The sequence below is a fragment of the Stenotrophomonas sp. GZD-301 genome (genome assembly GCF_049310345.1).
Taxonomy (GTDB): Bacteria; Pseudomonadota; Gammaproteobacteria; order Xanthomonadales; family Xanthomonadaceae; genus Stenotrophomonas.
Genome location: NZ_JBMOWY010000031.1, coordinates 1 through 56,266, shown reverse-complemented (window position 1 = coordinate 56,266; position 56,266 = coordinate 1). Strand labels below are relative to the sequence as shown.

Sequence of the window (56,266 nt, the reverse complement as noted above, 5' to 3'; positions counted from 1 at the left end):
CGATCCCATCCCGAACTCGGAAGTGAAACGCAGCTGCGCCGATGGTAGTGTGGCCTAAGCCATGCGAGAGTAGGTCATCGCCAGGGTTTACACCCCGAAAACCCCGCTGCTCATGCAGCGGGGTTTTTTCTTTGTGCGTTGCATGGGCGGAGGCGCTCCGATCCTGCATACCGCCACCGGTGCGGCGGGATTTGCGCGCGGTGATGGCCAGACACGGTAGCGCCCGACCGTTGGTCGCGGCGACGCCGCGTAGCGGCGGGATTTGCGCGCGGTGATGGAGCGTGCCGACCAGCGGTCGGCACCTACCGGGAGCCGGTCCACATCGGGACGAGGCACCACCGGATCGACGCCGATGCAGTGCAACCCCTGGTGGCGCCCGACCGTTGGTCGTGGCGGCGGCGCGCAGCGGCGGGATTTGCGCGCGGTGATGGAGCGTGCCGACCAGCGGTCGGCACCTACCGGGAGCCGGTCCAGATCGGGATGCGGCGCCACCGGATCGACGCCGATGCAGTGCAACCCCTGGTGGCGCCCGACCGTTGGTCGTGGCGGCGGCGCGCAGCGGCGGGATTCGCGCGCGGTGGTGGGATGTGCCGATCAACGATCGGCACCCACGCCATAAGAAACGATCGGCACCCACACCACAAAACGGCGGCACCCACGCCCAAAAAAAACGGCGCCCGTGGGCGCCGTCTCTCGTTTCATTGCGCTGCGCGGATTACGCTGCGCTGCGCATTCCCTGCGCTGTGGTGTCGCTGTGCACCTGGTGGCGGAATACGGCGACCGCTTCGGTCAGTTCCTGCGCCTGGCCCTCCAGCAGACGCGCTGCGGCGCTGGCTTCTTCGACGAGCGCGGCGTTCTGCTGGGTGGCATCGTCCATCTGCGCGACGGTCTGGTTGACCTGGTCGATGCCGGCCGCCTGTTCCTGCGATGCCGAGGAAATCTCGACCATGATGCCGCTCACCCCGCCAACGCTGCTGACGATCTCCTGCATGGTCCGGCCGGCGTCCTGCACGAGGCGTGCGCCGTCGGCGACATGGCTGGCTGCGTCCTCGATCAGGTGCTTGATCTCCTTGGCCGCATCGGCAGACCGCTGCGCGAGGATGCGCACCTCGCTGGCCACGACCGCGAAGCCGCGGCCCTGCTCGCCCGCGCGGGCGGCTTCAACGGCGGCGTTGAGGGCGAGGATGTTGGTCTGGAAGGCGATCCCGTCGATCACGCGGGTGATGTCGGCGATGCGGGTGGAGGCGCCCTGGATGGTGTCCATCGTGGTGACCACGCGGCCGACCACGTCGCTGCCACGGCTGGCGACGTCGTGCGCCCCCTGTGCCAGCGCGCTGGCCTGGCGGGCGTGCTCGGCGTTCTGGCGCACGGTGGAGGTCAGTTCCTCCATCGACGCGGCGGTTTCCTCCAGATGCGCCGCCTGTCGTTCGGTCCGCTCGGACAGATCGCTGTTGCCGCTGGCGATTTCGCTGGCGGCCAGCGAGATCGACCCGGTGCACTGCTTGATCCGCTCGACCATTGCGGTGAGCTGGGCCGCGGTCGCGTTGGCATCGCGCTGCATGGCGGCGAACGACCCGTCGAACTCGCCGTGCATGCGCTGGTCCAGGTCGCCTTCGGCCAGCGCGGAGAGCACGCGGCGGATCTCGCCCACGGTGCCGCCCACGCTGTCCAGCAGCTGGTTGATGCCGCCGGTCAGACCGTCGAGGAAGCTGACGCCGCTGTTGCTGGCGGGCAGGCGCTGATCGAGGTCGCCCTTGGTGGCGGCGGCGACGATGCCGGCCACGGCCGTCTCCAGCAGCAGCTCCTGGGTGCGGTCGTGCCATTCCACCGCGAAGCCGAGGCGCTGGCCACGCGCGTCGAATACCGGCGTGACCACCTGGGCGAAATGCACCGGCCCGATCCGCACGCGGCCGTGATGGGCCTGGCTCAGGGTATTGAGGATGCCGCGGATGCGATCGGGGTCGACGTGGAAGCGGTGGATGCTGCTGCCGACCAGGCGCTCGGCGTCGAAGTCGGGGAAGGCTTCGCGCAGGCTGGTCTGCTGGTTGCGCAGCAGGGTGACCACGGACTGGTTGACGTAGCGGATCACGTGGTCGTTGTCGGCGATCATCATCGCAGTCCGCGACACGTCCAGGGCCTGGCGGATCTGCGCGTTCTCGAGATGACCGGCGTCATCGCGTGCGCGCCGCCGGGCGAGATCGTCGGCGGCCTCGGCGGCACGCTGGGCAGTCAGGGCCGCGGCACGGGTCTGCCGGCGCTGGCGCAGTGCCATCGTGCACAGCAGGGCCGCGGCAACGGCAGCGGCCAGCGACGGGGCGAGCTGGCGGTGCCAGAACGCCATCGCCAGCGCCGCGACCAGCAGCGCGGCGACGGCCAGCAGCAGCAGGGTGTCGGTGTCGAGGGCCGGCCTGCGCGCACGGTCCGGCGGGCGGGAGGGAATGGTGGGAAGGGCAGACATGGCGACTCCGGGATCAGCAGGAAGCAGGGGGCCGTTACCGCGCGTGCGGACAGGCGGATGCCGCGTCGCGCACTGTCGAAGCAGTGGACACGGAAGCGAAGGGAAGCAGACGGTGGGGGGTACGGTGCGCACGCCTGGCGGCGGTGGTGATCACCCCCGTCATGGCCCGGTCCTGTGGGCGATGGCACGGCCGGTACGACATGGCGACGACGGTCCCTGGAAGCCTGGGGTGATGCGCGGCTTCGCGGCGGCGGAGCATGCGACGACACAGGCGGGATCCTCCCGCCTGCCCCTACGGTATCGGTCGATCGTGCGGAAAATTGAGTGCGACACGGTGTCGCAGTACGCCGCCGCATGCGCGCGGCGGCCACCCGCACCGCAGGTCAGGCGGTGAGGAAACCGCGGATGACCTCACCGATCTGCCGCGGATGCTCCATGTGCAGGTGGTGGGTACCGGGGAACACCGCGAGGCGACCATCGCGCAGCAGGGCAATGCGTTGGCTGCGCAGCGGCTCGGGGTAGTAGGCCTGCGCGGGCGTGGCGTAGATCACCTGGGTGGGGCAGTCGATGGCCGCCAGCAGATCGTCGATCTGGGCTTCGCTCAGGCGCATCGCCGTGGGCAGCATCAGGCGCGGATCGCTGCACCAGCTGTAGCCGCCGTCCACGGTCTTGACGCCGCGTTCCACCAGCAGCCGCGCGCAGGGCTCGCTGAGCTGGTTGGTCATCATCCGGGCACGGATGGGCGTGCTCAGGTCCGGGAACACGCGCAGGTTCCTGCTGGGCAGGGCGCGCGCGGCACGGACGTGGTCGCGCAGGCGCTGTGCGGTTTCATTCTCCGGCCCACGCAGGCCGCCGAGCGCTTCGATCGCGACCAGCCGTTCGATGCGCTCCGGCGCGGCGGCCGCGGTGAGGCTGGCGATGCCGGCGCCCATCGAATGGCCGATCAGGGAAAAGCGGTCCCAGCCCAGCGCGTCTGCGACATCCAGCACATGGCAGATCGCACCGGGGGTGTTGTATTGCGTGCCGGGCGGCAGGTGCGCGCTGTGGCCATGCCCGGGCAGGTCGATCGCCACCAGGTCCAGGCCAGGCAGCTGGGCGGCCAGCGGGACGAAGCTGGCGGCGTTGTCGAGCCAGCCATGCAGCGCCAGAACGCGGGTGCCGTCCGGCACGGACGCGCGCAGGCCGGCGACCCTGCTGCCGGCGACGTCGATCGAGAACGGCTGCAGGCTCATGCCAGTGCGGCGATGCTCAACCGCGACAACGCCAGGGCGTGTTCGGGCGCATCGTTGAGGCAGGGAATGTAGCGCATGGTGGCGCCGCGCTCGGCAACGGTTTCGGTAAAGCCCAGCGCCACTTCCTCCAGTGTTTCCAGGCAATCGGTGGCAAAGCCCGGGCAGACCACGTCGATGCGGCGCGTGCCGCTTTCCGCCATCGCCCACAGCGTGGGTTCGGCGTAGGGCTGCAGCCACTTCTCGCGGCCGAAGCGCGACTGGTAGGTCAACCTCCAGTCATCGGCACCGAGTTCCAGCGCCTGCGCGATCGCCAGCGCACTGGCCTCGCAGCGCTGCGGATACGGATCACCGGCATCGGCCAGACGCTGCGGAATGCCGTGGAAGGAGAACACCAGCTTCTCGCCGCGGCCGTGCTGCGCCCACCACTGGCGGATGCTGGCCGCGACGGCGGCGACCCAGTCCGGGTCCACGGCGTAATCGCGCACCAGGGTGACGGTCACGCCCGGGTGCCGGGGCTGCCAGTCGCGCACCTGGTCTTCGATCGAGGCGGTGGTGGTGGTCGAGTACTGGGGATACAGCGGCAGCACCACGATCCGGCGCATGCCCTCGGCGGCCAGCCGGTCCAGCTCTGCGGTCAGCGCCGGTGCGCCATAGCGCATCGCGTGGCGCACCCGCAGGTTCGGCATCAGCGCCTGCATGGCCTCGGCCAGACGCCGGGTATGGACCATCAGCGGTGAGCCGTCGGGCAGCCACACCTGGGCGTATTTGGCGGCCGAGCGGCCGCTGCGCAGCGGCAGGATCAGTCCGTACAGCAAGGGTTTCCACAGCAACGGCGGAATCGCGACCACGCGCGGATCGCTGAGGAATTCGGCCAGGTAACGACGGACCGCCGGAGCGGTGGGCGTTTCGGGGGTGCCTAGGTTGACCGCCAGCACGGCGGTGTCGGGTGCGTCGAGCATGGGGGCTATTCTCGCAGGTCTACGCGATTGTCGGGATTGATAGACCGCATTGTGCCCATCGAGGGCGTGTATTCTCGACCGGGACGCTCATTGCTGATTCATCGCAACCCTTCTACTTTCAGTTACTTGCTCTATCTTCCTGTGTCCCGACTTCTGGAGCCCGCCATGCGCCGCCTGAGCCTTGTACTGCTGATCTCCGCCAGCCTGTTGTCGACCCAGGCGATGGCTGGCCCACAGGAGGACCAGCGTGCGCGTAACGCGGTGCGCGTCCTCAACGAAATCCAGGACATTCCCGAGCAGGGTATTCCCGACAAGTTGCTGGACGAAGGCCGCGCGGTCGTGGTCATTCCCGATACGATCAAGGCCGGCCTGGTCATCGGCGGTCGCCGTGGCCACGGCCTGATGTCGGTGAAAATGCCCGATGGCAGCTGGTCCAACCCGGTGTTCGTGAAGCTCACCGGCGGCAGCATCGGCTTCCAGGCCGGTGTGCAGTCGTCGGATGTGGTGCTGGTGTTCCGCAACGACCGCAGCCTGGACAATCTCGTCAACGGCAAGTTCACCCTCGGCGCCGATGCCGGCGTCGCCGCCGGTCCGGTCGGGCGCAATGCCGCGGCGGCCACCGATGGCCAGCTGAAGGCCGAGATCTGGTCGTGGTCGCGTGCGCGGGGCCTGTTCGCCGGTGTCGCGCTGGATGGCGCCGTGCTGCAGATCGACGATGCCGCCAACCTGGACGCCTACGGCAGCAACACCACCCCGCGCATGGTCTTCGAAGGCCGCGTGGGCGAGCCGCCGTCGATCGATGTGGTGGCCTTCCGCGACCGTCTGGAAGAAGCCACCTATTCAGCCCGCGAGAAGCGCGGTACCGCCGGTGCCGCACCGGCGCCGCGCGCCGCCGCCCCGGCCGTGGCTGAACGGGCCGCGCCGGCGCCGGCGCCCGCCGCTGGCGCCACCACGGCACCGCTGCAGGCTGTGCCGGCGCAGCCCGCGCCCCAGCAGGGCTTCCAGCCGGTCGGCGAAGGTGAAGTCCGGACTGAATCGCTGGACGGCAACTGACTTTCGTCACGCGCGCCGGCTTACCACCGGTGCGCTATGCTCAACCGTCTGATCACTACGTAACGCGAGCAGCTCATGGGCAGTTTCAGCATCTGGCATTGGTTGGTCGTGCTGGTCATCGTTCTGCTGGTGTTCGGCACCAAGAAATTGACCAGCGGCGCCAAGGACCTTGGCAGCGCCGTCAAGGAATTCAAGAAGGGCATGCACGACGACGACAAGCCGACCGCGCAGCTCGGCGATGCGTCGCGCTCGCAGCAGGACGCGGCGAAGGCGTCGCAGGCCGAGCACGACCGCGACCCGCGCTGATCCCGGGCGGTCGGTGTGTTCGATATCGGTTTCAGTGAACTGCTGGTCATCGCGGTAGTGGCCTTGGTCGTGCTCGGTCCCGAGCGCCTGCCCAAGGCCGCGCGCTTTGCCGGGCTGTGGGTACGGCGTGCGCGCAACCAGTGGGATTCGGTCAAGCAGGAGCTGGAGCGCGAGCTGCACGCCGACGAGATCAAGCGCCAGTTCCGCGATGTGCAGTCCTCGGTGCAGGACACCGAAGCGCAGCTGCGTGCCAGCGGCGAGGCGGTACGGCGCGAAGCCGAACAGATGCGCGGCCAGGTCCAGCAGCAGGGGCAGGCCGTTGCAGATGATGCTGCGGCGCCGCTGATGACCGGGCCGGTACCGGGTTCGCCGGCCAGCATGGCCCAGCACGCGACCGCGCAGGACGTTGACGCCGTCGATCCGGCATCGGTGCCGCCGCTGCCGCACGCGACCTACGATGCGGCGTCGCCCCCGGGCATGGACGGCAGCGCGCCGCGCGCGGACGCGCCGTCGTCGCCGGAGGCACCGCGATGAGTGAGTCGAGCTCCCCTGAAAGTTCGCTGGTCGAACACCTGATCGAACTGCGCGCGCGTCTGGTGCGCGCCCTGCTCGGGCTGGGCGTGGCGCTGCTGGGGCTGATGCCCTTCAGCCAGAAGATCTACACGTGGCTGGCCGAACCGCTGATCTCCAAGCTGCCGCTTGGGCAATCGATGATCGCCACCAATCCGGCCGGCGCGTTTTTCGCGCCGCTGAAGCTGACCTTCTTCGTGGCGGTGTTCGTGGCGGTGCCGTGGCTGCTGTACCAGCTGTGGGCGTTCGTGGCGCCGGGCCTGTATGCGCGCGAGAAGCGGCTGGCCGTGCCGCTGCTGGTGTCGTCGGTGCTGCTGTTCTATCTCGGCTGTGCGTTCGCCTACTTCCTGGTGTTGCCGGCGGTGTTCCACTTCCTGACCACCTTCCGGCCGGAGGTGATCGCGATCACCCCGGATGCCAATGCGTACCTGGACTTCGTGCTGGCGATCTTCTTCGCGTTCGGCAGCAGCTTCGAGCTGCCGGTGGCGATGGTGATCCTGACCCTGATGGGCTGGATCAGCCCGCAGCAGTTCAAGGAAGGCCGCGGGTACGCGATCGTGGGCATCTTCGTGCTGGCCGCGGTGCTGACCCCGCCGGACGTGGTGTCGCAGCTGATGCTGGCCATCCCGATGTGCCTGCTCTACGAGCTGGGCATCCATGCCGCGCGCTGGCTGGTGCCGCGCCCGGCGACGGGCGAGTCGCCGCAGTAGGGGCAACACGGTTCTCTTCCATCCGCGTGGCGGGTGGGTGGCGCGAGAAGAACAAAAAAAACCCCGGCGCAGGCCGGGGTTTTCTGTATCAGGCTGCGAACATGTTGTTCGGGCCCGGCATCGGCGGCGGCTCCGTGCCTTGACCGAACATCTGCTTCCACGCGGTGTAGATGGCCCCGGCGAACACCGGCATGATCACGCCCATCAGCAGCAGCTGGGCCACGAACAGCGCCAGGAACGTGCCGCCGATCAGCTGGGCGATCAGCGCCACCAGCATCACCGCGAAGTAGATGGCGAACACGGCCACGAACGAGAGCAGGAAGAACACCAGCATCGCCGGCACGTTGTGCAGGCAGGCGCGCAGGCTCAGGCGCAGCGCCTGCAGGCCGTTGCGGTGCTCGAACATCACCTGCGGCGGCAGGGTGAACAGGGCCAGCGCCATCGCCAGGAAGGTGGCCACCACCAGTGCAAGCCACAGCAGGATGCGGCCGGCCGGCAGGCTCGCGGCCAGCGCTTCGATCTGGGCCGGGTCCGGCTGCGCGCCGGACTGGCTGATGGTGTTGAGCTGCTCCATCACCTCGCTGAGGTGCTGCAGGCCACTGCTGCCGATCAGCATCAGCAGCAGCGCGCCGAGGAACAGGCCGGCCACCAGCTGCGGCAGCAGCGAGGCCAGCAGGTTCAGCGCACGGCCTTCGTGCAGGCCCTGCAGCAGGTGCGCCGGCTGCGCGCTGCGGCCGAGGTCGACCTCGCGCACGGCCCACACCAGGCCACCGAAGAACAGGGGACCGGCCAGCGCCATCAGCAGCTGCGCCAGCGTGCTCAGCGCCGGGCTGACCACCGCCAGCGACATCACCAGCAGGGCCACCACGGCCCAGATCACGCCGAGCAGGCCAAGAGCCAGCGGCGCTCTGCGCAGCAGGGAGAAACCGGACAGCAGCCATTCCGCGCCGGCAGAGGCCGGCAGCTTGCGAATCTCGCTCATACCATTCCGAAAACTGGGGGGAGGGCGCGGGCGCCCGTTGAATCCCGATTATCCCTGTTTTCCGCGCGCGTGACCTGAAGGCCGTGCGGGCACGGCGCTGTGACGCGAACGGCTCAGGCCAGGCGTGCCTGGCGGACGAAGCGGCGCAGCAGCTGGCGGGCCAGCGGCGCGGCGCTGACCGCGCGGGCGACGCTGCGCGCGCAGCCGCCGTGCTGGCGGATGCACTCGGCACGGGCGCGCACGTAGCCGCGCATGTGGTGGGTGGCGAACTCCGGATGGAACTGCACGCCCCACGCCTGCCGGCCCCAGCGGAAGGCGTGGCAGTTGTCCTGCGCCGAACGTGCCAGCACCGCGGCACCGTCGGGCGCACGCAGCACGGTCTGCAGGTGGGTGGCGTGGGCCGGGAAGCGCGCGGGCAGGCCGGCGAACAGGGGATCGCTGTCGGCGGTGGGGTCCAGCGCCAGTTCGATCGTGCCCGACTCGCGTCCGGCCGGGTTGTAGGCCACTTCGCCGCCCAGCGCGTGGGCCAGCAGCTGGTGGCCGTAGCAGATGCCGAACACCGGGCGACCGGCGTGGACGGCGGTGCGCAGCCAGTCGGCGCTGCGTTCGCTCCAGTCGGCATGGTCGGTGACGTACGCGGCCGACCCGGTGACGATCACGCCGGCGAACTGCTGGTGGGCCGGCAGCGCCTCGCCATGCTCGACGTCCACGACCACGGTCTCGTCCGCGTCCAGCCCGGCGGCGACGCGGATCCAGTGCGGAAAGCGCCCGTAGCGTCGCAGCGAGGCGACGGGTTGGCCGGTTTCAATGATCAGGAAGGGGGCTGAATTCATCCGGGGGTGGCAGTACGGACAGGACTTCCTCGATTGTAGTCAGCCCTGCCGCCACCTTTTCAAGCCCCGCGCGGCGCAGGGTTCGCACTCCTTCAGCACGGGCGGCGCGGTTGAAAGCGGCCAGATCCATGTCCGCGCGGATCATCCTGCGCAGCCGCGAACCCAATGGCAGCAGCTCATACAGGCCAACGCGGCCGAGAAAACCGGTGCGCCGGCACTCGATGCAACCCACCGGTGCATATGGCGTGGGCGCCTGAGGTAATGCTTCATCGGCATCAGCCAGCACCGCCCATTGCTCGGCGTTGAGCACGTGCGGCACCTTGCAGCTGGGGCACAGCGTGCGCACCAGACGCTGGGCCAGGATGCCGTTGACGGTGGAGGCCAGCAGGTAGTGCGGCACGCCCAGATCGAGCAGGCGGGTGATCGCCGAGGCGGCGTCGTTGGTGTGCAGGGTGGACAGCACCAGGTGGCCGGTCAGCGAGGCCTGGACCGCCATCTGCGCGGTCTCCAAGTCGCGGATCTCGCCGATCATGATGATGTCCGGGTCCTGCCGCAGGAGAGTGCGCACGCCGCTGGCGAAGTCCAGGTCGATGTTGGTCTGCACCTGCATCTGGTTGAACTCGGGGGCGATCATTTCGATCGGGTCTTCCACGGTGCAGACGTTGACGTCCGGCGTGGCCAGCCGCTTGAGCGTGGAGTACAGGGTGGTGGTCTTGCCCGAGCCGGTGGGCCCGGTGACCAGCACGATGCCGTGCGGGCGCTCGACCAGGGCGGTCCAGCCGGCGGCCTCCTGCGGGCTGAAGCCGAGCTGGTCGATGCTCTTGAAGGCCGCATCGGGATCGAAGATGCGCATCACGCACTTCTCGCCGAACGCGGTGGGCATGGTCGACAGGCGCATTTCCACTTCGCGCCCGCCCGGCGACCGGGTCTTGATGCGGCCGTCCTGGGGGCGGCGGCGCTCGGCCAGGTCCATGCGGCCGAGCACCTTGATGCGGCTGACCACGGCGGTCATCACCGCCGGCGGCACCTCGAACACCTTGTGCAGCACGCCATCGATGCGGAAGCGCATGCGCCCCATGTCGCGGCGTGGCTCCAGGTGGATGTCCGAGGCGCGCTGTTCGTAGGCGTACTGCAGCAGCCAGTCGACGATGTGCACGATGTGCTGGTCGTCGGCATTGACGTCGCCGGCACGCCCCAGCTCCACCAGCTGCTCGAAGCTGGGCAGGGTGCCGCTGGCCTCGCCACGGACATCGCCGCGCGCACCGCGCACCGAGCGGGTCACGCCGTAGAACTCCATCGTGTAGCGATGCAGGTCCAGCGGGTTGACCATCGCCAGGTCGATGCGGCGCCGGGTGAGGTGCTGGAGGTCGCGCAGCCATTCCTGCGCCAGCGGCTCGCTGGTGGCCACCAGCACCCGTTCGCTGTCCACCGCCAGTGGCAGGAAGCGGTGGCGGCGTGCGTAGGCGTGGGAGACCAGGGCGGTTACCGAGGACACATCGACCCGGGTCGGATCAACCCGCAGGTAGCGCGTGCCGGTGCGCGTGGCCAGCCATTCGGTGAGGCGCTCCAGGCCCAGCTCGCCGCCGCCGGCCGCCGCCAGCTTGAGATTGGCCAGCAGCACCAGCGGGTGGACTTCGCTGGCATTGCGCGCGCCCTGGGCGGAGAAGCGGATGCGCTCCAGATCGGTGTCGGCCACCAGACCGTCGGCGACCAGCGCCGCGGCGACCTGGTCGAAGCCGAGCCGGCCCGGCAGCAGCGGGGCGGTGGCGTCCGGGCCGGGGACGAATGAAACCGGTGGGCGCTGATCCACTGCCGAGGTCCTTGTGGCGTGCGGTGCACGCGGTAATGGGGGGGCCGGCATCCCCCCGGACCGGTCCATGAACGCGCCAACGCGGTCTGTGCCGCCGGTAGGACGTGCCGACGGGCCCGGCCCGATGGCGTGCCGGGGCGGTGCCCGCGTGGTCGTCGCTATACTAGCGCACCCCTCCTGCAGGCAAGAATCCGCCGCATGTCCGCGACTCCGAACGTTCCGATCACTTTCCAGGGCCTGATCCAGACCCTCAACCAGTATTGGGCGCAGCAGGGCTGCGTGCTGATCCAGCCGCTGGACCTGGAGGTCGGTGCCGGCACCTTCCACCCGGCCACGTTCCTGCGCTCGATCGGCCCGGAAAGCTGGAATGCCGCGTACGTGCAGCCTTCGCGCCGTCCCACCGACGGCCGCTACGGCGAGAACCCCAACCGCCTGCAGCGCTACTACCAGTACCAGGTGGCGATGAAGCCGAGCCCGGACAACATCCAGCAGCTGTACCTGGATTCGCTCAAGGCGCTGGGCATCGACCCGCTGGTGCACGATCTGCGCTTTGTCGAAGACAACTGGGAATCGCCGACCCTCGGTGCCTGGGGCCTGGGCTGGGAAGTCTGGCTCAACGGCATGGAAGTCACCCAGTTCACCTACTTCCAGCAGGCCGGTGGCCTGGAGTGCAAGCCGGTGCTGGGCGAGATCACCTACGGTCTCGAGCGCCTGTGCATGTACCTGCAGAACTGCGACAACGTCTACGACCTGGTGTGGACCTACGGTCCGGATGGCACGCCGGTGACCTACGGCGATGTGTACCTGCAGAACGAGATCGAGCAGAGCACCTACAACTTCGAGTACGCCGACGTGGAGGAGATGTTCCATCGCTTCGACGCCTGCGAGAAAGAGGCGCAGACGCTGGTCGAGGTCGGCCTGCCGCTGCCGGCCTATGAGCAGGTGTGCAAGGCCAGCCATGCCTTCAACCTGCTGGATGCACGCCGTGCGATCAGCGTGACCGAGCGCCAGCGCTACATCCTGCGCGTGCGCGCGCTGGCCCAGGCCGTGGCCAAGCTGTACGAGGCCAAGCGCCTTGAAGCCGTGGCTGCCAAGGAGGTGCAGGCATGAGCACGATGCTGCCGCTGCTGATCGAACTGGGTACCGAAGAACTGCCGGTGAAGGCGCTGCCGGGCCTGGCACAGGCCTTCTTCGAGGGTGTCGTGGACGGCCTGACCAAGCGTGGCGTTGCCGTCGAGCGTGGCGATGCCAAGCCGCTGTCGACCCCGCGCCGTTTGGCCGTGCTGCTGCCGGGCGTGGCAGTGGAGCAGCCCGAACAGCACAGTGAAGTGCTGGGCCCGTACCTGAACATCGCGCTGGATGCCGACGGTCAGCCGACCAAGGCGCTGCAGGGCTTCGCCGCCAAGGCCGGGATCGACTGGACCGCGCTGGAGCGCACCAGCGATGCCAAGGGCGAGCGCTTCGTGCACCGTTCCACCACCCCGGGCGCGCGCACTGCCACGCTGCTGCCGGAGATCCTGCGCGAGGCGATCGCGGCGATGCCGATTCCCAAGCCGATGCGCTGGGGCAGCCATGCATATGGCTTCGCCCGCCCGGTGCACTGGCTGGTGCTGCTGCACGGCGGCGACATCGTCGAGGCCGAGGTGCTCGGCCTGAAGGCCGACCGCATGAGCCGCGGTCACCGCTTCATGCACGACAAGACCGTGTGGCTGACCTCGCCGGAGGACTACGTCAGCTCGCTGCAGGCGGCCTTCGTGCTGGTCGACGCCGACGTGCGCCGCACCCGCATCGTGGAGGCGGTCAATGCCGCCGCGGCGCAGGCCGGTGGCCAGGCGCGGATCACCGACGACAACCTGGAGCAGGTGGTCAACCTGGTCGAATGGCCGGCGGCGGTGCTGTGCAGCTTCGAGCGCGAATTCCTGGCGGTGCCGCAGGAAGCGCTGATCGAAACGATGGAGATCAACCAGAAGTTCTTCCCGGTGCTCGATGCCGGCGGCAGGCTGACCGAGAAGTTCATCGGCATCGCCAACATCGAGTCCAGGGATGTGGCCGAAGTGGCCAAGGGCTACGAGCGGGTGATCCGCCCGCGCTTCTCCGATGCCAAGTTCTTCTTCGATGAAGACCTCAAGCAGGGGCTGGCGTCGATGGGCGAAGGCCTGAAGACGGTGACCTACCAGGCCAAGCTGGGCTCGGTGGCCGACAAGGTGCAGCGCGTGGTGGCACTGGCCGAGGCGATCGCGCCGCAGGTGGGCGTGGATCCGGTGCTGGCCAAACGCGCTGCGGTGCTGGCCAAGAACGACCTGCAGTCGCGCATGGTCAACGAATTCCCCGAACTGCAGGGCATCGCCGGCCGCCACTACGCCCTCACCGGCGGTGAGTCGCCGGAGGTGGCGCTGGCCATCGACGAGGCCTACCAGCCGCGCTTCGGTGGCGATGACATCGCGCTGTCGCCGCTGGGCAAGGTGCTGGCGATTGCCGAGCGCGTGGACACCCTGGCCGGCGGTTTCGCCGCGGGCCTGAAGCCGACCGGCAACAAGGATCCGTTCGCCCTGCGCCGCAACGCGCTGGGCCTGGCGCGGACCGTTATCGAGAGCGGGTTCGACCTGGATCTTCGCGCGCTGATCGGTACGGCCATCGCCGGCCTGCCGGCGGCCGTGGCGCCGAGCGCCGAACGCAAGACCGACGCGCTGCCGCAGGACCTGTACGACTTCATCCTCGACCGCCTGAAGGGCTACTACGCCGACAAGGGCGTGCCGGCCACGCACTTCAACGCGGTGGCTGACCTGAAGCCGGCCTCGCTGTACGACTTCGACCGCCGCATCGATGCCATCGGCACGTTCGCCGCGCTGCCGGAAGCCGAGGCGCTGGCGGCCGCCAACAAGCGCATCCGCAACATCCTGCGCAAGGCCGACGGTGACATTCCGGGCATGATCGACCGCGCGCTGCTGGCCGAACCGGCCGAGAGCGCACTGGCCGAAGCAGTGGAAGCGGCCATCGAGGAAACCAGCACCAGCCTGCATCAGAAGGACTATGTCAGCGTGCTCAACCGCCTGGCCCGCCTGCGTCCGCAGGTGGATGCGTTCTTCGATGCGGTGATGGTCAACGCCGAGGACCCCGCGCTGCGCGCCAACCGCCTGGCGCTGCTCAAGCGTCTGGGCGACCGCCTGGGCAGCGTGGCGGCGATCGAGCACCTGTCCAGCTGAGGCCACGGGGCATCGCGCCCCGCTGCCACCCCGAAGGCGCGACGGCTCCGGCTGTTCGCGCCTTCGTCGTTTGTGGACGCTTCTGTCCGATGACGTGCCGGCATCCATCCAGGCGCGCATGACAATGGCCACCTTCTGCGCGACTTTAACGGGTCCTTCACCGTCGTTCTGAAACACCCCCGTCGATTTCGCATGCTCGCGATGGCCCGTTATGCTGTCCACATGCAGCCAACGAAATTCGCTCTGCCACTGATGTTCCTGACGCTGGCCACCGCCTCGGTGGCACACGCGCGCGGGACCATCGAGAAAGTGGACATCAAGGGACTGGACAAGGGCGACGACGCCGAGATGATCGAGAACATCGAGGTCTCGCTGTCCCTGTACGACACCATCGGCAAGGCCCAGGGCGAGTCGCGCCTGGAGTACCTGCTGTCCCAGGCCGAGCGCCAGACCCGCGAAGCGCTCGAGCCGTTCGGCTACTACAACCCGGTGATCAAGGTCGACAGCCCGCGCGAGGGCGAAACCCTGCGGGTGGTGATCCACGTGGACAAGGGCCCGCCGACCCTGGTGCGGCGCGAGCACATCGACATCACCGGCCCGGCGCAGTACGACCAGTACCTGCAGGAAGACCTGGAGAAGTTCAAGCCGCGCAAGGGCCAGCGTTTCGAGCACACCACCTACGAAGCCAGCAAGATCGTCGTGACCCGGCGCCTGGCCGAGCGCGGGTATTTCGATGCCGACTACACCCAGCGCCAGGTGCAGATCACCCGCGCCGAGAACGCCGCCGACATCGACCTGACTTGGGACAGCGGCCGCCGCTACAACATGGGCGACATCCGCTTCCACCAGGACTACTTCGTCGACAAGCTGTTCGACCCGCTGGTGTACTGGGACAAGGGCAGCTACTTCCACGAAGGCAAGCTGGACCGGCTGCGCGAGTCGCTGACCAAGCTGGATTACTTCAGCGTGATCGACATCCAGCCGCGCCCGGACCAGGCCGACGAGAACGGTGATGTGCCGGTGGACGTCAACCTGACCCGCGCCAAGCGCACCATCTACACCGCCGGCCTGAGCTACGGCAGCGAGAGCGGCGCCGGTGTGCGCGGCGGCGTGGAGCGGCGTTTTCTCAACAGCCGCGGCCACAAGATGAACACCCAGCTGGACTATGCGCAGAAGCGCAAGAGCCTGCTGACCAGCTACCGCATTCCCGCGTTCAACTGGCTCGATGGCTGGTATGCCTTCACCGCCAGCGCCTACGACGAGCAGACCGACTACATCGACCTGCGCAACTTCAAGCTGAGCGCCAGCCGCAGCGGCGAGATCAACGAAAACTGGACCGCGATCGCCTCGATCAACGCGCTGCGCGAGCGCTGGCGCTACGCCTCGGGCACCGAATTCACCGATGCGGTCTACAACACCTCCACCCTGGTGTACCCGCAGCTGGTGGCCGACTACGTCAATGTGGACGACGAACTGTTCCCGCGCCGTGGCATCAGCGGCAGCGCGACCCTGCGCGGCGGCATCGAAGGCGCCGGCTCGGACACCAGTTTCGTGCAGGCCAATGTTCTGCTGCGCTGGTACGTGCCGATCGGCGACAGCGACCGCCTGATCCTGCGCGGTGAAGGTGGCACCACCTGGACCAGTGACCTGGTGGCCATGCCGCCGAGCCTGCGCTTCTTCGCCGGTGGCGACCGCAGCATCCGCGGTTACGCCTTCCGTGAAGTGGGCCCGCGCACGCCGGCCCCGGACAAGTACGCGCTGGGCGCGAAGAACCTGGTGATCGGCTCGGCCGAGTACGAGCATTACTTCAAGGGCGGGCCGTGGGGCGCGGCGGTGTTCGTCGACACCGGCAGCGCGTTCGACAACACCATCGACCTGCATACCGGCGTGGGCTTCGGCGTGCGCTGGAAATCGCCGGTGGGGCCGGTGCGCGTGGACATCGCGCACGGCCTGAACAACCCGGATTCGCAGTTCCAGCTGTACCTGAACATCGGAGCGGACCTGTGAGCACGCCGACGCCTCCCGCACCCGCCACGCCGCCGACACCGCGCGTGCGTTTCTACCGCAGGCGCCGGTTCTGGGCCTGGTCCGGGTTCACCGTGCTGGGCCTGGTGCTGCTGGCCCTGCTGCTGCTGTACTGGCTGCTGCAGACCGTGGCCGGCCGCGACGTGCTGCTGGCCCAGGTGAAGGCGCGGCTGCCGGTGGGGGCCTCGCTGACCTGGAGCAGGGTCGAAGGCCCGGTCGCCGGGCCGCTGGTGCTGCACGACCTGGTGTTCCGCTACGACGACATCCATTTCACCGCCGAGCGCGCCTACCTGGACCCAGACATCCGGCCGCTGCTGGGGCGCAAGCTGCAGCTGGACGCGCTGCAGATCAAGAACGCCACGCTGAACCTGGCCAAGAGCGACGAGCCGTTCGAGCTGCCGTCATGGCCGGGCTCGCTGCCGCAGATCGAGATGCCGCTGGCGATGCAGGCCGACACGATCATCATCGACGGGTTCCGCATCACGCAGGCGCAGCAGCCGGTGATCGATATCGCCAAGGTGCGCGGCGGGATCGAGATCGCCAACGGCGAATTCCGCGCCACGCAGCTGAAGGTGGACAGCGACCTGGGCGATTTCCGGGTTGACGGCCACTACCTGCCGCGCAGCGACTACGACACCGACATCACCATCGGCGCGCTGATGCCGGCGCCGCGCGGGCGCACGCCTGCGCGCCTGGGGCTGGTGGCACGGGGCGACCTGGGGCATATGGAAGTGGCCATCGCCGGCAACGCGCCGGCACCGTTGCAGGCCAGCCTGGTGTTCGACGGCCGCACCGACCCGGTGTGGAAGGCCAGCGCACGCAGCCGCGAACTGGACCTGGCGCTGCTGGTGCCGGGCATGGACGCCAGCGCCAGTACGCCGATGGCGCTGGACCTGCAGGCCGACGGCAAGGGCGGGCAGGCCAACCTGCGCGGCACCTTCAAGCAGGGCGACATCGCGCTGGAGCTGGCCCCGTCCAAGGTCGGCCTGGCCGATCAGGTGCTGACCGTGGCACCGCTGCAGCTGAAGGGCTTCGGTGGCCAGGCACGGCTGGAAGGCACCGCCGACTTCACCGACAAGGAGAACGCCAGCCTGCGCTTCTCCATCGTCGCCAACGACCTGACCTTCGTGCCGGCGGCCGACCCTTCCGCACCGGATGCGGCGGCACCGGTGCCGGTGACGTTGACCGAGGCGCGGATGGGACTGGCCGGCACGCTGAAGGCATGGGCGGCAGTGGGCAAGGCGTCGGTGGAACGCGAGAAACAGAACGCCGACCTGCAGTTCGACGTACGCGGCAACGACCAGGTCGCGTTGATCAAACAGCTGCAGGCCAGCACCCCGGGCGGTTCGCTGGATGTCACCGGCCGCGTGGCCTGGGCACCGCAGCTGGACTGGGATGCCGCAGTGAAGCTGGCCGATTTCGACCCCGGGTGTTTCGTGCCCGGGTGGGACGGCCGCCTGTCCGGTGCGCTGGCGTCCAAGGGGCGCCAGCTGCCGCCGCCGGCCAACAGCCCGGCCGGCACCGCCGGCAGCTACGAAGCCACCGTGGACGTGCCGGGCATCAAGGGCACGCTGCGCAAGCGCGCGCTGGATGCCAGGGGGCAGTTCGCGCTGCGCGGCACACAGGGCGAAGGCAATGTGGCGCTGGCGCTGGGCAACAGCCGCCTCACCGCCAAGGGCTCGGTCGGTGACCGCCTGGATATCGACGCGCAGCTGGAACCGGTGCAGCTCGACGACCTGCTGCCGGGCAGCAGCGGCAGCCTGCGCGGCCATGTGCTGGTGAAGGGGCCGCGCACCGCGCCGGACATCAGTGCCGACCTGGTCGGCAGCGGGCTGCGCTGGGACGACTGGAGCGCCGAGGCGGTCAGCATCAAGGGGCGCCTGCCGTGGCAGGGCGACAGCGGCACGTTGGCGGTGCAGGGCAGCAAGGTGCAGGTCGGCATGCTGCTGGACACGCTGAACGTGGATGCGCGTGGCAGTCTCTCCAACCTGCGTGTGGACGCACAGACCCGCAACGAACTGGGCGCGGTGGCGCTGCAGGGCGGGGTACGCCAGCAGGGCCAGACCTGGCGCGGCGATCTGTCCTCGCTGCGCATCGCACCGGTCAAGGGTGACGCCTGGAACCTGCGTGGCCCCTCCACCTTCAGCGTGCAGGGCAGTGCGTTCACCCTCAGCGACACCTGCCTGGGCGCGGCCACCGGCGGCGCCCTGTGCGCCAGCGCCAACTGGCCGCGCGAAGGCCTGCAGGTGCGCGGCGATGCGCTGCCGCTGGCGCTGGTGCAGCCGTGGCTGCCGCCGCAGTCGGGACGCCGCATCTACCTGCGCGGCGAACTGACCCTGGATGCCAGCATCCGGCCGCGCGGCAACGCCTGGGAAGGCGCGGTCAAGGTCGCATCGCTTGAAGGTGGCATCCGCCTGGGCGACAACGCCCGTGGCGAGCTGGTGCGCTACGACCAGTTCTCGGTGAACGTGGAGATGACGCCTGCGCAGATCAACGCCAAGCTGGGTGTCGGCTTCCAGGGCAACGGCTTCGTCGATGCCAAGGTGCAGACCGGCTGGGATGCCGGCGCGCCGCTCAACGGTGAGCTGTACCTCAACATGTCGCGGCTGTACTGGCTGGAGCTGTTCTCGCCGGACATCGTGCGCCCCACCGGCCTGATCGAAGGCCACGTCAGCCTGCGCGGGACGCGCGGTACGCCGTCGCTGGGCGGCGAGGCCACCCTGAGCAACTTCAACGGCGAGTTCCCCGCGCTGGGCCTGACCTTCGCCGAGGGCAAGGGCAGCTTCACCGCGCAGCCGGACGGCTCGGCCAAGATCGCCGCGCAGGCCAACTCGGGCAAGGGCACTCTGTACGTGGACGGTGGGCTGTCGTGGTTCGGCGATGCACAGCCGCTGCAGCTGCACATCCACGGCGAGAACGTGCTGCTGGCCAACACCCCCGAACTGCGCGTGGTGGCCAACCCGAACCTCGACTTCACCCTGGCCGGCACCGCCATGCAGCTGCGCGGCAGCGTGCATGTGCCCGAGGCCGACCTGGATCTGGAACGCCTGGATCGCGGCACCTCGGTGTCGGAGGACGTGGTGGTGCTGGACCCGGTCGATCCGGAGGAAACGCCGACCTCGCCGCTGGACATGGACCTGACCGTGAGCCTGGGCGACAAGGTCAAGATGAGCGGGTTCGGGCTGAAGGGCGCGCTCGGCGGCAAGATGCAGGTGTGGTCGCGGCCGGGCCGCGAGATGACCGCCAACGGCGGGCTGGAAGTGAGCGGCCGGTACAAGGCCTACGGGCAGGATCTGACCATCACCCGCGGCAACTTGAACTGGAACTACAACGCGGTCTCCGACCCGCGCATCAACATCCGCGCCGAGCGCCGGGTGGGCGATGTCACCGCCGGCATCGATGTCACCGGGCGGGCGCAGTCGCCGCGCGTGGACGTGTGGTCCGAGCCGGCGATGTCGCAGTCCGAAGCGCTGGCCTACCTGGTGCTGGGCCGCAGCCTCACCGGTGCCAGCAGCGACCAGGCGCAGCAGGTCAACGCGGCCTCGGCCGCCCTGTCGGCCGGCAGCGGCCTGCTGGCCTCGCAGCTGGGGGCCAAGCTCGGCCTGGACGACGCCGGCGTGAGCCAGTCGCGCGCGCTGGGCGGTTCGGTGATCGGCGTGGGCAAGTACATTTCGCCCAAGCTGTATGTCGGCTATGGCGTGTCGCTGGTCGGCAGTGGTTCGGTGCTGACCCTGAAATACCTGCTGCGCCGCGGCTTCGATGTGGAAGTGGAATCGAGCACGGTGGAAAACCGCGGGTCGTTGAACTGGCGCCGGGAAAAATAGGGTTTCTCTCCGAACCGGGTGGATGACCGCGCGCTTGGCAGCAGTCGAGAGATGCCAAGCGCGCCAGCTCCCCACATTGCGCGACAGGGCAGAGCTATGCCCGTACAGAAGGGCATTCGGCCACGAGTTGGATCTATCCGTTGCCGGCCTACGCAGCTCTGATTGATTCCACTGTTTTGTGCACCATTGCGACCACGATAAGCCAAAACACAATCGTCGCCATTGCGGCGATCTCGCCAATAATCATGATCAGTGCAAGCCCCTTGAGTCCTGGCACAAGGATCAGCAGCCGCCAGCGACTGAGCCGATGACGCTCACTTGCGTGCAGCCATAGGCACTTTGCCGTCAACAACAGGGTCAGCCCTGCGATGACGGTACCAGCGATGCGGGCATCGCCGAGGTAAATGATCAGCACCGAAATCAACGCCAACGCCGGTGGGATGCACAGCCGCCAGGGGTTCTGAAAGCTCATTGCATTCAACCAACGTGACAGTGCGACCAGTGAGACCCATGCCAGCCAGGCCAGCATCAGGCCTACGCTGAAACGGCCGATCCGACCGGGGTTGGTGGAGACCAGCTGCATGCAGGCGAACGACACCATCCAGGCCAGGCCCCAACGCAGCGCACTGATCTGCAGCCAGGCCATGGAGATGCGTCGGTGGTCGCCGGCGTCGTACCAGAACTTGGCCGTTTGCTGGTGAATTTGCGGTAGCGTGGTACAGGCAGGATTGAAGTCGAAGGCGTTGAGCAGCCGGCGCATCCGCTGTGCTGCCAGCGGCCAGATTCCGGCCAGCAACCGTTTCCCAACGGACATGCCTTGCTGCAATCGTGTCATACGTTGCAGCTCCTGCTCGGCATCGTCAATGCCGCAGCTGGCCAGATGCGAACGCAGCTGTTCAGGCCTATCCGTCTGCAATGCCCACACAACCTGCATCCGGCGCTGTCGGCGCAGCAGGTCCTCAGGGTCGACGGAAGTGCTGATGTCGTCCCACTGGAAGAAGTCGATCAACACTTGGCTGTTTTCACTGCAGATGGGCTCATCCTGTTCCATCACGTGCATATGCAACTGGTCCGAAAGTGCGGCCTTCAGTGCCAGCGACCAGTGCATCTGCGCGCTGCTGAGCCATTGTGCAAGCTCTGAGGGGGATAGATGCCGGGCCTGAGCCAGAATCTGTTCGAGTGAGCATGCGTCATCATCCACCACAGCATCGCGAGCAGATTCTGGAAGAGCGGGGGGGCGCTGGGGCGCGGCATCGGCAGCGCGCGATGAAGGCTCCGCAGGTGGAACCGTTGAGTGGGTGTCGGGGCGATCGAAGGCAGCTGCGTCATACGTCGCCTGCAGTGTCCCTACCGAGCGTATCGGATCAAGGCTGTCATGCCACTCTGCATCGACTGCAGGGCGCGCATCCGGCCAATTCTCCAGATCGTTGGTGGACCATGTTGTGTGTTTCTCCAGTACCTCCAACACTGCCAATTCAGCAGATTCGCATTCCTCCGCGCTGTCCCGCTGGGCTTCCCGCCACAGGTCAAGTGCAGCGCGGTAGGCCTCGTGCAGTTGCTGGAACCCGGCCGGGTCCGTATCAGGCCGTGTCACCCGAAGCTTTGCTGCATAGGCGTGTTTGATCGCCCGCTCATCGGCATCGAAAGGAAGGCCAAGCCATTCCAGCGGCCAGCTCACCGCAGCGATTCCAACTCATCCAGAGTGAGGTCCAGGCGTGATCGGTGCTCCTCAACCCGTTGCCGATCCTGGCTGTCAATGCTGTCGCGGAATCCTGCGAGGCAATCCTGCAGGCGGGAGCGCAGGTCAAGCCGCTCCTCATAGAGCCGCTCCATCCGCGCTACCAGAGCAAGGTTCTGCTGTTCCTCGCGGGGGTGGATCTTCAGGCTGGCGAGGGCGGCAACTCTTTCGGCAATCCGCGCATCATCCATCCGCACCTGGCCCTGCTGCAGCACCAGCTCGTGGCACTTTCCAGAGGAGTTCTCAATGACCTCAACATGCAAAAGTCCATCCACGTCATAGGTAAAACGCACCTTGACGGAAGGAGCATCAGTACTCTTGCGAGGGCTCAATGGCACGCGAACTTCGCCGAGTTTGATGTTGTTGGCGACCATGGGGCTCTCCCCCTGGAACACATCGATGACCACCGCATCCTGTGTCTCAGATGTCGCGCAGAAATGGTCTTCACGGCTGACTGGCACCACGCTATTGCGCGGAATTATTGGATGGAAGAAGCCGGGGACATGCTCGCCATCCGCGTTCGACCGAACGATCTGAGTGCCAAGTGTGTACGGGCAGACGTCGGTCAAGACGACCTCTTCCAGGCTTTGATCACGTGCCTTGAGACCTGCGGCGATGGTGGCGCCCAGCGCGATTGCGTGGTCGGGGTGCACGTGCCGCAGCGGCAGCCGGCCAAACATGCGTGTGACCATGCGGCTGATCATCGGCATGCGCACTGCACCGCCCACCAGGATGATCTCGTCAAGCTGCTCAGGCTTGAGCTTCGCATCGCGCATGGCCCGCTCGACCGGTGCACGCATTCGCTGCAGTAGCGGCTCGCAAAGGAGAGAAAACGCTGATTCGTCGATTGCCCAACGATGCTCGTTCCCATTCAGATGGATCTGCATGCTGGCCCGTCCACCGCTGCTAAGTTCCCGCTTCAGTGCCTCCAGCTGCCGGCCAAGCCGGGCCAATTCCTGGGAAGACAACAGGGTCCGATCAATGCCCTGATGGTCGTGGAAGGCCTGCTCAAGTATCTGCAGGAAATCTTCGCCGCCGAGGAAATTGTCGCCTGCACTGGCGTGAACCTCCACTATGCCTTCGAACAGCTCCAGCAGCGATACATCGAACGTTCCGCCGCCCAGATCCAACACCATGACTTTGCTATCGCCGTCGCGACGCTGCAGCCCATAGGCCAGCGCGGCGGCAGTGGGTTCATTGATCAGTCGCTCGACACGGATGCCGGCCAGCATGCCGGCAGTGCGGGTAGCCTTTCGCTGCGCGTCGGAGAAGTAGGCTGGCACGCTGATGACAGCTTCGCGTACCGATTGCCCCAAAGCGGCCTCGGCATCAGCCAGCAACGAGCGCAGGACCAATGCCGACAATTCTTCCGGGCGATACAGGCCATCGCCCAAGCGGGTCTCTCGATCGGTGCCCATCCAGCGTTTGAAGGTGGCGACGGTCTGGCCGGGATGGCTGACCAGGCGGTCCCTTGCCGGTTGCCCGACCAGAGCCTGTTTCTCATCCATGCTGACGACTGAAGGGGTGAGAAAGTCCCCGTGCGGGTTCGGGAACAGTCGTGGACCTTCGGCGGAGTGAACACCAATCAGCGAGTGGGTGGTACCTAGGTCGATGCCGACAATCATGGCTTGAACGTGTTTTTGAGAGATTCCGATTCTAGGAGCGGCTAGGCCCCTGACCAATGGCGGTTGCCTTGCATGGTCCTGAAGGCTATGTTTCCCGGTTGTTCTGACGTTTTTGGGTGCTCCCATGTCGTGTCGCAAAGCCCTTCCTGCCGCGCTGGCCCTCGGCCTGACCCTTGCCGCCGGCGCCCATGCCGATGAAGGCATGTGGATGCCGACCCAGCTGCCGGAGCTGGCCAAACCGCTGAAGGCGGCCGGCTTCAAGGGCAATCCGGCCGACCTGGCCAACGTCACCGCGCCGCCGTTGAGCGCGGTGGTGCGTGCCGGTGGCGGGACCGGTTCGTTCGTGTCCGGTGATGGTCTGCTGCTCACCAACCACCATGTCGCGATGGGCGTGATCCAGTACAACAGCTCGCCCGAGCACAACCTGATCAACGACGGCTTCATCGCCAAGGGACGCAGCGACGAGCGCCCGGCCAACCCGGACTTCCGCGTACTGGTCACCACCGGCTTCGACAAGGTCACCGACGAGGTGCTGCGCGAGGCGCGCGGCAAGACCGGCCGGGCCTACTTCGATGCCGTGGACCGCGCCACCAAGCGCCTGGTGGCCGAGTGCGAGCAGGCCGGCAACGTGCGCTGCAGCGTGGCCGACATGTACTACGGCACCGACTTCTACCGCATCCGCCAGCTCGAACTGAGCGATGTGCGCCTGGTTTACGCGCCGCCGCGCGCGATCGGCAACTACGGCGATGAGATCGACAACTTCATGTGGCCGCGCCACACCGGCGACTTCACCCTGCTGCGCGCGTACGTGGGCAAGGACGGCAAGCCGGCGCCGTACAGCGTGGACAACGTGCCGTACCAGCCGCCGGCGCACCTGAAAATGGCCATCGACGGGCCGAAGACCGGCGACTACGCGATGCTGGCCGGCTATCCCGGCATCACCTACCGCCACCGCACGGCGGCCGAGTTCGCCAGCCAGATCGACGCGGTGCTGCCGCGCCGCGTGGCGGTGTACCAGCAGATGATCGACACCATCGAGGCGGCCAGCGCGCAGGATGCGCAGGCGCGCACCCGCTACGCCTCGCAGCTGCAGTCGTTGAAGAACAACCGCAAGCGTGCGGCCGGCGAACTCGAAGGCCTGCTGCGCAGCGACGCCAAGGCGCAGCGTGCGGCCGACGAGACGGCGATGCTGGCCGCCACCGATGCAACCTACCGCACCGACATCGATGCCCTGCTGGGCTCGCTGTCGCAGGGCGCTTCGTTCGGCGAGCGCGATCTGCTGCTGGACCTGGTGGCCAGCCAGAGCCAGCTGCTGCGCTCGGCGCTGATGCTCGAACGCCTGCGCGTTGAATCGGCCAAGCCCGATGCCGAGCGCGAGAGCGGCTACCAGCAGCGCGACCTGGCGATGATCGAAGGCGTGCTCAAGCAGGTTCAGCGGCGCTACGACCCGGCCGTGGAGAAGGCCCTGCTGACCGCGCTGCTGAGCCGCTACCAGCAGCTGCCGGACGCGCAGCGCGTGCCCGAGTTCGACGCCGCCTTCGGGCGCACCCCGGCGGCGCTGGCCAAGGCGCTGGACGGCCTGTATGCCGGCACCCGGCTTGGCAATGAAGCCGAGCGCCTGTCGCGCCTGGCCGCGGCCAAGGACGGCAAGGCGCTGGCGCGTGACCCGCTGATCGACCTGGCCGGCCCGCTGGTGGCGGCCCAGCTGCGTCTGGACGACCAGAGCAAGACCCGCGCGGGTGAGCAGCTGCGCCTGCGCCCGGCCTACATGCAGGCGTTGTTCGCGTGGCGTGCCAAGCAGGGCCGCGCGGTGTACCCGGATGCCAACCGCACCCTGCGCATCAGCTACGGCAAGGTCGAGGCGCTGTCGCCGCGCGATGCGGTGCATTTCGACCCGGTGACCACCGTGGCCGGCATCGTGGAGAAGAACACCAACGCCTATCCGTTCGATGCGCCCAAGCCGCTGCTGGACGCGATCGCCAAGGGCGATTTCGGCAGCACCGCCGACCCGGTCCTGAAGACCCAGACGGTCAACTTCCTGACCAACCTGGATACCACCGGCGGCAACTCCGGCTCGCCGGTGCTCAATGCCCGCGGCGAACTGATCGGCCTGAACTTCGACAGCAACTGGGAATCGGTCAGCGCCAGCTGGTGGTTCGACCCGCGCTACAAGCGTGCCGTGCACGTGGACATGCGCTATCTGCGCTGGCTGCTGGCCAAGGTCTATCCGGCACCCGAGCTGCTGAAGGAAATGGACGTGCCGGCGGAATGAGGCACCGTGCCGGTCACGATCCTGCATCGTGACCGGCATCGCGTCGGTCGCTACCTTGGTCGCATTTGGCGCGTTTCCGGACGGCAGCTAGACTGCAGGCCGGTAAAGGGGAGGCAGGCGGTCACGTGACGGCAGACCAGGACAACCGCGGCAGCGCACTGCTGCCGGCGGCGCAGAAGGAACTGGACGGGTTGACCGTCTGGGTGGTCGAGGACGACCCGGAACTGCTCGACCTGATGCTCGATGACCTGCAGTGGCGCGGTGCCGCGGTCCGTGGACTGGGCAGTGCCGAGGCGCTCTATCGCGCGCTGCTGCACGACCGCTGCGACATCGTGGTGCTCGATGTGGGCCTGCCCGGCGAGGACGGCTATGCGGTCGCCAGCCATCTGCGCGAGGCCGGCGATATCGGCATCGTGATGCTGACCGGCCGTGGCAGTGCGCACGACATGGCGCATGGCCTGACCCAGGGGGCCGATGTCTACCTGGTCAAACCACTGGATCTGGACGTGCTGGCCGCCGGGCTGCTCAGCCTGCGTCGCCGCCTGTCCGCAGCGCGCCCTGCGATGCAGCACGTCACGGACGCGCAGCGGGCCTGGCAGCTGTCTTCCGATGGCTGGACGCTGCAGTCACCGGCCCGGCAGACCCTCGCGTTGACCGCGATGGAGCGTGGCACGCTGCAGCTGTTGTTCGAGGCCGCCGGTGAACCGGTCACGCGTGATCGCCTGATCGAACGCATCACCGATACCCCCTGGGATTTCGATCCGCACCGGCTCGACGTGCTCGTGCACCGGTTGCGCGCGCGCGTGCGTACCGCCACCGGGCTGGAACTGCCGATCCGCGCCCTGCGTGGGCAGGGCTATCTGCTGACCGCCTGAGCGCAGGCACCCCTGTGTGTGAGGCAGTGTGAGCCAGCGTGAGCGGGCGGCACTGACTTGCCGATGTTGCGACAGCACAATGCGCCCCGCTTGAGTGTGCCCATGACGACAGTCGCGCATGGTCAAGCCGCAGTACGTCATGGGAGCGTCGTGCCAGCCTGCGGTCATCACCGCTTCCGGCCGGGTTCCCTCTGAAAGCAGCAGAGACCGGAACAGGGGAACAACGCATGTCCAGCCATAGCGATCGCGCAGCCATCTGCGCGGCGGTGACGCCGTTCGAGCGCGCAGCCACATCAGCCCGCATGGGCCGCTGGCGCGCCGCCCTGGCCACCCTGATGCTGGCCCTGCCGCTGTCTGCCTGGGCGATCGACCTGCAGGTCACCGATTTCTCCGATACCGGCTACGACCCGGTACCGGCCGGCACCACCGTGATCTACAACGTCAAGGTCGAGAACGGCGCCAACGACAGCGCCGCCGGCAGCGTGACGCTGATCGATCTGCCGGTCGGCACGGCGCTGGGCAGCCCGGCCCCGGCCGGCTGCAGCGCATCGCCCGGCAGTGCCGGCACCACCCGTGTGGTGTGCACCAACCCGACCCTGAGCGCCTCCGGTGCGCCGTACCAGTTCAAGCTGCCGGTCACCACCGTGCAGACGCAGCCGGCAACGATCACCCTGCACGCGGCAATCGGTTTCGCCGCCGCGCTGCCACCGGCAACCACGCCGATCGTGGCGTTGCAGGCCAACGACCCGTTCTTTGGCAGCGACACCAACGTCGGCAACAACCGCTCCAACCAGACCACGACCATCCAGGCCGCGGCCGACCTGGAGCTGAGCAAGACCGCCAGCCCCGATCCGGTGATCGGTGGCGGCGAGGTGACCTATACCCTCACCGTCAGGAACAACGGCCCCAGCGTCACCACCGGTTTCCGGGTGGTGGACACGCTGCCGCCCAACGTGACCCTGGTCGGTGCCCCCAACGGGGCGGACTGGAGCTTCAGCGCGCAGAACGGCACCTACAACGGCACCCTGGCCGTGGGCGCGAGCGCAAGCTACCAGTTCCGCGGCAAGGTCAACGTCGGCACCGGCACCATCGTCAATGCCGCTGTGGTCAACGCCGGCTCCGTGCCTGATGCGGTGCCGGACAACAATGCAGCGCGGGTCAGCACTGCGGTCACCGCCGGTGCGGATCTGGCGATGTCCAAATCGGTGTCGCCGGCGCCGGCGGCAGCCGGTTCGGTGGTGACCTACACCCTGACCGCGCGCAATGACGGCCCCAGCGCCGCCACCGGCGTGGTGGTGACCGACCCGATGCCGGAAGGTTTCGTGATCACCGGCGGCGTGGCACCGGCTGGCTGGACCTGCACCAGCAATGCCGGAGCGAGCGTACGCACCTGCAGCCTGGCCGGCAGCTTCGCGCCGGGCGCGCAGGCGATCATCACCATCACCGCACAGGTGCCCTCCACCGGCACCAACAGCAGTGGTGTGGTCAGCAATACCGCGCAGATCAGCGCGACCACGCCGGACCCGGCGCCGGTCAACAACAGCGCCACCGTCGGCCTGACCGTCATTCCCGATGGCGCCGACCTGCGCATGAGCAAGGCCAAGGCGCCGCTGCTGGTGCCGGTGTGGAACGGCACGGGCGTCCGCAGCGACAGCATGATGACCTCCACGCTGGGCGTGCAGAACCTGGGGCCGCGCACCGTCACCGGCGACCTGCAGGTGGTGGACACGCTCGCCGTGGGCGAGCAGTGGGTGGATGCCAGCGGGCAGCCGATTCTTCCCGGCACCTCGGTGGTGATCGGGCGCTGGAGCTGCAGCGTCAATCGTGCGTGGGCCGTCGGCCAGGCGCAGACGGTGACCTGCACCCTGGTCACCGGCTATCCGGTGGCGGTCAACGCCAACGCCCCCGCACTGGCGCTGCAGACCCTGGCTCGCACTGCCGGGGCGCTGCGCAACGACGTCTGCACCGGCGGCAGCGGCGGTTCGGTCGAACCGGTGACCGCCGGCGGCATCAACCGCGATCCGAACGACACCAACGACTGTGCCGGTGGCGAGAGCCGTGCCACCGACGACCGCGCCGATCTGTCGATCACCAAGCAGACCAACGGACCGGGCGACGCCGACAACATCATCCGCAACAGCGATGACTCGGTGACCTACACGCTGCAGATCCGCAATGCCGGCGAAGCCACCACCGGCGTGGTGGTGAACGACCCCATTCCGGGCTTCGTCACCGGCGTGACCACGGTAACCGGCAACGCCAGCCCGGCGGGCTGGAACTGCCGCCTGAGTGGCAGCGCGTGGGTGTGCGATGCGGGGACCACCGTGCTGGGCCGCAACGAGACCGCGATCGTGCGCTTCACCGTCAACCGTGGCCTGTTCGACAGCCAGGGCCAGCCGGCCGGCGTCTGCGGCGGCCAGCCGCTGCTGCCGGGTCGCTTCTGCAACACGGCCGGTGTGCGCATCAACCCGGCCATCGTCGGCGCGCTCGGCGAGATCGACCAGAGCAACAACACCGCCTCGGACTGGGTCCAGATCGACGCGGTCGCCAACGTCGCCACCACCCGCAAGGACATCACCTCGGGCACGCCGGGCCGTGCCGGCGTCAACACCACCTATCGCATCACCTACCAGAACCGGGGCCCGTCGACGGCGCGTGGCGTGGTATTCGGCGACCTGTTCACGCTTCCTGCGAACGATGCCGGCTTCGTGCTGCTCTCGGCGCTGCGTACCGGTTCGGATGCGGCGAGCAAGACCTGTACGGTGACCACGCGCGACCCGTCGATCAGCTCCGCGCCGGCGCCCGGCGGCACCTCCTGGTTCAACACCGGCAGTGCACCGGCCACGCTGCGCCTGACCTGCACGCCGAAGGACATGCCCAACAACTCCACCGAAACGATGACGGTGGAGATCCGCCCGAACGTCAACAGTGGCAATACCGGCCGCCAGTTCACCAATACCGGCAGCTTCCACTTCGACCTTGATGGCGACGGCACGCCGGACCCGTCCAGCGGCACCGACGCCAACGGCCGGACCTACGACTACAACAACCGAACCGACGACGACAGCAAGGACGCCACCCTGCCGTTCGACGCCGGCCGCGTGGATCTGATCGTCAACAAGATCGACCAGAACTTCATCGGCGCGGTGGACCCGCTGGGCTTCGACTCGCGCGCCGGGATGGAGGTCAACAACTACATCTACTACCAGATCAGCGTGCGCAACGCGGGCCCGTCGCTGGCCACGCGCGCCATGATCGACGACACCATCACCCCGCCGCCGGGTGCCAGCGTGAGCCTGGTCGGCAGCCGTACCGGCAACGACGCCGGTCCGCAGGGCGCGTTGGAGCCGGTCGGTACGCGCTGCTCGGTGGCCGCTGGCAGCACCAATCCCAGCACCGGGCCGCAGACCATTTCCTGCACCCTGCCCAGCGCCGGTGTCACCACCACCGACGAAGGCGTCATCACCAACAACCAGACCAGCTACCTGTACCTGGTCTACCAGTACATGACCGCCCCGCCGGCCACCGGCGAAACGCTGAAGAACTCGGTCACCGCGCGCTCGGCCGAGGCCGAAAGCGATACGAGCAACAACACGGCCACGCAGGAAACCAGCATCCGGACGCGCTCGGACCTGTCCATCCGCAAGTCCAGCGTGGTGCTCGCCCCGAGTGCCGATCCCAGCCAGGCCCTGCCCGCCGCGGCGGGCACGGTCAGCCTGCACCAGCCGTTCTGGTTCGTGCTGGACGTGATCAACTACGGCCCCGGCCACAGCCTGTCGCGCGACCGCACCGGGACCAACCCGCTCAACGGCGACGGCGTGGTTGTCACCGATACCCTGCCGGACGGGCTTGAGGTGCTTGGCGGCGCGGCTGCCATCACCTGGCAGAAGCGCGGCGCCACCGCGGATCCGGGCGTGCAGACCACCGGCCTGGGCAACTGCCTGCTGGCAGGCCGTACCGTCACCTGCCGCATGGGCGATCTCGCGCTGGACGGGCAGGTGCGCGTGCTGATTCCGGCACGCTGGACCACGCTTCCGGCCAACGGCACCGGCATCAACAGTGCCAAGGCCACCAGTGACCAGCTCGATCCGGACCCGGGCAACAACGACGACACCACCACCCACACCGTGGTCCGGTCCTCGCTGGCCGGCGTGGTGTTCCAGGACCGTGACCGCGCCGGTGCCAACGGTGGCACGGTGCAGGGCGGCGAGCCGCTGATCTCCGGCGTGATCGTTCACCTCAGCGGTGAAGACGCCTACGGCAATACCGTTGCACTGGATGCCACCACCGACGCGCAGGGCGCCTATCGCTTCGAGAACCTGGCGCCGGCCGGTGCCCAGGGGTACACCCTGACCCAGACCCAGCCGCCGGCCTATGCCAACGGCCCGGTCGCCCCGCCGTCCAGCGGCCCGCTGGCGCCGTCGGCCGGTGGCGTGTTCGCGGCGGTGACACCGCCCGCCAGCGCAGACTCGGTCTACAGCGCGATCCCGCTGGGCGCGGGCGTGGATGCGGTGCGCTACAACTTCCCGGAAGTGCGGCGTCCCTCGCTGTCCGGCTTCGTCTACGTGGACAGCAACTACAGCAACGTGCGCGACGCCGGCGATGCACCGATCGCCAATGCCACCGTCGAACTGCTCGATGCCACCGGCACCGTCGTGGCTACCCGCACCACCGGCAATGACGGCAGCTACAGCTTCCTGGGGCTGGACCCGCAGATCTACACGCTGCGCGAAGTGCTGCCGGACGGCAGCTACCGCAACCGCCCGAGTGCGATCAATCCCGGCCTGATCGGCGGCGTGGCGTGCGCCAGCTGCACCGTGGCCACGGGCGTGGGCGGCGATGCCGCCAGCACCGACCGTATCGCCGGCATCGACCTGTCCAACGGCGACGACGGCACCGCGTTCAACTTCGGCGAAGACGCGGTCACCGCCATCTCCGGCCATGTCTACCTGGACCGCAACGGCAACGGCGACTTCGATGCCGGTGATGCCGGCGGCCGCGGCTCGCAGCCCAATGGCGGCCTGCAGGACGTGACCATCACCCTGACCGGCGCCGGCCCGGACGGTGTCTACGGCACCGCCGATGATCTGCCGCCGGTGAGTGTGCAGACCGATGCGCAGGGCCGTTACAGCTTCGACACCCTGGTGGTCGGCCAGCACTACCGCATCACCGAAACGCAGCCGCAGGGCTATGCCAACGCGACCGAGAACCCGGGCAACCGGATCGACATCACCGCGCTGCCGTTGACCGGCTCCACCGGCAATGACTTCGGCGAGAAGCTCGGCTCCCTGGCCGGTCTGGTCTACGAGGACTTCTCCAACGTGGCCGCCGGCAACAACAACGGCGTCCGCGACAGCGGCGAGAACCCGATTGCCAACGTGATCGTGACCCTCACCGGCACCGACGTGCTCGGCAATCCGGTCAGCCTGACCGCGACCACCGACGCCACGGGCGCCTACCGCTTCACCGATCTGCTGCCGGCCCAGGCCGGCACGGGCTACACGCTGACCGAAACCCAGCCGGCCGCCTACCTGGACGGCAAGCACACCGCCGGCACGGCCACCACGCCGGGCAGCACCGCCGTGCCCAATGTGATCTCCGGCATCGGTATCGACGCCGGCCAGGACGCCACCGGCTACCTGTTCGGCGAACTGGCCAATGCACCGATCAGTGGCACGGTGTACCTGGACCGCAACGACGACGGCCAGAACAACGCCGGCGATGTCGGCATCCCCGGCGTGCAGGTGGTGATCGTGGGCGCAGGCCCGGACGGTGTGTTCGGCACCGGCGACGACACCAGCGAAACCCTGCTGACCAACGCCGATGGCCATTACAGCTATCCCGGCGCCGTGGCCGGGCAGGACTACCGCATCACCGAGACCCAGCCGACCGGGCTGGACGAGGGTCGCCAGACCCCGGGCAACGTGATCAACATCGTCAACCTGCCGGTGGCCGGTTCAACCGGCAACGACTTCGGCGAGCGCGCCGGCAGTCTGTCCGGCACCGTCTACCTGGACCGCAACAACAACGGTGTGCAGGATGCCGGCGAACCGGGCCTGCCCAACGTGCAGGTGCAGCTGCCGGCCGGTACGGTGGATGCGCTGGGCCAGCCGCTCACCGCGATCACCACCGATGCCGACGGCCGCTATCGCTTCGCCGACCTGCTGGCGGGCACCTATACGGTGACCCAGCAGGCCGCGCAGCCGCTGTTCAACGGCACCGCCACGATCAACGGCATCACCCGCGCCGGCACCATCGACGGCACGCCGGTCGGCACCGCCACCCCGGTGGCGAGTGTGCCCAGTGCGATCAGCGCGATCGTGCTGCCGGTTGGCAAGGACTCGCTCGCCAACAACTTCGGTGAAGTGCTGGCCGTGTCCGTGTCGGGCACGGTGTTCTTCGACGCCGACAACAATGGCGCGCAGCAGGGCACCGCTGAAACCGGCATCGAGGGCGTGACCATCGAGCTGACCGGTACCGACGACACCGGCGCCAGCGTGCAGCGCAGCGTGCAGACCGACGCAGACGGCCGCTTCGCGTTCGCCGACCTGCGCCCGGGCATCTACACGCTGGTTGAACCGCAGCAGCCCACCGGCACCAGCAACGGCATCACCACCGCCGGCACCATCGATGGCGTCAGCAGCGGCACCGCCACGCCGGTGACCACCGTGCCCAGCCGCATCGGCACGATCGATCTGTCCGCGCCGGGCAGCGCCTCGGTGGACAACCTGTTCGGCGAGATTCCGCTCAACAGCGGGATCAGCGGCAAGGTCTGGATCGACCGCAACAACGATGGCGTGGTGGATCCGGGCGAAACCGGCCTGGCCAACGTCGTCATCACCCTGACCGGCACCGATCTGGTCGGTAATCCGATCAGCCGCGACACCGTGACCGATGCCGACGGCAACTACAGCTTCGGCGACCTGCCGCCGGGCACCTACACCGTGACCGAACCGGAGCAGCCGGCCGGCACCCGCGATGGCCGTACCGTGGCCGGCAGCACCGGTGGCACGGCCACCACGCCGGGCACGCCGCCGTCGAAGATCACCGGCCTGGTGCTGGGCGTGAACCAGCAGTCGACGCAGAACAACTTCGGCGAGATTCCGACCGGCAGCATCGCCGGCCGCGTCTACAACGACAGCAACGACAATGGTCTGGTCGATCCGGGCGAGGGTGGCATCGCCAACGTCACCGTGGTGCTGACCGGCACCGACGACCTGGGCCAGGCCGTCTCGATCACGCTCACCACCGATGCGGAAGGGCGTTACCGCTTCGACGGCCTGCGCCCGGGCACCTATACGGTGACCGAGCCGACCCAGCCGCCGCAGACGCTCAACGGCATCACCCGCCCCGGCACCGTGGGTGGCGTGGTCACCGGTGTGGCCAGCGGCCGCGAGACCGTGCCGTCCACCATCGGCCAGATCGTGCTGCCGCTCGGCGGTGATTCGCTGGACAACAACTTCGGCGAGATCGGCGATTCGCCGGACATGCTGGTCAGCAAGTCGGCGGCCAGCCCGCGCTTCACCGTCAACAACATCGCCGCGTACACCATCCAGGTGCGCAATGGCGGGCAGCAGCCGTCGCGTGGCGAGTATGTCGTGCACGACCGCCTGCCGGCCGGCCTGACCCTCGCCGCTGCGCCGACCGGTACCGGTTGGGTCTGCACTGGCGGGGTGGGCGACACGCGCTTCACCTGCCGCAGCCAGCAGGTGCTGGCCGCCGGTGCCACCTCGCCGGACACCATCGCGGTGCAGGCGCTGGTCGGTGCCGCCGCCGCTGACGCCGGCACCGTGCACAACGCCGTGCTGGTGGAAGGCGGTGGCGAAAACGAGTTCCGCGCGCCGACCCCGGCCGAGCGCACGGCGTTCGACGGCGACGTGACCCAGCTGCCCGCGTGCGTGGAGACGATCCAGTTCAATGCCTGTCGCGTGCCGAATGCGGTGCAGCTGGCCGCGTCGGTCGGCGGTACCGTGTGGTACGACATCGGCAGCGATGACCAGCTGCTCGACGGCGGCGACCAGCGCCTGCCGTCGTGGGCGGTCGAACTGGTCGATCCGACCAGCGGCCAGGTGGTGAAGACCACCACCACCGGTGCCGACGGCAGCTACCGCTTCGCCGATGTGGTGCCGGGCGTGACCTGGAACATCCGCTTCCGCGACCCGACCTCCAACATCCTGTGGCCGAACCCGGTCACCCGCGAATCCCTGTCCGGGGTTCTGGAAGCCTGCGACGCGCCGGCCGCCATCGCGCGCGCCGGGGTCAGTGCCTGCCGGGTCAACGAGAACGGCATCAGCCAGCTGGAAGTCGTGCTCCGTCCCGGCCAGCACCTGCCGCAGCAGAGCCTGCCGGTGGATCCGTCGGGCGTGGTCTACGACGCCACCACCCGCGACCCGGTCCCGGGTTCGATCGTGACCCTGAGCCCGGTGGGCCTGTGCACCGGTTACGACCCGCGCACCGCGGTGCTCAATGCCGGCAGCGGTGGCTACCGCCTGGAAGGCAGTGCGATCTCGATGACGGTGGGCAGCGAAGGCTTCTACCAGTTCGCGTTCGGTCCGGCCGCGCCGGCCCGCTGCGAATTCAAGCTCACGGTCACGCCGCCGGGCAGCTACCAGTTCGTGTCCACGTTGATCCCGCCGCAGGGGGGCTCGCTGTCGCCGGCCGGCGGCGCGGGTGCCAACCATGAGGTGCAGCCGAACCGTCTCGCCCCGACCGGTGCGGTTGGCATGCCGACCCAGTACTACCTGGGCCTGTTTGCCGGCTCGGATACCGCCGCGATCATCAACAACCACCTGCCGCTGGACACCGCGGTGGCAACGGGCCTGGCCATCAGCAAGAACGGTGACCGCCAGACCGCCGAGATCGGCGACACCGTGCAGTACACGATCACCATCCGCCAGACCGCAGGCAGCGCGCTGCGCACGGTCAACGTGATCGATCGTCTGCCGCGCGGCTTCACCTATATCGACGGCACCGCACGTGCCGATGGCCGCGCCGTGACCGATCCGTCCGGCAAGCCGGGCCCGCTGCTGGGCTTCGATGTCGGCCCGATCGCGGTCGGTGGGCAGATCGTGCTGACCTACCGCGTGCGGGTTGGCGTGGGTGCGCAGCAGGGCGATGGCATCAACCGTGCGCAGGCGTTCGGTTGTGCCTTCACCGGCGGCTGCATCGATACCGGCAGCATCACCCCGCTGCCCGGCGCGCTGCCGTCCAACCGCGCCGAATACCGCGTGCGGGTCACCGGTGGCGTGTTCACCGACCAGGCCTGCGTGCTCGGCAAGGTGTTCATGGACTGCAACAACAACCATGTGCAGGACCGCGAAGAGCTGGGCATCCCGGGCGTGCGCCTGTACTTCTCCGACGGCACCTGGGTGATCAGCGACTCGGAGGGCAAGTACAGCTACTGCGGCCTGCCGCCGCAGAGCCACACGCTGAAGGTGGATGCCAGCACGTTGCCGATCGGCGCGCGCCTGACCACCAGCAGCAACCGCAACCTGGGCGATGCCGACAGCCTGTTCCTGGACCTCAAGAACGGCGAGCTGCACCGCGCCGACTTCATCGAGGGCAGCTGTGCCAATCCGGTGCTGGAGCAGGTCAAGGCCCGCCGCACCCAGGGTGAAGTGCGTGCGCCGGAAACCGAAACCGGGCAGGCGCCGCTGCGCTTTGACAGCAAACCCGCGCGGGCGCCGCAACAGGCGACCGACTCGGCCAACCAGAGACCGATCGTGCATCCCAGAGCCAACCCGCCCGCTGCCGGCGCTTCGACGGAGGTGCAGCCATGAACCGCGCCCACCCGTTGTACCGCCTGCCGCGCCTGAGCCTGCTGGCCTGCGCCCTGGCTGCCGTGCCGGCGATGGCGCAGAGCGTCGGCAGCACCGGCCGCTTCACGCCGGTGCTCGGCGATGCCAGCACCCTGTACCCGCGCAGCCCGGCCAGCACCGATGCCGCACCGCGCGCGCTGGACAGCGCCGTGCCGGGCACGCTCGACCGGATTGTGGTCGAGCTGGACCGTGACGGTGTGCCTGCCGATGGCCAGAGCGCGGTGCACGTGCGCGTGCAGCTGCTCGACGCCGCCGGCCGTGCGCTGGCCGGTACCACCTACGCCACCATCGAGACCAGCGGTGGCCGCATCCGCCTGCCGGGGTCCCGTACCGATGAACTCGGGCCGGGCGCGCTGGACGCCGACAAGGTCACCCCCGGCATCCAGCTGCAGGTGGTCGACGGCGTGGCCGAGTTCGACCTGCTCGCGCCGCACGACCCGCAGGACGTGGTGCTGCGCATCACCGCCGGCAGCGAGACCGCGCAGGGCACCATCGGCTTCCTGCCGGAAATGCGCGAACTGCTGGCGACGGGCCTGATCGAGGGCGTGGTCAACTTCCGCCGGCGCAGCAATGCCGGTCTGATCTCCCCGGTGGAGCACCACGACGCGTTCGACCGCGACATCCGCCGCTGGGAGCGCCAGTTCAACAACGGCAAGGCCAATGCTGCCGCGCGCACCGCGTTCTTCGTCAAGGGACGCATCAAGGGCGAGTACCTGCTGACCGCCGCCTACGATTCGGACAAGGACACCCGCGGCCGCCTGCTGCGCGACATCCAGCCTGAAGAGTTCTATCCGGTCTACGGCGATTCGTCGCTGCGCGGCTTCGATGCGCGCTCGGCCGAGCGCCTGTACGTGCGCATCGACAACAAGCGCAGCTACCTGCTGTACGGCGATTTCCAGACCGGCGACACCCTGGCCACGGCCACCGGTATCGGCGGCAGTGGCGCGATTCCGCAGCGCAGTCTGGGCACCTACAACCGTACCGCCACCGGCCTGGGCTGGCACTTTGAAAGCGAGCGCGTGCGCAGCAATGTGTTTGCGATGCAGGATTCGCTGCGCCAGGTGATCGAGGAGTTCCGCAGCCAGGGCAGCGGGCCCTACGCACTGCGCAACAACGCCGTGCTGGAAGGCAGCGAACGCGTGGAAGTGATCGTGCGCGACCGCAACCAGCCCACGCGGATCACCTCGGTGCGCTCGCTGGCGCGGCTGGTCGACTACAGCTTCGAGCCGTTCTCCGGCCGCATCCTGCTCAACCAGTTCCTGCCGGCCTTCGACAGCGATCTCAACCCGGTCTCGCTGCGCATCACCTATGAGCTGGACCAGGGCACCGAGAAGTTCTGGGTGGTGGGCGCCGATGCGCAGGTCAAGCTGACCGATCAGCTTGAAGTCGGCGCGGCGGCGGTCGAGGACCGCAACCCCTATGCCGAATTCAAGATGGGCAGCGCCAACGCGAGCTACCGGTTCGGCGCCAACACCCTGCTGGTGGCCGAGTTCGCGCGCACCCGCAGCGAGGTCAACACCAACTCGATCAACCAGATCACCTCGCAGGGCCTGAAGGACATCAGCGGTGAGGTCGAAGGCGATGCCTGGCGCGTCGAATTCGCGCACCGTGCCGACAAGCTCGACGCACGCGTGTTCGCCGCCCGCACCGACCCGGCCTTCAACAATCCGGCGGCACCGCTGTATGGCGGCCGTGGCGAGTACAACGCGCGCGTGGCCTACCGGGTCGGGCCGCGGCTGGAACTGTATGTGGAAGGCCTGCGCAGCGAGGACCGCAATCCGGACGGCGGCAAGCGCGATGCCGGCGGTGCCGGCGTACGCATCGGTGCCACCGAGCGCCTGACTGTGGACCTGGGCGTGCGCAGCATCCGCGAGACCATCGGGGTGACCTCGCCGTGGTCGTCCGGTGTGCCTTTCGGCAATGCCGGCGGCCTGACCGGCGGCTTTGCGACCGGTTCCGGCGGTGGCGCGCTGGGGTACGGGCAGCAGGCACTGGATCCGCTGACCGGCCTGATGGTCATCAACGGCAGCAGCACCGGCAGCCCGATCACAAGCGACCTGCCGGTGGGCACCGAGCTGGAATCGGACAGTGCGCGGTTCGGCCTGGGCTACCGCCTCAACGACCGCCTCAGCGCGGGCGCGGAAGTGGAGCACAGCGTCAGCGGTGAAGACCGCCGGCGCCTGGCCGCCGGCCTGGACTACCAGGTGTTCGAACGCAGCCGGGTGTATGGCCGCTACGAGAAGCAGACCGGCCTGACCAGCGCCTACGGCATCACCACCACCGACCGCGAGGCCGATGCGCTGGTGTTCGGTATCGACAGCAGCTACCTGCGCGATACCCAGACCTTCAGCGAGTACCGCCTGCGCGATTCGATCAGCGGCCGCGATGTACAGGCCGCCTCGGGCATCCGCAACAACTGGGATATCCGCGAGGGCCTGCGCCTGGCCAGCTCGGCCGAGCACGTCAAGGTGATCGACGGCAGCACCGGTGACAGCACCGGTCTGGCGCTGGCCCTGGACTACAGCGCCAACCCGCTGTGGCGCGGCGCGATCCGGGCCGAACACCGCATCTCCGAGGACGTGCCCGATACGGACACCAACGAGGCCTTCAACACCACGCTGCTGCAGTTCATGCTGGCCCGCAAGCTCAGCCGCGACTGGACCCTGCTGGCCCGCAACTACCTGCTCAGCACCCGCTACGACGCCCGTGGCGATGTGCTGCAGGACCGCTTCCAGCTCGGCGTGGCCTACCGCGATACCGACCGCAACCGGATCAACGCGCTGGCCCGCTACGAATACAAGCTGGAGCGCGATGAAAGCGGCCTGAGCCTGTCCGACGGCAACACCGTCGATGGCACCAGCCAGGACGTGCGCACCCGTGCGCATATCGTCTCTGCCCACGCCGACTGGCACCCGTCGCGGCCCTGGTGGCTGACCGGGCGCGTGGCAGGCAAGTGGCAGCAGGATCAGTTCGCCTACACCGACAGCACGCGCGTCAACAGCCGCTTCCGGGCGGTGCTGCTGTCCGGCCGGGTGGTGTACGACATCACCGAGAACTGGGACATCGGCGTGCTTGCCTCCACCTTCCGTGGGCAGGCCGGCGCCAACCAGTACGCCTACGGCATGGAGGTCGGCCGCCTGCTGCGGCAGAACCTGTGGCTGTCGGCCGGCTACAACTGGACCGGCTTCGACGGCGACCGTGATCTCAACGGGTACGAGTACACCCAGCAGGGCGTGTTCCTGCGCCTGCGCTTCAAGTTTGATGAAGACCTTTTCCGGCCGGACCCCGTCCGCTACCGCGACCCGGCACGCTGAGGATGCCCTGATGACCACTCTTTCCCCGATGACCCGTGTTGTCCCCTCGCTGCTCGCCGCCGCGCTGCTCGCCAGCGTGGCCGCCCATGCCGGTGCGCAGCAGACCCAGCTGCTGCCGCAGCAGAAGCGCATCACCGACGAGGCGATCCATGCCGACCACGGCGCCTACGAGGCGACCCAGGGCCGCATCCAGGCGCTCAACGATGGCGGGCGCCCGATCCGCGATTACCACCTGTCCAAAGCGCAGTGCTGGCTGGACGTGTCGTTCCACGAGTACAGCCGCAACGACCGCAGCGCGTTCCCGCAGCAGGCCCTTACCGAGTCGGAAAAGCTGATCGTGGGCATGGAGCAGGGCGTCTCGCCGCTGCCCACCGACACCCCGCTGGTGAACAACGCCAAGTACCTGCGTGACGACCTCTGGCAGCGTCTGCGCGTCCTGCACGGTGCGCCGGGCTTCAGCTGCGCGCAGCAGCAGGTCGCCTGCGGCGAGGTCGAGCTGGTGCATGCCGGCAACGAGTTCAATCAGCAGCAGTGGCGGCACTCCAAGCCGTACATCCAGATCGCCGAGGAACTGGTCAACGAAGCCGAAGCGCTGGCCCGCCAGTGCGGTGTCGGCCCGGCGATCGCCGCCGCACCGGGGCCGCTGGTCGCCAACGTGCTGTTCGAGTTCGACCGCGATGCGTACCGCGACATCCGCACCTACTCGCTGGAAAGTGTGGACCGGGCACTGGCCAGCATCGCCGGCGAAGGGCTGCAGCTGGAGGGCGTCACCCTGGTTGGCCATGCCGATCGGATGCAGGGCCGCGGCTTCGATGCCAACCAGTCCCTGTCCGAACGGCGGGCACGCACGGTGCGTGAACTGCTGATCGGCCGCGGCATCGATCCGGCCCGCATCCGCTATGAGTACCGGGGCGATACCCAGCAGGTGCAGCAGTGCGATGGCGTGCGCCCACGCGCCGCGCTGCTGGAATGTCTGCTGCCGAACCGGCGGGTCGAGGTGCGGTTCGAGGTGGCGCGCTGATCGGCCGGCGCCGACCTCAGGTGCCGGTCTGTACGTCCTGATCCACGGGCGCACGGACCGGCTCGGGTCGCGGCGGCAGCCAGGCCATCGGCCGGCTTCCGGCCAGCGACAGCCAGCCGCAGGCCATCGCCCGCGCGGGGTCGTGCAGCAGGCTGTACAGATCGACGTCGCGGCCGGTGTCCTCGCCCCAGAGCATGGCCCAGGCGTTGTGGCCGCTGCGGCGGGCGCTCTGCAGCGCCCGGTCGGCCGCACGCACGCTGTCATCAAGCGTGTCTGGCGCATCCGCGAAAAGCGGCAGCGGCGCGATGCCGATGCTGGCGGTCAGCGTCAGGTGCTGGCCGGGGCCGATGTCCACCACCAGCCGCTCGATCGCGGCCCGCAGATGGCTGGCCAGCGCCTGTGCAGCGGGGGCGGCGGTGTCGTGCCGGGCCACCAGGAAGGTGGCGCCGCTCCACCGCGCGATCCGGTCATCCCGGTCGCAGTGCTGGCGCAGACACTGGGCCACCGCGCGCAGCACGGCATCGCCTGCGGCCTGGCCGTGGCGTTCGTTGAGGGCCTTGAACGCGTCCAGTTCCACCAGCATCACCACGCTGCGCTGCTCGCTCCCGGCCTTCGCCCGGTCTGCGGCGAGCAGCCGCTCGGCTTCGCGGCGGTTGACCAGCCCGGTCACCATGTCGGTGCTGCTCAGCAGCGTGAGGCGGCGCCGTTGCCGGCGCATGCGCAGTACGACGAAGGTGGCCACGGCCACCACCAGCAGCAGGGCCACCAGCGCGCTGTTGCGCAGCACCCGCACGCGGCCCAGGTCCTGCATCGCATTGACTTCGGCCGGGTCGATGCTGCGTTCGGCAGTGGCCTGCAGCCTGGCGAGCTGGTTGAGGGTTTCACCCTTGCTGCGCGCGCGGTCGATGTCGCGCGCCTGGCGCGCGTACTGCAACGCCAGGGCGCGCTCGCCCAGCAGGGTGTGGATGTCGGCGAGCAGATCCAGGCCGGCGCGGACCTCGTCGGTGAAATGCCCACGCTCCGCCGCATCCTGGGCCTGTTCGGCCAGCGGCAACGCGGCCTCCGCGCCCACCCGGTCAATGGTGAGACGGGCCAGCCGCTGCAGCGTGACGACCTGGCCCTGCGGGTCCTGCACGGACTGCCAGGCCAACACGCTGCGGAACGCCGCTTCGGCCTCGGGCAACTGCCCGCGCAGGCGCTGGATCTCGGCGCGGTGGCTGACGATGCGGTGCAGGAACAGCTCCTGGCCGCCCAGGCGCGTGCCGATGGCTTCGGCGCGGTTGAACGCGGTGGACGCCTCTTCATGCCGTTGCATCTGCAGCAGCGCAAAGCCGTAGTTGTAGTACAGGATGAGATCGCCCGGGTTGGGCGGTCGCCGCATGTGCTGGTTCAGTGCGGTGGCTTTCTGCAGGTAGGTCAGTGCGCCCTGCGCGTCGCCCATCGCATCGCCGCGGATCATCGCGATCTGCATCAGGGCGCCGATCTGGCCCTGCACGTCACGTTGGCGGACAGCCTCTTCCAGGAAACGGTTGGTCAGCTCCAGCGCCTGGACGTGCTCGCCCCGCCACAACAGCAGGTGCGCGGCGATCGACTGGGCGCGCAGCCGGTCTTCGGCATTCGCATCGGGGCGGGCGGCTGCCGCCAGCAGCCGGTCCGGCAGATCCACCGTCTGGTCGAGCTGGCCCTGTGATCGCAGCGCCACGCCCAGGCAGGCCAGCGCGCCGATCTCGATCGAGGTCGGCAGTGCCGGCGTGGCGAGCAGCGCATGCGCCATCTGCAGCGACGTGCGCGGCGCGCTGGTCAGCAGGGCGTGGCACTGCTGCACCTGTGCGGCCAGCGGCGCGCCGCTGACCGGATGCTGCGCCAGCGCGCAGGGCGCGGCCAACGACAGCAGACAGACGAGCGCGGACACGCCGCGACGGACAAGTGACATAGGCATAAGAGCAACGACTTCCCGGTCGAGTGCAGGCAGGCGGCAATGCGGCACGTCCGTGGCGATACCGCCGGCCCGCGCGCCGCTACTATACCCCCTTGCTGCCGGACGCCGTCGCACCGGCCTGGAGCCTGCCGCGCATGCCCGTTTCCGCCCCGCCCCCGCTCACCGGTCCGCGCCCTGTGGCGGTGCCCCAGTCGCTGGGACGCCATACCGAGACCCTGCTGCGCGGGGTGCTGTACATGGTGGGAATCTTCCATCTGCTGATGGCCGGCTGGACCGCGCTGCGGATGGGACTGGGCCTGGACCTGATGGTCCCGTTCGTCGCCGCGCTGCATGCGCTGCTGTGCCTGGTGTGCCTGCTGGAACAGCGGGCGGGACGCGCGCTGCGCGCCGCGGCGGTGTTTGTCGGCGGCCAGCTGATCCTGCTCACGGTGGCCTATGCGTACTGGGGCCTGGCGGCACAGCTGCGGCTGCAGCTGGTACTGCTGATGCCGGTCATGCTGGTCGCGGCCGTGCTCGGCCGGCGCCCGTTGGCGTGGACGACCGTCTGGGTGTGCCTGCTGATCGTGGTGGGGGCGTGGGTCGATGCGGCGAGCCTGATGTTCCAGTCCGACCGGCTGCTGGCGGCCGTGAACGACCTGGTGATCTGCGTGTTCGGCACGCTGCTGGCCGCCTGGCTGCTGCATCACAGCGTTACCGGCCTGCGCGAAAGCCTGCAGACGGCGCGGCAGCACAGCCGCGACCTGGCACGCAAGCGCGATGAGCTGCAGCTGGAGATGCAGGAGAAGGAGCGCTCGCGCGATCAGCTGGTGCACGCGATGAAAATGGAAAACGTCGGCCGCCTCGCCAGTGGCATCGCGCACGATTTCAATCACCTGCTGGCCCTGATCCAGAGCTACATCGCCAAGGCGCGGCGCAGCGAGGGCGAGGCGCTGGCGGCGGCGCTCCAGGGCGGCGATTCCGCCGTGCGCCGGGCCACCGCGGTCAGCCGGCGGCTGCTGGATTTCAGCCGGCTCGAAGACAGCCGGCCGCAGCTGCTGGATGTCGCCGCCACGGTGGCCGGCATGGTGCCGCTGCTGCAGCAGGTGTTCGACAACCGCGTGCAGTGCGAGGTGGACAGCGGCCAGGTGCAGTGCCTGATCCACTTCGATCCGGCCCAGCTGGAGTCGATCCTGCTCAGCCTGGCGGTCAACGCCCACCAGGCCATGCCGGACGGCGGGCAGTTCAGCGTGACCGTGGCACAGCCCTCGCGCATCGACGAGGTGGTCCTGCGGGTCACCGACAGTGGCCACGGCATGAGCGAGGAAGTGCGTGCCCGGTGTCTGGAGCCGTTCTTCACCACCAAACCGATGGGGCAGGGCACCGGGCTCGGGCTGGCCGTGACCGCCAGCCTGGTCCAGGCGGCGGGCGGGCATATCCACGTGGAGAGCGGCAAGGGGCGCGGTACGCAGGTCTGCATCCGGCTGCCGACCCGTCCGCTGGCGGCGGTACAGGCCTGATCCGGGCCGCGTCCCGGCCTGTGCAGCCGCTACACTGCGGATTGCTCTCGCGGAAACAACCCTGTGGTTTCTAGCTGGATCCTGCTGCTGGTCTCGGTGGCCTACGCCGCGCTGCTGTTCGGCGTGGCGTGGTGGGGCGACCGTCGGCCGATGTACCCCGACCGCCCGTGGCTGCGGCCGGTGGTCTACAGCCTGGCGCTGGCCGTGTACTGCTCGTCGTGGACGTTCTATGGCGCGGTCGGCACGGCGGTACGCAACGGTATCGGCTACCTGCCGATCTACCTGGGCCCGCTGCTGCTGTGGGTGTTCGGTTGGCGCATCATCGAGCGGCTGGCGCTGATCGCGCGCAGCCAGAACGTGGTCTCCATCGCCGACTTCATCTCATCGCGGTTCGGCCGCTCGCGGCGTCTGGCCGCGCTGGTGGCGGTGATCGCGCTGATCGGCATCGTGCCGTACCTGGCGCTGCAGTACAAAGCGGTGGCGATGAGCCTGCAGGTGCTCACCGGCAACGTCGGTCCCACCGGTTTCTTCACCGATCCGGCGCTGTACGTGGCGCTGCTGATGGCGCTGTTCGCCACCCTGTTCGGCACCCGCCAGGTGGACGCCACCGAGCACCATCACGGCATGATGCTGGCGATCGCGCTGGAGTCGATGATCAAGCTGATCGCGATGGTCGCGCTGGGCCTGTTCGCCTACCTGTGGCTCAACGACCGCACCGAAGCGGTGATCGAGTCGGCGCACACGCTCTTCAGCGGCCTGCCGCCGGTCGGCTTCATCTCACAGACGCTGCTGAGCTTCCTGGCGATCATCTGTCTGCCGCGGCAGTTCCACGTGGCGGTGGTGGAGTGCGGCGACGTGCGTGACATCCGCCGCGCGCGCTGGATGTTCGGCGCCTACCTGGTGGTCATCTCGGCAATGGTGATTCCGATCGCCACGGCCGGCGTGACCCTGTTCGGCACCGGCGGCAGCGTGGCCGACGACAGCATGGTGCTGGCCCTGCCGCTGGCCGAAGGCCGCAAGTTCCTGGCGCTGGTGGCCTATGTGGGCGGCTTCTCCGCCGCCACCGGCATGGTCATCGTGGCCTCGATCGCGCTGGCCACGATGGTCAGCAACGATCTGGTGATGCCGGTGCTGCTGCGTCGCAGTGGCGACCACCAGGAGGCGGCCGATGTCGCCTCGCGGGTCCTCTGGATCCGGCGTACCGCGATCCTGCTGCTGGCGCTGGCGGCCTACAGCTACTACCGCGGCAGCAGCAACGACAGCACGCTGGCCTCGTACGGGCTGATGGCATTCGCCGCGGTGGCGCAGTTCGCCCCGGGGCTGATCGGCGGGCTGTACTGGCGCGGTGCCAGCCGCAGGGGCGTGGAGGTCGGCATGCTGCTGGGCTTCGGCACCTGGGTGTACACGCTGCTGCTGCCGGCGCTGACCCACGCCGGCTGGATGGAGGCGGCGTGGCTGGTGCAGGGCCCGTTCGGGATCGGCTGGCTGCAGCCGCAGCACCTGTTCGGCATGAGCGGCTGGGACCCGCTCACGCATGGCACGTTCTGGTCGTTGCTGGTCAACGTGGCGGCGATGGTGCTGGTGTCGGTGCGCTGGCGACCCGGCGTGGACGAACGCCTGCGCGCCGCGCCATTCCTGGACCCGTATGCGCAGCGGCCCTCGGTGGCCGGTGCGTGGCCCGGCAACGTGCACGTCGGCGATCTGCTGGCGCTGGCCTCGCGGGTGGTCGGCGACCGCCATGCGCGCCGCTCGTTCTTCGAGCAGGCGCAGTCGATGGGCCGCGAGCTGCAGGCGTCCGCGCCGGCCGACCGCGCGTGGGTGCAGTTCACCGAGCGCCTGCTGGCCGCCTCGATCGGCGCGGCCTCGGCACGCCTGCTGCTGACCAGCCTGCTGCGGGGCTCGGGCATGGACCTGGGCGAAGTGGTGGCGGTGCTCGATGAAGCCGGGCAGGAGCTGCGCTTCAACCGCGAGATCCTCTCCACCACCCTGGAGAACATCAGTGCCGGGGTCAGCGTGGTCGATCCGGACATGCGGCTGACCGCGTGGAACCGGCGTTACCAGCAGATGTTCGGCTATCCCGACGGCATGCTGTACGTGGGCCGCCCGGTCGCCGATCTGATCCGCTACAACGCCGAGCGCGGCGAGCTGGGCGAGGGCGACATCGACGTGCAGATCAACCGCCGCATCGGCTACATGCGCGCCGGTTCACCGCACGTGTTCGAGCGGACCCGCAGCGATGGCAAGGTGATCGAAATGCGCGGCCAGGCGCTGCCCGGTGGCGGCTATGTCACCAGCTACAACGACATCACCGACTACAAGCACGCCGAAAAGGCGCTGCTGGAGGCCAATGAAACGCTGGAGCAGCGCGTGGCCGAGCGCTCGCACGAGGCCGAGGTGGCGCAGCAGTCCAAGACCCGCTTCCTGGCCGCGATCAGCCACGACGTGCTGCAGCCGCTCAATGCCGCGCGGCTGTTCGCCTCGGCGCTGCGCGACAGCCACCAGAACAACGAGGAACAGCGCCATCTGGCCGAACGCGTGGATGCCTCGCTGCGCGCGGCCGAAGAGCTGCTGGATGGCCTGCTCGACGTGTCGCGGCTGGATGCCGGTGGCCTGCACCCGCTGATCGGCGATTTCGATGTCAGCCTGCTGATGCGCGAGCTGGCCGCGCAGTACTCGCCGGTGGCCGCCGGCCGCGGCCTGCGCCTGGATCTGTTCGCGCGGCCGGCCTGGGTGCGCAGCGACCGCCGGCTGCTGCGCCGGGTGCTGCAGAACTTCCTGGCCAATGCGCTGCGCTACACCCGGCAGGGGCGCATCGTACTGGCGGTGCGTCAGCGTGGGCAGGAAGTGGAGCTGCAGGTGTGGGATACCGGCCCGGGCATTCCCGAGCATCACATGCAGCAGATTTTCGACGAGTTCCACCGCTATCAGCAGCCGTTCGACTGGGGCGAGCAGGGGCTGGGGCTGGGCCTGTCGATCTGCCAGCGCATCTCGCGCCTGCTCGACCACCGCCTCAATGCACGCAGCCGGGTCGGCAGCGGCAGCATGTTCTCCATCCTGTTGCCGCGCGTGGACGCGCCGGCGCTGCCGACCTCGGTGGTGGCCCTGCCCGTTGCCAGCCCGGCCACCCGGACCGACTCGCTGGCCGGCATGCGCGTGCTGTGCGTGGACAACGACCAGGAGATCCTGGACGGCATGCGCGCGCTGCTGGGGCGCTGGCAGGTCGAGGTGATCACCGCCAGCACCGTGGACCAGGCGCTGGAGAAAGTGGCCGAGCGGCCGGACGTGATGCTGGTGGACTTCCACCTGCACGACCGCCTGGACGGCCTGGATACCCTGGTGGCGATGCGCGACAAGGCCGGCCGGGCCATTCCCGGCGCGCTGCTGACCGCCGATGGCCGCGACGAACTCAAGCGCATGGCCCGCGAACGTGGCTACCGCCTGCTGACCAAACCGATCAAGCCGGCGTCGCTGCGCGCGTTCCTGGCCGCCTTCCACGATACCCGCGGCGACATGTAGCCGCGGGTGTGCCGCCGCCGGGGTCAGGTGATCGCGCCGCTGAGGTGTTCGTACAGGATGGTGGCGCCGATGATGATCAGGATCACGCCGCCGATGATTTCCGCGCGCTTGCCGACCATGTTCCCGAGCACGCGGCCGAGCATGATGCCGGCGGTGACCATGCTGAAGGTGCACAGGCCGATCACCAGGGCCATCACGCCGATGTTCACGTCCAGGAAGGCCAGGCCGATGCCGACCGCCATCGCATCGATGCTGGTGGCGAAACCGGTCAGCGCCAGCCGCCAGAAGCCGTGATGCCGGTCCGGATCGTCCTGTTCGTCGTCGCTGTCCGGGCGGATGCCGTTGATGATCATGTGCACGCCCAGCGCACCGAGCAGGCCGAACGCGATCCAGTGGTCGAACGCCTCCACGTACTGCAGCGCCGCGCGGCCGAGCAGCCAGCCGATCACCGGGGTGATGGCTTCGATGACACCGAAGATGAGGCCGGCGCGCAGGGCATCGGGAAGGCGCGGCGTGCGCATGGCGGCGCCCTTGCCGACCGCCGCGGCGAAGGCATCGGTGGACATGGCAAAGCCGATCAGCAGGATCGAAAGTGGGGACATGGGGACGTACACGGCAGGTCGGGCGACTGCGAGCAACGGACCGCGTTCGCGCCCAACCTGTCGTTGCGCACGCGGACCGCTGGTCTCGCCAACCAAGATGGCTGCCCGCACCACGGCGCACTGGCCGAGTATGTTGATACGGGCGTTTCCTATCGCAGGAAACAGGCTACTCCCCAAGGGGACGCGAAGCTTAGCACCGGCATCGGGGAATGGCGCATCCCCCGCGAATTGCGCAGGCAGCGCTGGGTTTCATAGCTTCGGCTATACAGCCGACGCGGGTAGTGCCGGCTATACAGCCGAAGCGGGTAGTGCCGGCCGCTGGCCGGCAACCAGGCACCTCACGCCCGCCTCAATCCTCTTCCGGCGGCAACACGATCTGCTCTTCATCGATGGCCAGCTTGCCGGCCATCAACACCGCCTGGGTGCGGTTGGTCACGCCCAGCTTGCGCAGGATCGCGGTGACGTGCGCCTTGATCGTCGCCTCGGACACATTGAGGTCGTAGGCGATCTGCTTGTTGAGCCGGCCCACGCCGAGCATCTGCAGCACGCGGAACTGCTGCGGGGTCAGCTCGCGCAGACGCTGGCCGATCTCGCGCTCCTCGCGCTCGGTGGGCGGCACGTTGTGCGCTTCCGGCGGCGCCCAGGTCTCGCCATCGAGGATGGTGCCGAGGGCATGGCCGATGGTGTCCGAGTCGGCGGATTTGGGAATGAAGCCGAAGGCGCCGTGGTCGAGCGCGCGACGCATCACCGTGGGCTCTTCGCGTGCGGACACCACCACCACCGGCAGCTGCGGGTGCAGGGCGCGCATGTGCACCAGCGCATTGAAGCCCTGCGCGCCAGGCATGTTGAGGTCCATCAGGACCAGGTCGGCATCGGTGTGCTGGTCGGCGAGCAGGTACAGCGCTTCCACGCTGTCTGCTTCGTACAGCTGCACGCCGGGGATGACACGCTGCACCGCACCGCGCAGTGCTTCGCGGAACAACGGGTGGTCATCGGCAATCAGGAGGGTGGTCATGGTGGGGGCCATGTTGCGGAGGGGTAACGCGACGTAACGGAATGCGTGTATCGAGGTGACAGCCCCCGGGTCAGGGGGCTGTCGCGGCCCTTATTTCACCTTGCGTTCTTCCACCAGCGACGCCACCACCGACGGATCGGCCAGGGTCGAGGTATCGCCGAGCTGGTCCGGTGCGTTCTCGGCGATCTTGCGCAGGATGCGGCGCATGATCTTGCCCGAGCGCGTTTTCGGCAGCCCCGGTGCCCACTGCAGGTGGTCGGGCGCGGCGATCGGCCCGATTTCCTTGCGCACCCAGGCCACCAGCTCCTTGTGCAGCTCATCGCTGGGCGTCTCGTCGGCGATCAGGGTCACATAGGCATAGATGCCCTGGCCCTTGATGTCGTGCGGGAAGCCAACCACGGCCGCTTCGGCCACCTTCGGGTGCGAGACCAGCGCGCTCTCCACTTCGGCGGTGCCGATGCGGTGGCCGGACACATTGATCACATCGTCCACGCGGCCGGTGATCCAGTAATAGCCATCCTCGTCGCGGCGGCAGCCGTCGCCGGTGAAGTAGCTGCCCGGGTAGGTGCGGAAGTAGGTATCGATGAAACGCTGGTGGTCGCCGTAGACGCTGCGCATCTGGCCCGGCCAGGAATCACGGATGATCAGATTGCCTTCGGCCGCGCCTTCCTGGATCTCGCCCTCGGCGTTGACCAGCGCCGGCTGCACGCCGAAGAAGGGCAGGGTGGCCGAGCCGGGCTTGAGGTCGATCGCACCGGCCAGCGGCGAGATCAGGATGCCGCCGGTTTCGGTCTGCCACCAGGTATCCACGATCGGGCAGCGGCTGTCGCCAACCACCTCGTAGTACCAGCGCCAGGCTTCCGGATTGATCGGCTCGCCAACGCTGCCGAGCAGGCGCAGCGAGGCGCGCGAGGTGCGCTTGACCGGTGCCTCGCCTTCGCGCATCAACGCGCGGATCGCGGTCGGTGCGGTGTAGAAGAGGGTGACCTGGTGCTTGTCGATCACCTCCCAGAAGCGCGAGGTGGTGGGGAAGTTCGGCACGCCTTCGAACATCAGCGAGGTCGCGCCGTTGGCCAGCGGCCCGTACACGATGTAGCTGTGGCCGGTGACCCAGCCAACGTCGGCGGTGCACCAGTAGATGTCGTCCTCGCGCAGGTCGAACACCGCTTCATGGGTGTAGGCCGCGTACAGCAGGTAACCGCCGGTGGTGTGCAGCACGCCCTTCGGCTTGCCGGTGGAGCCGGAGGTGTAGAGGATGAACAGCGGGTCTTCGGCGTTCATCCGTTCCGGTTCGCAGGTAGCCGGCTGCGGGTCCACCACATCGTGGAACCAGCGGTCGCGCGGCGCCTGCATGTCCACCGCACCGCCGGTGTGGCGGACCACCAGCACCGTTTCCACGGTGGTGGTGCCGGGCAGCTTCAAGGCGGCGTCGACGTTGGCCTTCAGCGGAATCCTCTTGCCACCGCGCAGGCCTTCGTCGGCGGTGATGATCAGCTTGCTGCCGCAGTCGATCACGCGGTCGGCGATCGAGTTGGGCGCAAAGCCGCCGAACACCACCGAGTGGATCGCGCCGATGCGTGCGCAGGCCAGCATGGCCACGGCGGCATCGACAATCATCGGCAGGTAGATGGTGACCCGGTCGCCCTTCTTGACGCCCAGGTTGCGCAGGGCATTGCCGAGGCGGCAGGTGCGCTCGTACAGCTCGCGATAGGTCACGCCCTGGGCGGGCGCATCGGGGCTGTCCGGCTCGAACAGCAGCGCGACCTTGTCGCCGCGCGTGGCCAGCTGCCGGTCCAGGCAGTTGACGCTGGCGTTGAGTTCGCCGTCCTCGAACCACTTGATGCGGAAATCGTCGAGCTGGTAGCTGACGTTCCGGATCGTTGACGGCTTGGTGTACCAGTCCAGGCGTTCTGCGGCGTTGCCCCAGAACGCGTCGGGATTCTCCACCGACTCGCGGTAGAGCTGCTGGTACGTGTTCCTGTCAATGCGCGCCTTGGCGGAGAAATCCGCCTTGACGGGGTAAATATCGGCCATGACACCCTCACTTGCACTAGGACTTGGGTTGTGCGATCGCAGCATAACCCGCGATTCATCCCCCTCAGTTTGCCGCATCCACCGGGCCGCGCGGTATCGGGGTGGTTAGACCTTGGTCGTACCAACGCAGGCGGGTAGATCACGACCGCCCGGGTAACCCCGCCGCCACGGGCGCGGGTACGACCAATGGCTAATACCGGGGTGCGTCAGGCTGACGCACGCTCGGCTCGACCGTGACCCCACACGCGGCGATCACTTTGCCACCCGGGAGAGAGGGCAACATGAGTACCCGTCTGTTGAAGACCATGCGCACGCCATTGGCGACCTGTCTGTTGGTCGCGCTGGTGGCGCCTGGCATGGCGTTCGCCGAGACCGCCAAAGAGAAGCAGCTGGAAGCACGCATCGCGGAACTGGAGCGCCAGGTCCAGCTGCTGCTGTCCACCTCGCAGCAGCAACAAACCCAGATCAGCCAGGCGCAGACCGACGTCACTGCGGTCCGGACGCTGCAGGCCCAGCAGCCGGGCACGGCCACCGTGCCGGCAGGCAAGCAGCCGATCCAGGTCACCACCATCACCCCGGGCGCCGCGCCGGGCACCACGGTCAAGATCGGTGGCTTCATCAAGGCCGATTTCCTGGCCACCCAGACCGGCGACGGCCAGCTCGCCGACGATGCCACCGGCCGCGCGCTGTACCTGCCGGGCCAGACCCCGGTGGCCGGCGCCGGCGGCAGTGGCGAACGGTCCGACGTGGACTTCAACGCCCACGCCAAGTTCTCGCGCTTCAACCTGGGCATCGACAACGTGTCGGACAAGGGCAACAAGTCCGGCGCGTTCTTCGAGATGGACTTCTTCGGCAATTCGCTGGGCAACCAGACCGCGACCAATACCTACGGTGTGACCCTGCGCCACGCGTATATGTACTGGAACAACTGGATGGCCGGCCAGACCTGGTCCAACTTCATGGACGCGGCGTCGCTGCCGGAAGCCGTCGACTTCGTCGGCCCGACCGACGGTGTGCTGTTCGTGCGCCAGGCACAGATCCGCTACACCCAGGGCGGCTTCAGCGTCGCGCTGGAAAACCCGGAAACCACCGTGCTCACCGGCACCCGCAACCCGATCACCGGGGCGTGGACCAACGTGGCGAGCAACAGCGACCGTGGTTCGCTGCCGGACCTGACGCTGCGCTACGGCTGGAAGGGCGACTGGGGCACCTTCGGCGTGGGCGGCATCGTGCGTCAGCTCAAGGTCGACAACCAGACCACCCGGGCCGACGCCGACAAGATCGGTGGCGGCCTGACGCTGGGCGGCAAGTGGGTGATGGGCGACAGCGACACCCTGCATTACCAGCTCAGTGGTGGCGAAGGCATCGCCCGCTATGTGGGCCTCGGCGTGACCGCCGATACCGCCTATGACGTGGCCCGCGACGAACTCAACCCGACCGGCGTGCTGGCCGGCTATGTGGGCTGGCGCCATGCCTTCAGCCCCAAGCTGCGCACCAACCTGATCTACGCGCGCAGCGATTACGACAACGACGGCAGCCTGGGCCCGCTGGTGACCAAGAGCGTGCAGAGCATCCGCGGCAACGTGTTCTACACCCCGATGCCCAAGGTCGATATCGGCGCCGAGTACATGTACGGCGTGCGCGAAATCGAGGATGGCCGCAAGGGCGACATCAACCGCCTGCAGTTCACCACGAAATACAGTTTTTAACCGGAGTGCCGACCAACGGTCGGCACCTGCCAGAAAAATAGAACGTTTGCCGACTGACAGTCGGCACTACCTAAGGGAAGCGTCCCATGTCAACAACACCTGTACCTGCAAAAGCTGCACTTACCCAGGGCCACAAGAAGGTCATCTTCGCGTCGAGCCTTGGCACCGTCTTCGAGTGGTATGACTTCTTCCTTTACGGCTCGCTTGCCGCGATCATCGCCAAGCAGTTCTTCAGCGGCGTCAACGAAACCACCGGCATGATCTTCGCGCTGCTGGCGTTCGCCGCCGGCTTCTTCGTGCGTCCGTTCGGCGCGGCGTTCTTCGGCAGCCTCGGCGACCGCATCGGCCGCAAGTACACCTTCCTGGTCACGATCCTGATCATGGGCATCTCGACCTTCCTGGTCGGTGTGCTACCCAACTACGCCTCGATCGGCTTTGCCGCCCCGGTGATCCTGATCGTCCTGCGCCTGGCCCAGGGCCTGGCGATGGGCGGCGAGTACGGTGGCGCGGCAACGTATGTGGCCGAGCACGCACCGGCCGACAAGCGCGGCCTGTACACCAGCTTCATCCAGTGCACCGCGACGCTCGGCCTGTTCATGTCGCTGCTGATCATCCTGGCCTGCCGCTACTTCCTCGGCAACGAGGCGTTCGAAGCCTGGGGCTGGCGCATTCCGTTCCTGGTGTCGATCGTGCTGCTGGGCATCTCGGTGTGGATCCGTCTGCAGCTCAGCGAATCGCCGCTGTTCCAGCAGATGAAGGCCGAAGGCAAGGGCTCCAAGACCCCGTTCCGTGACAGCCTCAAGGGCGGCAACCTGAAGCTGATGCTGCTGGTGCTGCTCGGCGCCGCTGCCGGTCAGGCCGTGGTCTGGTACGGCGGCCAGTTCTACGCGCTGTTCTTCCTGAGCAGCATGCTCAAGGTTGAAGCCACCACGTCGTACCTGCTGATCGCCGCGGCGCTGGCACTGGGTACGCCGTTCTTCATCTTCTTCGGCTGGCTGTCCGACCGTATCGGCCGCAAGAAGATCATCCTGGCCGGCTGCCTGCTGGCTGCCATCACCTACATCCCGGTGTTCAAGGGCCTGACCCACTTCGCCAACCCGGCCGTGGAAGAAGCCCGTGCAACCTCGCCGGCGCTGGTCGTGGCCGATCCGAACACCTGCTCGTTCCAGTTCGATCCGGTTGCGGTGCGCAAGTTCACCAGCTCCTGCGACATCGCCACGGCCGCACTGACCAAGGCCGGTGTGCCGTATGAAGTGCAGCCGGCGGCCGCCGGTTCGCTGGCAGTGATCAACGTGGGCAGCGCCAGCGTCACCTCGTACGAGGCTGCCGGCCTGACCAAGGAGGACGGCAAGGCCAAGGCCGATGCGTTCGGTGCCGAACTGAAGACCGCGCTGACCTCGGCCGGCTACCCGGCCAAGGCCGACAACGCCCGCATCAACATCCCCGGCACCATCCTGATGCTGTGGATTCTGGTGCTGTACGTGACGATGGTGTACGGCCCGATCGCCGCCTACCTGGTCGAGCTGTTCCCGACCCGTATCCGCTACACCTCCATGTCGCTGCCGTACCACATCGGCAACGGCTGGTTCGGTGGCTTCCTGCCGGCGATCTCGTTCGCGCTGGTGGCCGGTACCGGCAACCTGTACTACGGCCTCTGGTACCCGATCATCATCGCGCTGATGACGGTCGTGGTCGGCGGGTTGTTCCTGAAGGAAACCCGCGGCGTGGACATCACCAAGTAACGGTGGACCACACGGCATGACGACGGGGCCGCGATGCGAATCGCGGCCCTTTCCATTTCTGCCACCGCCCATCACAGCCGCTGCCGCTATAGTCGCGGCATGAGCGATACCCACACCGATCCCGCCGCGCTGCCGGCGCTCCTGCACACCCTGCGCAGTGCCTGGCAGGCCAATCGCCCGTCGCTGGACCAGCGACGCGACGACCTGCAGCGCCTGCGTGCGACCCTGAAGGCGCGGCTGCCGCAGATGGCCGAGGCCATTTCGGCCGACTTCGGCCACCGCTCCACGCATGAGTCGCTGATCGCCGATGGCATGACCGTCCTCGGCGAGATCGATCACCTGCTCACGCACCTGCGCCGCTGGGCGGCCCCACGCCGGGTCGGCGTGGGCTGGCGCTTCTGGCCGGCGCGCGCGCAGCTCCGTGCGGTGCCGCTGGGTGTGGTCGGCGTGATCGCGCCGTGGAACTACCCGGTCAACCTGGCGCTGATTCCGCTGGCCACCGCAATCGCGGCCGGCAACCACGTGATCCTCAAACCGTCCGAGCACACCCCGCGCACCAGCGCCTTCCTGCACGACCTGCTGGCCGAGGTCTTTCCGGCCACGCGCGTGGCGGTAGTGCAGGGCGATGGCGACCTGGCCGGCGCGTTGGCGGGCTCGCCGCTGGACCACCTGGTGTTCACCGGTTCGACCGCGATCGGCCGCAAGGTGATGGCCGCCGCCGCGCAGCACCTGACCCCGCTGACCCTGGAACTGGGCGGCAAGTCGCCGGCGATCGTGTGCAGCGACTACCCGCTGGACAAGGCGGCCGCGCGGCTGGCCACCGGCAAGTGGTTCAACGCCGGCCAGACCTGCATCGCGCCGGACTACATCCTGATCGACGGCCGCCGCCAGCGCGAGCTGGTGCAGCAGCTGCAGACCCAGGTGCGCGCGCGCTACGGCGATTTCAGTGACGCCAACGACTACACCCGGATCATCCATGACGGGCAGTACCAGCGCCTGCGTAGCTATCTCGCGCAGGCCCGCGCACGCGGCGTGCCGGTGATCGAACTGGCCAGCGTCGATCCGGCACGGGCCGAGCGCGAGCGCCTGATCGTGCCGACCATCGTGCTCGATCCGCCGGCCGACCTGGACCTGATGCAGGAGGAGATCTTCGGCCCGATCCTGCCGGTGTGCGCCTATCCGGATCTGGACGCCGCGGTGGCCGAGGTGCAGGCGCGCGACCGGCCCCTGGCGCTGTACGTCTTCAGCCAGCAGCGCGACACGGTCGAGCGCGTGCTCGGCCAGATCGTGGCCGGCGGCGTCACCGTCAACGACACCCTGCTGCACTTCGCCATCAACGGCCTGCCGTTTGGCGGCGTCGGCCCCAGCGGCATGGGCGCGTACCACGCCCGCGCCGGTTTCGATGCGATGAGCAAGCAGCTGCCGATCCTGTGGCAGTCGCGCTGGGCGGCCAGCGATCTGCTCAAACCGCCGTATTCGAAGATCGCGGGGTTGTTGAAGCTGCTCGTGAAGTAGTGGGGGGGGGGGGGGGGGGGGGGGGGGGGCGAGAGCAAACAAAACAACAAGAGACAAACACAAAAAAACA

At 68.3% G+C, this 56,266-nt stretch carries 30 protein-coding genes and 1 rRNA gene; 19 read left to right on the top strand and 12 right to left on the bottom strand.

Annotated features, from left to right (window positions below):
* Positions 1–86: ribosomal RNA gene (gene rrf, locus ACO6VK_RS08575) — 5S ribosomal RNA — on the top strand; the annotation flags it as partial.
* A 629-nt stretch (positions 87–715) separates the two neighbouring features.
* Here the strand turns inward: rrf and ACO6VK_RS08570 are convergent.
* From ACO6VK_RS08570 to hemH, 3 genes are all read right to left on the bottom strand, one after another.
* On the bottom strand, positions 716–2,458 hold the full coding sequence (locus ACO6VK_RS08570) for a methyl-accepting chemotaxis protein (RefSeq protein WP_422506463.1): 1,743 nt from the start codon (positions 2,456–2,458) through the stop codon (positions 716–718).
* Positions 2,459–2,841: 383 nt separating this feature from the next.
* Positions 2,842–3,690, bottom strand: coding sequence for an alpha/beta fold hydrolase (locus tag ACO6VK_RS08565; protein ID WP_422506462.1), 849 nt, complete (start codon positions 3,688–3,690; stop codon positions 2,842–2,844).
* On the bottom strand, positions 3,687–4,649 hold the full coding sequence (hemH, locus tag ACO6VK_RS08560) for a ferrochelatase (RefSeq protein WP_422506461.1): 963 nt from the start codon (positions 4,647–4,649) through the stop codon (positions 3,687–3,689). Before hemH ends, ACO6VK_RS08565 begins: the two co-directional genes overlap by 4 nt.
* Positions 4,650–4,814: 165 nt before the next feature.
* Between hemH and ACO6VK_RS08555 the strand changes: the two genes are divergently transcribed.
* The 4 genes from ACO6VK_RS08555 to tatC all read left to right on the top strand — a co-directional run bounded on the left by ACO6VK_RS08555 (position 4,815) and on the right by tatC (position 7,288).
* The gene (locus tag ACO6VK_RS08555) at positions 4,815–5,702 is read left to right on the top strand and encodes a lipid-binding SYLF domain-containing protein (RefSeq protein ID WP_422506460.1); all 888 of its coding nucleotides are present in this window, start codon (positions 4,815–4,817) and stop codon (positions 5,700–5,702) included.
* A 75-nt stretch (positions 5,703–5,777) separates the two neighbouring features.
* Complete coding sequence (gene tatA / locus ACO6VK_RS08550; protein ID WP_422506459.1) at positions 5,778–6,008, top strand: Sec-independent protein translocase subunit TatA; 231 nt, start codon at positions 5,778–5,780, stop codon at positions 6,006–6,008.
* 15 nt (positions 6,009–6,023) lie between these two features.
* Positions 6,024–6,542 carry a Sec-independent protein translocase protein TatB gene (gene tatB / locus ACO6VK_RS08545; RefSeq protein WP_422506458.1) on the top strand — a complete coding sequence of 173 codons (519 nt, stop codon included), beginning with the start codon at positions 6,024–6,026 and terminating at the stop codon, positions 6,540–6,542.
* Positions 6,539–7,288 carry a twin-arginine translocase subunit TatC gene (tatC, locus tag ACO6VK_RS08540; protein WP_422506457.1) on the top strand — a complete coding sequence of 250 codons (750 nt, stop codon included), beginning with the start codon at positions 6,539–6,541 and terminating at the stop codon, positions 7,286–7,288. Before tatB ends, tatC begins: the two co-directional genes overlap by 4 nt.
* An 88-nt stretch (positions 7,289–7,376) precedes the next feature.
* On the opposite strand, the gene ACO6VK_RS08535 is transcribed toward tatC, so the two are convergent.
* The 3 genes from ACO6VK_RS08535 to ACO6VK_RS08525 form a co-directional block, all read right to left on the bottom strand.
* Complete coding sequence (locus tag ACO6VK_RS08535) at positions 7,377–8,270, bottom strand: BPSS1780 family membrane protein (RefSeq protein ID WP_422506456.1); 894 nt, start codon at positions 8,268–8,270, stop codon at positions 7,377–7,379.
* 113 nt (positions 8,271–8,383) lie between these two features.
* Entirely contained in the window at positions 8,384–9,103 is a 720-nt protein-coding gene (locus tag ACO6VK_RS08530) for a glutamine amidotransferase (protein ID WP_422506455.1), read from the bottom strand.
* Positions 9,075–10,913, bottom strand: a complete 1,839-nt coding sequence (locus ACO6VK_RS08525; RefSeq protein ID WP_422506454.1) for a GspE/PulE family protein — start codon at positions 10,911–10,913, stop codon at positions 9,075–9,077. Before ACO6VK_RS08525 ends, ACO6VK_RS08530 begins: the two co-directional genes overlap by 29 nt.
* 198 nt (positions 10,914–11,111) lie before the next feature.
* On the opposite strand from ACO6VK_RS08525, the gene glyQ reads away from it, so the two are divergent.
* From glyQ to ACO6VK_RS08505, 4 genes are all read left to right on the top strand, one after another.
* On the top strand, positions 11,112–12,023 hold the full coding sequence (glyQ, locus tag ACO6VK_RS08520) for a glycine--tRNA ligase subunit alpha (RefSeq protein WP_422506453.1): 912 nt from the start codon (positions 11,112–11,114) through the stop codon (positions 12,021–12,023).
* Positions 12,020–14,116, top strand: a complete 2,097-nt coding sequence (gene glyS / locus ACO6VK_RS08515) for a glycine--tRNA ligase subunit beta (protein ID WP_422506452.1) — start codon at positions 12,020–12,022, stop codon at positions 14,114–14,116. The genes glyQ and glyS overlap by 4 nt, the downstream gene beginning before the upstream one ends.
* A gap of 222 nt (positions 14,117–14,338) precedes the next feature.
* Positions 14,339–16,123, top strand: a complete 1,785-nt coding sequence (locus ACO6VK_RS08510) for an autotransporter assembly complex protein TamA (protein ID WP_422506451.1) — start codon at positions 14,339–14,341, stop codon at positions 16,121–16,123.
* Entirely contained in the window at positions 16,120–19,965 is a 3,846-nt protein-coding gene (locus tag ACO6VK_RS08505) for a translocation/assembly module TamB domain-containing protein (protein WP_422506450.1), read from the top strand. The genes ACO6VK_RS08510 and ACO6VK_RS08505 overlap by 4 nt, the downstream gene beginning before the upstream one ends.
* A 148-nt stretch (positions 19,966–20,113) precedes the next feature.
* Here the strand turns inward: ACO6VK_RS08505 and ACO6VK_RS08500 are convergent, their stop codons facing one another.
* Entirely contained in the window at positions 20,114–21,643 is a 1,530-nt protein-coding gene (locus tag ACO6VK_RS08500; protein ID WP_422506449.1) for a hypothetical protein, read from the bottom strand.
* Positions 21,640–23,328, bottom strand: a complete 1,689-nt coding sequence (locus tag ACO6VK_RS08495; protein WP_422506448.1) for an Hsp70 family protein — start codon at positions 23,326–23,328, stop codon at positions 21,640–21,642. The genes ACO6VK_RS08500 and ACO6VK_RS08495 overlap by 4 nt, the downstream gene beginning before the upstream one ends.
* Before the next feature lie 124 nt (positions 23,329–23,452).
* Between ACO6VK_RS08495 and ACO6VK_RS08490 the strand changes: the two genes are divergently transcribed.
* The 5 genes from ACO6VK_RS08490 (at position 23,453) to ACO6VK_RS08470 (ending at position 40,628) form a co-directional block, all read left to right on the top strand.
* Positions 23,453–25,600, top strand: a complete 2,148-nt coding sequence (locus tag ACO6VK_RS08490) for a S46 family peptidase (protein WP_422506447.1) — start codon at positions 23,453–23,455, stop codon at positions 25,598–25,600.
* Between the two features lie 125 nt (positions 25,601–25,725).
* A complete protein-coding gene (locus ACO6VK_RS08485) occupies positions 25,726–26,475 on the top strand; it encodes a response regulator transcription factor (RefSeq protein WP_422506446.1) in 750 nt (249 codons plus the stop codon).
* A gap of 227 nt (positions 26,476–26,702) precedes the next feature.
* Positions 26,703–36,254, top strand: a complete 9,552-nt coding sequence (locus tag ACO6VK_RS08480; protein WP_422506445.1) for an SdrD B-like domain-containing protein — start codon at positions 26,703–26,705, stop codon at positions 36,252–36,254.
* Positions 36,251–39,607 carry a hypothetical protein gene (locus tag ACO6VK_RS08475; protein WP_422506444.1) on the top strand — a complete coding sequence of 1,119 codons (3,357 nt, stop codon included), beginning with the start codon at positions 36,251–36,253 and terminating at the stop codon, positions 39,605–39,607. Before ACO6VK_RS08480 ends, ACO6VK_RS08475 begins: the two co-directional genes overlap by 4 nt.
* Before the next feature lie 10 nt (positions 39,608–39,617).
* Positions 39,618–40,628 (top strand): OmpA family protein, encoded by a 1,011-nt coding sequence (locus tag ACO6VK_RS08470; protein WP_422506443.1) that lies wholly within the window; start codon positions 39,618–39,620, stop codon positions 40,626–40,628.
* A gap of 16 nt (positions 40,629–40,644) precedes the next feature.
* Here ACO6VK_RS08470 and ACO6VK_RS08465 read toward each other — a convergent pair whose 3' ends face one another.
* Complete coding sequence (locus ACO6VK_RS08465) at positions 40,645–42,540, bottom strand: diguanylate cyclase domain-containing protein (protein WP_422506442.1); 1,896 nt, start codon at positions 42,538–42,540, stop codon at positions 40,645–40,647.
* A gap of 161 nt (positions 42,541–42,701) precedes the next feature.
* Here ACO6VK_RS08465 and ACO6VK_RS08460 point away from each other — a divergent pair, with 161 nt between their 5' ends.
* Together ACO6VK_RS08460 and ACO6VK_RS08455 are read left to right on the top strand one after the other, a co-directional pair.
* A complete protein-coding gene (locus ACO6VK_RS08460; protein ID WP_422506441.1) occupies positions 42,702–44,063 on the top strand; it encodes a sensor histidine kinase in 1,362 nt (453 codons plus the stop codon).
* Positions 44,064–44,126: 63 nt separating this feature from the next.
* Positions 44,127–47,579, top strand: coding sequence for a NahK/ErcS family hybrid sensor histidine kinase/response regulator (locus ACO6VK_RS08455; protein ID WP_422506440.1), 3,453 nt, complete (start codon positions 44,127–44,129; stop codon positions 47,577–47,579).
* Between the two features lie 23 nt (positions 47,580–47,602).
* Here the strand turns inward: ACO6VK_RS08455 and mntP are convergent, their stop codons facing one another.
* The 3 genes from mntP to acs all read right to left on the bottom strand — a co-directional run bounded on the left by mntP (position 47,603) and on the right by acs (position 51,230).
* Entirely contained in the window at positions 47,603–48,181 is a 579-nt protein-coding gene (mntP, locus tag ACO6VK_RS08450) for a manganese efflux pump MntP (RefSeq protein ID WP_422506439.1), read from the bottom strand.
* 349 nt (positions 48,182–48,530) lie between these two features.
* Entirely contained in the window at positions 48,531–49,196 is a 666-nt protein-coding gene (locus tag ACO6VK_RS08445) for a response regulator (RefSeq protein ID WP_411852641.1), read from the bottom strand.
* A 90-nt stretch (positions 49,197–49,286) separates the two neighbouring features.
* Positions 49,287–51,230 carry an acetate--CoA ligase gene (acs, locus tag ACO6VK_RS08440; RefSeq protein ID WP_422506438.1) on the bottom strand — a complete coding sequence of 648 codons (1,944 nt, stop codon included), beginning with the start codon at positions 51,228–51,230 and terminating at the stop codon, positions 49,287–49,289.
* 281 nt (positions 51,231–51,511) lie between these two features.
* On the opposite strand from acs, the gene ACO6VK_RS08435 reads away from it, so the two are divergent.
* The 3 genes from ACO6VK_RS08435 (at position 51,512) to ACO6VK_RS08425 (ending at position 56,196) form a co-directional block, all read left to right on the top strand.
* On the top strand, positions 51,512–52,939 hold the full coding sequence (locus ACO6VK_RS08435) for a DcaP family trimeric outer membrane transporter (protein WP_422506437.1): 1,428 nt from the start codon (positions 51,512–51,514) through the stop codon (positions 52,937–52,939).
* A gap of 86 nt (positions 52,940–53,025) precedes the next feature.
* Positions 53,026–54,681, top strand: a complete 1,656-nt coding sequence (locus ACO6VK_RS08430; RefSeq protein WP_422506436.1) for an MFS transporter — start codon at positions 53,026–53,028, stop codon at positions 54,679–54,681.
* A gap of 99 nt (positions 54,682–54,780) precedes the next feature.
* Positions 54,781–56,196 (top strand): coniferyl aldehyde dehydrogenase, encoded by a 1,416-nt coding sequence (locus tag ACO6VK_RS08425; protein WP_422506435.1) that lies wholly within the window; start codon positions 54,781–54,783, stop codon positions 56,194–56,196.
* Positions 56,197–56,266 lie beyond the last annotated feature (70 nt).

Coding starts and splice junctions, on each gene's coding strand:
- ACO6VK_RS08445 (WP_411852641.1), bottom strand. CDS start 49,196: ATGACCACCCTCCTGATTGCCGATGACCACCCGTTGTTCCGCGAAGCA.
- hemH (WP_422506461.1), bottom strand. CDS start 4,649: ATGCTCGACGCACCCGACACCGCCGTGCTGGCGGTCAACCTAGGCACC.
- ACO6VK_RS08435 (WP_422506437.1), top strand. CDS start 51,512: ATGAGTACCCGTCTGTTGAAGACCATGCGCACGCCATTGGCGACCTGT.
- acs (WP_422506438.1), bottom strand. CDS start 51,230: ATGGCCGATATTTACCCCGTCAAGGCGGATTTCTCCGCCAAGGCGCGC.
- ACO6VK_RS08495 (WP_422506448.1), bottom strand. CDS start 23,328: ATGATTGTCGGCATCGACCTAGGTACCACCCACTCGCTGATTGGTGTT.
- ACO6VK_RS08565 (WP_422506462.1), bottom strand. CDS start 3,690: ATGAGCCTGCAGCCGTTCTCGATCGACGTCGCCGGCAGCAGGGTCGCC.
- mntP (WP_422506439.1), bottom strand. CDS start 48,181: ATGTCCCCACTTTCGATCCTGCTGATCGGCTTTGCCATGTCCACCGAT.
- ACO6VK_RS08480 (WP_422506445.1), top strand. CDS start 26,703: ATGTCCAGCCATAGCGATCGCGCAGCCATCTGCGCGGCGGTGACGCCG.
- ACO6VK_RS08475 (WP_422506444.1), top strand. CDS start 36,251: ATGAACCGCGCCCACCCGTTGTACCGCCTGCCGCGCCTGAGCCTGCTG.
- ACO6VK_RS08490 (WP_422506447.1), top strand. CDS start 23,453: ATGTCGTGTCGCAAAGCCCTTCCTGCCGCGCTGGCCCTCGGCCTGACC.
- ACO6VK_RS08570 (WP_422506463.1), bottom strand. CDS start 2,458: ATGTCTGCCCTTCCCACCATTCCCTCCCGCCCGCCGGACCGTGCGCGC.
- tatA (WP_422506459.1), top strand. CDS start 5,778: ATGGGCAGTTTCAGCATCTGGCATTGGTTGGTCGTGCTGGTCATCGTT.
- ACO6VK_RS08530 (WP_422506455.1), bottom strand. CDS start 9,103: ATGAATTCAGCCCCCTTCCTGATCATTGAAACCGGCCAACCCGTCGCC.
- ACO6VK_RS08430 (WP_422506436.1), top strand. CDS start 53,026: ATGTCAACAACACCTGTACCTGCAAAAGCTGCACTTACCCAGGGCCAC.
- ACO6VK_RS08535 (WP_422506456.1), bottom strand. CDS start 8,270: ATGAGCGAGATTCGCAAGCTGCCGGCCTCTGCCGGCGCGGAATGGCTG.
- tatC (WP_422506457.1), top strand. CDS start 6,539: ATGAGTGAGTCGAGCTCCCCTGAAAGTTCGCTGGTCGAACACCTGATC.
- glyS (WP_422506452.1), top strand. CDS start 12,020: ATGAGCACGATGCTGCCGCTGCTGATCGAACTGGGTACCGAAGAACTG.
- ACO6VK_RS08460 (WP_422506441.1), top strand. CDS start 42,702: ATGCCCGTTTCCGCCCCGCCCCCGCTCACCGGTCCGCGCCCTGTGGCG.
- ACO6VK_RS08425 (WP_422506435.1), top strand. CDS start 54,781: ATGAGCGATACCCACACCGATCCCGCCGCGCTGCCGGCGCTCCTGCAC.
- glyQ (WP_422506453.1), top strand. CDS start 11,112: ATGTCCGCGACTCCGAACGTTCCGATCACTTTCCAGGGCCTGATCCAG.
- ACO6VK_RS08510 (WP_422506451.1), top strand. CDS start 14,339: ATGCAGCCAACGAAATTCGCTCTGCCACTGATGTTCCTGACGCTGGCC.
- ACO6VK_RS08470 (WP_422506443.1), top strand. CDS start 39,618: ATGACCACTCTTTCCCCGATGACCCGTGTTGTCCCCTCGCTGCTCGCC.
- ACO6VK_RS08555 (WP_422506460.1), top strand. CDS start 4,815: ATGCGCCGCCTGAGCCTTGTACTGCTGATCTCCGCCAGCCTGTTGTCG.